Annotated in this window: 59 protein-coding genes (2 of these 59 running past the window's edge); 37 read left to right on the top strand and 22 right to left on the bottom strand. The window is 50.8% G+C overall.

All coding sequences use genetic code 11. The features are described 5' to 3' along the window. Together J7438_RS07335 and J7438_RS07330 are read right to left on the bottom strand one after the other, a co-directional pair. On the bottom strand, positions 1-2,255 hold the 5' portion of the coding sequence (locus J7438_RS07335; protein WP_209276040.1) for a beta-galactosidase. Its footprint begins 808 nt before the window's first position; only the first 2,255 of its 3,063 coding nucleotides appear in the window; it begins with the start codon at positions 2,253-2,255; the stop codon falls past the left edge of the window. Between the two features lie 175 nt (positions 2,256-2,430). Next, positions 2,431-3,432, bottom strand: coding sequence for a substrate-binding domain-containing protein (locus J7438_RS07330; protein ID WP_209276039.1), 1,002 nt, complete (start codon positions 3,430-3,432; stop codon positions 2,431-2,433). 202 nt (positions 3,433-3,634) lie between these two features. Here J7438_RS07330 and J7438_RS07325 point away from each other — a divergent pair, with 202 nt between their 5' ends. Continuing rightward, positions 3,635-5,077: an NAD(P)/FAD-dependent oxidoreductase gene (locus J7438_RS07325; RefSeq protein ID WP_209276038.1), complete on the top strand. Its 1,443-nt coding sequence runs from the start codon at positions 3,635-3,637 to the stop codon at positions 5,075-5,077. 286 nt (positions 5,078-5,363) lie between these two features. Here J7438_RS07325 and J7438_RS07320 read toward each other — a convergent pair whose 3' ends face one another. Next, positions 5,364-6,482: a polyamine ABC transporter substrate-binding protein gene (locus tag J7438_RS07320; RefSeq protein ID WP_209276037.1), complete on the bottom strand. Its 1,119-nt coding sequence runs from the start codon at positions 6,480-6,482 to the stop codon at positions 5,364-5,366. Here J7438_RS07320 and J7438_RS07315 point away from each other — a divergent pair. Together J7438_RS07315 and J7438_RS07310 are read left to right on the top strand one after the other, a co-directional pair. Further along, on the top strand, positions 6,471-6,617 hold the full coding sequence (locus J7438_RS07315; RefSeq protein ID WP_209201360.1) for a hypothetical protein: 147 nt from the start codon (positions 6,471-6,473) through the stop codon (positions 6,615-6,617). The two genes, J7438_RS07320 and J7438_RS07315, sit on opposite strands and share 12 nt — an antisense overlap. A gap of 193 nt (positions 6,618-6,810) precedes the next feature. Then, a complete protein-coding gene (locus J7438_RS07310; RefSeq protein ID WP_209276036.1) occupies positions 6,811-7,590 on the top strand; it encodes a class I SAM-dependent methyltransferase in 780 nt (259 codons plus the stop codon). Positions 7,591-7,652: 62 nt separating this feature from the next. Here J7438_RS07310 and plsB read toward each other — a convergent pair whose 3' ends face one another. From plsB to J7438_RS07280, 6 genes are all read right to left on the bottom strand, one after another. Further along, positions 7,653-10,151: a glycerol-3-phosphate 1-O-acyltransferase PlsB gene (plsB, locus tag J7438_RS07305; protein WP_209276035.1), complete on the bottom strand. Its 2,499-nt coding sequence runs from the start codon at positions 10,149-10,151 to the stop codon at positions 7,653-7,655. Positions 10,152-10,424: 273 nt separating this feature from the next. Further along, the gene (locus tag J7438_RS07300; protein ID WP_209276034.1) at positions 10,425-10,841 is read right to left on the bottom strand and encodes a hypothetical protein; all 417 of its coding nucleotides are present in this window, start codon (positions 10,839-10,841) and stop codon (positions 10,425-10,427) included. Between the two features lie 10 nt (positions 10,842-10,851). Next, positions 10,852-12,006 carry a succinyl-diaminopimelate desuccinylase gene (gene dapE, locus J7438_RS07295; RefSeq protein ID WP_286196450.1) on the bottom strand — a complete coding sequence of 385 codons (1,155 nt, stop codon included), beginning with the start codon at positions 12,004-12,006 and terminating at the stop codon, positions 10,852-10,854. A gap of 48 nt (positions 12,007-12,054) precedes the next feature. After that, positions 12,055-13,113 (bottom strand): beta-N-acetylglucosaminidase domain-containing protein, encoded by a 1,059-nt coding sequence (locus tag J7438_RS07290; protein WP_209276033.1) that lies wholly within the window; start codon positions 13,111-13,113, stop codon positions 12,055-12,057. A gap of 33 nt (positions 13,114-13,146) precedes the next feature. Continuing rightward, on the bottom strand, positions 13,147-13,779 hold the full coding sequence (nth, locus tag J7438_RS07285; RefSeq protein WP_209276032.1) for an endonuclease III: 633 nt from the start codon (positions 13,777-13,779) through the stop codon (positions 13,147-13,149). A gap of 104 nt (positions 13,780-13,883) precedes the next feature. After that, complete coding sequence (locus J7438_RS07280; RefSeq protein WP_209276031.1) at positions 13,884-14,702, bottom strand: DUF3943 domain-containing protein; 819 nt, start codon at positions 14,700-14,702, stop codon at positions 13,884-13,886. Positions 14,703-15,037: 335 nt separating this feature from the next. Here J7438_RS07280 and J7438_RS07275 point away from each other — a divergent pair, with 335 nt between their 5' ends. Continuing rightward, positions 15,038-15,766 (top strand): hypothetical protein, encoded by a 729-nt coding sequence (locus tag J7438_RS07275; RefSeq protein ID WP_209276030.1) that lies wholly within the window; start codon positions 15,038-15,040, stop codon positions 15,764-15,766. Positions 15,767-15,816: 50 nt separating this feature from the next. Here J7438_RS07275 and J7438_RS07270 read toward each other — a convergent pair whose 3' ends face one another. The 7 genes from J7438_RS07270 to rsxA form a co-directional block, all read right to left on the bottom strand. After that, the gene (locus J7438_RS07270) at positions 15,817-17,166 is read right to left on the bottom strand and encodes a hypothetical protein (RefSeq protein ID WP_209276029.1); all 1,350 of its coding nucleotides are present in this window, start codon (positions 17,164-17,166) and stop codon (positions 15,817-15,819) included. A gap of 118 nt (positions 17,167-17,284) precedes the next feature. Then, a complete protein-coding gene (locus J7438_RS07265; RefSeq protein ID WP_209276028.1) occupies positions 17,285-18,025 on the bottom strand; it encodes an electron transport complex subunit E in 741 nt (246 codons plus the stop codon). Next, positions 18,015-18,725, bottom strand: coding sequence for an electron transport complex subunit RsxG (rsxG, locus tag J7438_RS07260; protein ID WP_209201351.1), 711 nt, complete (start codon positions 18,723-18,725; stop codon positions 18,015-18,017). The genes J7438_RS07265 and rsxG overlap by 11 nt, the downstream gene beginning before the upstream one ends. Positions 18,726-18,728: 3 nt before the next feature. Further along, a complete protein-coding gene (gene rsxD / locus J7438_RS07255) occupies positions 18,729-19,805 on the bottom strand; it encodes an electron transport complex subunit RsxD (protein WP_209276027.1) in 1,077 nt (358 codons plus the stop codon). Positions 19,806-19,893: 88 nt separating this feature from the next. After that, positions 19,894-22,242 (bottom strand): electron transport complex subunit RsxC, encoded by a 2,349-nt coding sequence (gene rsxC, locus J7438_RS07250; RefSeq protein ID WP_209276026.1) that lies wholly within the window; start codon positions 22,240-22,242, stop codon positions 19,894-19,896. After that, complete coding sequence (rsxB, locus tag J7438_RS07245; protein ID WP_209276025.1) at positions 22,239-22,829, bottom strand: electron transport complex subunit RsxB; 591 nt, start codon at positions 22,827-22,829, stop codon at positions 22,239-22,241. Before rsxB ends, rsxC begins: the two co-directional genes overlap by 4 nt. Before the next feature lie 71 nt (positions 22,830-22,900). Then, entirely contained in the window at positions 22,901-23,485 is a 585-nt protein-coding gene (gene rsxA / locus J7438_RS07240) for an electron transport complex subunit RsxA (protein ID WP_020581588.1), read from the bottom strand. A gap of 591 nt (positions 23,486-24,076) precedes the next feature. Between rsxA and J7438_RS07235 the strand changes: the two genes are divergently transcribed. Continuing rightward, positions 24,077-24,799 carry an SDR family oxidoreductase gene (locus J7438_RS07235; RefSeq protein ID WP_209201348.1) on the top strand — a complete coding sequence of 241 codons (723 nt, stop codon included), beginning with the start codon at positions 24,077-24,079 and terminating at the stop codon, positions 24,797-24,799. Between the two features lie 172 nt (positions 24,800-24,971). Here the strand turns inward: J7438_RS07235 and J7438_RS07230 are convergent, their stop codons facing one another. Both J7438_RS07230 and J7438_RS07225 read right to left on the bottom strand, forming a co-directional pair. Beyond that, entirely contained in the window at positions 24,972-25,937 is a 966-nt protein-coding gene (locus J7438_RS07230; RefSeq protein WP_209276024.1) for a hypothetical protein, read from the bottom strand. Positions 25,938-26,127: 190 nt separating this feature from the next. Then, positions 26,128-26,493: a nitrous oxide-stimulated promoter family protein gene (locus J7438_RS07225; RefSeq protein ID WP_209276023.1), complete on the bottom strand. Its 366-nt coding sequence runs from the start codon at positions 26,491-26,493 to the stop codon at positions 26,128-26,130. A 241-nt stretch (positions 26,494-26,734) separates the two neighbouring features. On the opposite strand from J7438_RS07225, the gene J7438_RS07220 reads away from it, so the two are divergent. The 3 genes from J7438_RS07220 (at position 26,735) to J7438_RS07210 (ending at position 29,715) form a co-directional block, all read left to right on the top strand. Further along, positions 26,735-28,186 carry a hypothetical protein gene (locus tag J7438_RS07220; RefSeq protein WP_209276022.1) on the top strand — a complete coding sequence of 484 codons (1,452 nt, stop codon included), beginning with the start codon at positions 26,735-26,737 and terminating at the stop codon, positions 28,184-28,186. A 200-nt stretch (positions 28,187-28,386) separates the two neighbouring features. Continuing rightward, a complete protein-coding gene (locus J7438_RS07215) occupies positions 28,387-28,707 on the top strand; it encodes a DUF2288 domain-containing protein (protein ID WP_209276021.1) in 321 nt (106 codons plus the stop codon). A 159-nt stretch (positions 28,708-28,866) separates the two neighbouring features. Then, complete coding sequence (locus tag J7438_RS07210) at positions 28,867-29,715, top strand: hypothetical protein (protein WP_209276020.1); 849 nt, start codon at positions 28,867-28,869, stop codon at positions 29,713-29,715. Here the strand turns inward: J7438_RS07210 and J7438_RS07205 are convergent. Continuing rightward, a complete protein-coding gene (locus J7438_RS07205) occupies positions 29,682-30,263 on the bottom strand; it encodes a DNA-3-methyladenine glycosylase I (RefSeq protein WP_209276019.1) in 582 nt (193 codons plus the stop codon). The genes J7438_RS07210 and J7438_RS07205 overlap by 34 nt on opposite strands. A 142-nt stretch (positions 30,264-30,405) precedes the next feature. On the opposite strand from J7438_RS07205, the gene J7438_RS07200 reads away from it, so the two are divergent. Continuing rightward, entirely contained in the window at positions 30,406-30,891 is a 486-nt protein-coding gene (locus tag J7438_RS07200) for an FKBP-type peptidyl-prolyl cis-trans isomerase (protein ID WP_209201342.1), read from the top strand. A gap of 84 nt (positions 30,892-30,975) precedes the next feature. Here the strand turns inward: J7438_RS07200 and J7438_RS07195 are convergent, their stop codons facing one another. The 3 genes from J7438_RS07195 to J7438_RS07185 all read right to left on the bottom strand — a co-directional run bounded on the left by J7438_RS07195 (position 30,976) and on the right by J7438_RS07185 (position 34,425). Continuing rightward, positions 30,976-31,212 (bottom strand): hypothetical protein, encoded by a 237-nt coding sequence (locus tag J7438_RS07195; protein ID WP_209276018.1) that lies wholly within the window; start codon positions 31,210-31,212, stop codon positions 30,976-30,978. 256 nt (positions 31,213-31,468) lie between these two features. Further along, entirely contained in the window at positions 31,469-32,650 is a 1,182-nt protein-coding gene (locus tag J7438_RS07190) for a CD0519/CD1768 family membrane protein (RefSeq protein WP_209276017.1), read from the bottom strand. Between the two features lie 188 nt (positions 32,651-32,838). Then, positions 32,839-34,425 carry a peptide chain release factor 3 gene (locus tag J7438_RS07185; RefSeq protein ID WP_209276016.1) on the bottom strand — a complete coding sequence of 529 codons (1,587 nt, stop codon included), beginning with the start codon at positions 34,423-34,425 and terminating at the stop codon, positions 32,839-32,841. Between the two features lie 597 nt (positions 34,426-35,022). Between J7438_RS07185 and J7438_RS07180 the strand changes: the two genes are divergently transcribed. The 28 genes from J7438_RS07180 to J7438_RS07045 form a co-directional block, all read left to right on the top strand. Next, positions 35,023-36,048, top strand: coding sequence for a tyrosine-type recombinase/integrase (locus tag J7438_RS07180; protein ID WP_209276015.1), 1,026 nt, complete (start codon positions 35,023-35,025; stop codon positions 36,046-36,048). After that, a complete protein-coding gene (locus J7438_RS07175) occupies positions 36,045-36,305 on the top strand; it encodes a co-chaperone GroES (RefSeq protein ID WP_209276014.1) in 261 nt (86 codons plus the stop codon). Before J7438_RS07180 ends, J7438_RS07175 begins: the two co-directional genes overlap by 4 nt. Positions 36,306-36,525: 220 nt before the next feature. After that, on the top strand, positions 36,526-37,020 hold the full coding sequence (locus J7438_RS07170; protein ID WP_209276013.1) for a hypothetical protein: 495 nt from the start codon (positions 36,526-36,528) through the stop codon (positions 37,018-37,020). 1 nt (position 37,021) lies between these two features. Further along, a complete protein-coding gene (locus J7438_RS07165) occupies positions 37,022-37,312 on the top strand; it encodes a hypothetical protein (protein ID WP_209276012.1) in 291 nt (96 codons plus the stop codon). Positions 37,313-37,331: 19 nt separating this feature from the next. Next, on the top strand, positions 37,332-38,315 hold the full coding sequence (locus tag J7438_RS07160) for a hypothetical protein (RefSeq protein WP_209276011.1): 984 nt from the start codon (positions 37,332-37,334) through the stop codon (positions 38,313-38,315). Further along, positions 38,299-39,894 carry a hypothetical protein gene (locus J7438_RS07155; protein WP_209276010.1) on the top strand — a complete coding sequence of 532 codons (1,596 nt, stop codon included), beginning with the start codon at positions 38,299-38,301 and terminating at the stop codon, positions 39,892-39,894. Before J7438_RS07160 ends, J7438_RS07155 begins: the two co-directional genes overlap by 17 nt. Beyond that, a complete protein-coding gene (locus J7438_RS07150) occupies positions 39,891-41,300 on the top strand; it encodes a hypothetical protein (RefSeq protein WP_209276009.1) in 1,410 nt (469 codons plus the stop codon). Before J7438_RS07155 ends, J7438_RS07150 begins: the two co-directional genes overlap by 4 nt. Continuing rightward, entirely contained in the window at positions 41,297-42,355 is a 1,059-nt protein-coding gene (locus J7438_RS07145) for a hypothetical protein (RefSeq protein ID WP_209276008.1), read from the top strand. The genes J7438_RS07150 and J7438_RS07145 overlap by 4 nt, the downstream gene beginning before the upstream one ends. A 151-nt stretch (positions 42,356-42,506) precedes the next feature. Continuing rightward, positions 42,507-42,869, top strand: a complete 363-nt coding sequence (locus J7438_RS07140; RefSeq protein WP_209276007.1) for a hypothetical protein — start codon at positions 42,507-42,509, stop codon at positions 42,867-42,869. Positions 42,870-43,031: 162 nt separating this feature from the next. Further along, a complete protein-coding gene (locus J7438_RS07135; protein WP_209276006.1) occupies positions 43,032-45,569 on the top strand; it encodes a phage protease in 2,538 nt (845 codons plus the stop codon). Between the two features lie 88 nt (positions 45,570-45,657). Continuing rightward, complete coding sequence (locus J7438_RS07130) at positions 45,658-46,110, top strand: hypothetical protein (RefSeq protein ID WP_209276005.1); 453 nt, start codon at positions 45,658-45,660, stop codon at positions 46,108-46,110. A gap of 3 nt (positions 46,111-46,113) precedes the next feature. Continuing rightward, entirely contained in the window at positions 46,114-46,596 is a 483-nt protein-coding gene (locus J7438_RS07125; RefSeq protein ID WP_209276004.1) for a hypothetical protein, read from the top strand. An 8-nt stretch (positions 46,597-46,604) separates the two neighbouring features. After that, entirely contained in the window at positions 46,605-47,114 is a 510-nt protein-coding gene (locus J7438_RS07120) for a hypothetical protein (RefSeq protein WP_209276003.1), read from the top strand. Further along, on the top strand, positions 47,107-47,400 hold the full coding sequence (locus tag J7438_RS07115) for a hypothetical protein (RefSeq protein ID WP_209276002.1): 294 nt from the start codon (positions 47,107-47,109) through the stop codon (positions 47,398-47,400). The genes J7438_RS07120 and J7438_RS07115 overlap by 8 nt, the downstream gene beginning before the upstream one ends. Further along, positions 47,400-48,017, top strand: coding sequence for a hypothetical protein (locus tag J7438_RS07110; RefSeq protein WP_209276001.1), 618 nt, complete (start codon positions 47,400-47,402; stop codon positions 48,015-48,017). Before J7438_RS07115 ends, J7438_RS07110 begins: the two co-directional genes overlap by 1 nt. Further along, positions 48,011-48,505: an HK97 gp10 family phage protein gene (locus J7438_RS07105; RefSeq protein ID WP_209276000.1), complete on the top strand. Its 495-nt coding sequence runs from the start codon at positions 48,011-48,013 to the stop codon at positions 48,503-48,505. Before J7438_RS07110 ends, J7438_RS07105 begins: the two co-directional genes overlap by 7 nt. Then, positions 48,498-49,034 carry a hypothetical protein gene (locus J7438_RS07100; RefSeq protein ID WP_209275999.1) on the top strand — a complete coding sequence of 179 codons (537 nt, stop codon included), beginning with the start codon at positions 48,498-48,500 and terminating at the stop codon, positions 49,032-49,034. Before J7438_RS07105 ends, J7438_RS07100 begins: the two co-directional genes overlap by 8 nt. Further along, positions 49,027-49,572: a phage baseplate assembly protein V gene (locus J7438_RS07095; protein ID WP_209275998.1), complete on the top strand. Its 546-nt coding sequence runs from the start codon at positions 49,027-49,029 to the stop codon at positions 49,570-49,572. Before J7438_RS07100 ends, J7438_RS07095 begins: the two co-directional genes overlap by 8 nt. 11 nt (positions 49,573-49,583) lie before the next feature. Beyond that, a complete protein-coding gene (locus J7438_RS07090) occupies positions 49,584-50,228 on the top strand; it encodes a DUF7217 family protein (RefSeq protein WP_209275997.1) in 645 nt (214 codons plus the stop codon). Then, positions 50,228-50,581, top strand: coding sequence for a GPW/gp25 family protein (locus tag J7438_RS07085; RefSeq protein ID WP_209275996.1), 354 nt, complete (start codon positions 50,228-50,230; stop codon positions 50,579-50,581). The genes J7438_RS07090 and J7438_RS07085 overlap by 1 nt, the downstream gene beginning before the upstream one ends. Beyond that, entirely contained in the window at positions 50,578-51,468 is an 891-nt protein-coding gene (locus tag J7438_RS07080) for a baseplate assembly protein (RefSeq protein ID WP_209275995.1), read from the top strand. Before J7438_RS07085 ends, J7438_RS07080 begins: the two co-directional genes overlap by 4 nt. Further along, positions 51,465-52,505: a phage tail protein I gene (locus J7438_RS07075; protein WP_209275994.1), complete on the top strand. Its 1,041-nt coding sequence runs from the start codon at positions 51,465-51,467 to the stop codon at positions 52,503-52,505. Before J7438_RS07080 ends, J7438_RS07075 begins: the two co-directional genes overlap by 4 nt. Further along, positions 52,502-53,602, top strand: a complete 1,101-nt coding sequence (locus J7438_RS07070) for a hypothetical protein (RefSeq protein ID WP_209275993.1) — start codon at positions 52,502-52,504, stop codon at positions 53,600-53,602. Before J7438_RS07075 ends, J7438_RS07070 begins: the two co-directional genes overlap by 4 nt. 50 nt (positions 53,603-53,652) lie before the next feature. Further along, positions 53,653-54,120: a DUF4376 domain-containing protein gene (locus J7438_RS07065; protein WP_209275992.1), complete on the top strand. Its 468-nt coding sequence runs from the start codon at positions 53,653-53,655 to the stop codon at positions 54,118-54,120. A gap of 104 nt (positions 54,121-54,224) precedes the next feature. After that, positions 54,225-55,385, top strand: a complete 1,161-nt coding sequence (locus J7438_RS07060) for a phage tail sheath C-terminal domain-containing protein (RefSeq protein WP_209275991.1) — start codon at positions 54,225-54,227, stop codon at positions 55,383-55,385. Between the two features lie 44 nt (positions 55,386-55,429). Then, positions 55,430-55,942, top strand: a complete 513-nt coding sequence (locus J7438_RS07055; protein ID WP_209275990.1) for a phage major tail tube protein — start codon at positions 55,430-55,432, stop codon at positions 55,940-55,942. A gap of 61 nt (positions 55,943-56,003) precedes the next feature. Further along, the gene (locus tag J7438_RS07050) at positions 56,004-56,372 is read left to right on the top strand and encodes a phage tail assembly protein (protein WP_209275989.1); all 369 of its coding nucleotides are present in this window, start codon (positions 56,004-56,006) and stop codon (positions 56,370-56,372) included. A gap of 30 nt (positions 56,373-56,402) precedes the next feature. Further along, positions 56,403-57,671, top strand: partial view of a phage tail tape measure protein gene (locus J7438_RS07045; protein WP_209275988.1) — the 5' portion only. It continues 897 nt past the right edge of the window; the window shows 1,269 of its 2,166 coding nt (coding positions 1-1,269); the start codon lies at positions 56,403-56,405; the stop codon falls past the right edge of the window.

Here is a 57,671-nt window from a genome sequence, read left to right as displayed (position 1 = left end):
TTTCCTGCCGCATTGACGGTAAAGTTGCATTCGGCTTCATTGATGACCGCAGATGTCGGCAAGCGAGGAGTAACCGCTTGATTGGCCAGCGATCCCGTCAACATAAACTGTTGGCGTGCGACTTCGTGGCCGACTTCGGACCAGTCGGTTGCCTCAGGCTGGATAATAGAGAGATCCAGTCGTGGCAGTTTGCCGCTGATGGTCAGTGACTGCTCAGACAGTACCAGCAGTTCTGAGGAGCGGGGCGCAATATTCAGCGTGACTTCACCAGCAACCAGGGCCTCTTCGCCCGCCATCAGCTGCCACACCAGTTGATGGTTGTCGGTGGCGCAGAAGCAGGCTTCGCTGGTGACTTTCACGGTGAGTGGTTGGGTTGCCACTAATTCGAAAGTAAACGGCTGCTGTGCTCTTTTGGCTTCAAACAGTGCCGGGTGCGGTGTTTTATCCGGGAATACCAGCCCATTGATGCAAAACTGGCGATCGTTGATCTGGTCACCAAAATCACCGCCGTATGCCCAGAAGTGCTGGCCATTGTCGTCGAACTTGTCCAGTCCCTGATCCACCCAGTCCCAGATGAAACCGCCTTGCAGGCGGGGGTGCTTTCTGAACGCATCCCAATACTCGGCAAAACCGCCCAGACTATTGCCCATGGCATGGGCATATTCACACAGAATGATTGGTCGGGTTTCGTTGGGCATGCCGATCCATTTGGTCAGCGCCCATTTGTTTTTGCCCAGGAACTGCTGTGGCTGATCCTGATCAGTACGGCCATACATTGGGCAGATGATGTCTGTTGCGGGGGTATCGGAACAACCACCTTCATACTGTATCGGGCGAGACGGGTCGGTGCGTTTGGTCCATTGGTACATGGCATCATGGGCTGCACCGTAGCCTGATTCATTACCCAGTGACCAGATGATGATGGATGGGTGGTTAAAGTCCCGCGCCACCATGCGCATCATCCGCTCCAGGAACGCATTGGCCCACATCGGGTCGTCGGCCAGTTTGCGCATGGGAGTCATGCCGTGGGTTTCAATATTGGCTTCGTCAACCACATAGAGACCAAGGCGGTCACACAGTTGATAGAATGCCGGTTGGTGCGGGTAGTGAGAACAGCGAACAGCATTGAAATTATGCTGCTTCATCAGTATCAGGTGTTCACGAACATCGTCTACGGTTTCAAAATGACCGGTCGCCGGGTTGTGCTCGTGCTTGTTCACACCACGAATCATTAATGGCTGACCGTTTAATTGCAGCAGGCCGTCTTTGATTTCTACCTTACGGAATCCAACGTCGTAGGCTTCGCTTTCAATATCGCTGTTTGACTGCGGATCCGTCAGCGTGACCACAACGCGATAAAGGTTGGGTGCCTCTGCGCTCCACTTTTGCGGATTGTTGATATCCAGCTGCAGGCATGTGCGATCGTTATAACCCCCCTTTTCATCCATCGGTGCGGTACCAATGGCGGATGTGGTGGTGGCAATGGCGTCTTTATCCAAATACAACGTTGCCCGAATGGCCAGATCATCGGCATTCCTGGTGTCGGCAACAATGGTGAGTTTGCCGTGTTCGTAGCGGTCATCGAGATCAGGTGTGACGCGAATATCCACCAGACGCTGGTGTGGCTTATTGAGCAAGCGGACTGAACGATAAATGCCGCTTAGCCACCACATATCCTGATCTTCCAGGTAGCTGCCATCGGACCAGCGGATAACCATTGCGCATAACCGGTTCTCTCCGGCCCGAAGGTATGGGGTCAGGTCAAACTCGGCGGCCAGTCGGCTGTCCTGTGAATAGCCCACGGACTTGCCGTTGCACCAGAGATAGAAGGCACTGTTTACGCCATCAAAGATCACCCGGGTCTGGCTATCTTCCTGCCACTGCGCAGGCAGGGTGAACGTGGTGGAGTAGCAGCCAGTCGGGTTTGCCACAGGCACCCGGGGTGGGTTGCAGGGGAACGGGTACTTGACGTTGGTATAGATGGGCTTATCAAAGCCCTGTAGCTGCCAGTTACCGGGAACGGTAATGGTCTGTGTCGGGTCAGCACCCTCCCTTGAAAATGTTTCAGGCACCTGTTCCGGAGAGTCATACAGTGCAAAAGCCCACTGGCCATCCAGACTTAATACCGAATCACTCCCAGTGTCTGTCAGAGCTTGTGGCTCACTGCGCCAGCTGCTCATAGGGGTATGGCTTGCCAGTCGGCTGCGTGCGGTGATTTGTGGGCTTTCCCAGTCGCGCTGCATGAATTTACTCATAGGTTGGCTAAATCATTTTCCTGTCTCTGGAGTCACAGATCATTTCACCTGGTAGTGACATTTTTGACGACAGTTATCCAGAATTTTCATACTTCAACATGATGTATCTTATCTGTGAAGGCGGGAAAAAGTGTTGATCCAGCTCAAACTTATGTAACTGTTACATTTTCTGGTGTCAGCCTGTTTGTTGACACTGGTTTAGTGCTTGCACACTGTTGCGTTCAACAAAAGCCGGCATCATTATCTGGCCTGTTACCTTCCCCCTGTTCTTATCGCTCAGGCTGATAGCCAGTCGTGCCGCCTGTTCAGCCATAACGGCAATGGGGTAACGGACAGTGGACAGTTTCGGGTGCAGATAACGGGCAATGACCAGATCATCATAGCCAACGACAGAGATATCCTGCGGACAGTTCAGGCCGTTTTCCTGCAGGCCAAACAGCGCGCCAGCGGCCATGATATCGTTGTAGGTGATGATGGCTGTCAGTGGTAAGCCTTTTGCCAGTAAGTCATAAACCCCCAGTCGTCCGCCATCTTCGGTAGGTGGGCAGGCGGCAATATAACGTTCATCAACAGGAATGCCCGCTTCGGCCATGGCTTTGTGGTGACCTTTAAGGCGATCTTGCGCGTCATCGATAAATTGGTCTGAACATAAATAGCCAATCTGTTGATGACCTTTATTCAGCAGATGTCGGGTAGCAATGTAGCCTCCCTGAACATTGTCCAGGGCGATGCAGCGCTCAGCAATGGGTTCAAGGTAACGATTAATCAGCACTAAACCGGGGATTTGGCTGGCAAAGTCTATCAGTGTTTCATCGGACAACCATTTGCTGTGCACAATGGCCGACTCGCAGTGACCGATCAGTCGCTCAATGGCCTGATGCTCGGTTGGTTCGCTGTAGTGGCCATTGTGGATCAACAACTGTTTGTTATGGTTTCTGGCAACCTGATCAATGCCTTTCAACATCTGCCCAAAGAAGGGTTCTGAAACATCAGACACCACTGCGCCAATAGTAGTTGCCGATTGTCGGCCAATCACCGGGCGATAACCCAGCTTCCGAATGGTTTGCCAGACCCGTTGCACCACTTCATCACTGGTGTTTGGCGAGCGATTGACTACCCGTGAAACGGTTGCCGTAGAAACATTAGCTTCCCTGGCGACATCTTTTATTGAAACCATAAATAATTCATGTGTTTATGACCTTGGCTGGCGATATCGTAGCGGCAGAGGCCGGGGGGTGGGAAGTGGAAATTAAGGTCATGTATATCCGGATTCGGTTATGAGAGGGACAAGCTCAGTTTCCGGGAGTTATTGCCAGGCAGATCGAGTGTGTCTCGTTCCATGCGTAGGATAATTACCGTTTTATGCAGTCGGGTACTTATTGCCAGCATCGTATATCCGCCTGATAATCCACGCCGCTTATGGTGATCAAAGCCATACTGCCATATCAGAGACTGACGATGAGTGTGTAATGGTTGGTTTGCATCGCTCAGGTCTCTGCGTTATTGACGTTCAGTTTTTTGACAATGAGTGGGCAACTGGAATGAGCCAAGCTGGCGAATATATCGATTCCTATTATCAGGTCACCGGGCATTCACTGGAACTTCAGCCGGTGCTGAGTGGAGATATCACTGCGGATGTGTGCATCATCGGTGGTGGCATGACCGGATTTAATGCGGCCATTGAACTGCGCAAGCGTGGCTTTGATGTGGTGCTGCTGGAATCTGGCCGTATTTCCTGGGCCGCTTCCGGGCGCAATGGCGGGCAGTGTCTGGCGGGCTACTGTCTGGGGCTGCGTGAGGTGGATGAAACCTTTGGTCCGCAGTGGGGAAAGCAGCTGTGGGATCTTTCCTGTGAGTCGCTGGATATCGTTCGTGATCGTATCCGTGAGTTCAACATCGACTGTGATTTCCAGCAGAACTATATCGAATTGGCCATCAAGCCAAGTCAGGTAAAAGAGCTGAAGTCCTGGCTGGAGCTGAAGCAGACCCGTTATGATTACCCCAGTGTGACCTGGTGGGATCAGGACAAAATCCGGGAAGTGACCTCAACCGAGAAGTATCTGGGTGGACTGTTCGATACCAACAGTGGCCATATGCACCCCCTCAACTACACCCTGGGCCTGGCCCGCGCAGCGATTGAGCTGGGCACTCGCGTATTTGAGCAGAGCAAGGCGATCAAACTGGTGAAAGGCAGTCCAAACCGGATACTGACGGAGCAGGGCAGTGTGAAGGCGAAGCAGGTTCTGCTGGCCTGTAACGCTTACATCGACGGTCTTAACCGGAAAGCGGAAAGCAAAGTATTACCGGTGGCCTCGTATATTGCCGTTACCGAACCGTTGGGTAAACGACAGCCTATTAGCAACAAAATGGCCATGTCTGACTTAAACAACAGTCTTGACTATTTCCGTCCTACTGCCGATGGCCGAATTCTGTTTGGCGGTGTTAATCACCCGTTCAATGGCGAATACAGTGACTCCAAAGAGCGTCTGCGTCAGCGGATGCTGAAGGTCTTTCCACAGCTTGATGATGTGAAAATGGAGTACCACTGGGGTGGTTTGTTTGCGGTTACCCGGGAATATATGCCGCATATTGAGCATCTGGGAAATGATATTTACACGGCACATGGCTATACGGGGCATGGTGTCGCCCTGACCAATATTGCCGGGCGTGTGGTTGCGGAAGCAATGGCGGGGATGTCAGGGCGATTTGATGTGTTTTCCCGTATTCGCCACAAGTGGATACCAACGCCAAAAGTCCTTCGTGTACCGGCATTGGCCATGGCCATCTGGAAAGCAGAGCTTGAAGATTCCCTGAGTGCCTGATGGATTTTACGTCAGTCAGCGTTTTTTTGTTGGCTGATGTGAAATAATTCTTATGATGAAGTGAACAAAATGGATGTTTCTTTGTCTATTTGCGGGCGACACCATGTTTTCATGTTTTTGTTTTCATAAACAGGAGGTCTTCCGTGACTGCAATTATTAACTGGGGCTTTGGCTTCTTTCTAACGGACTATGCAGGCATCTCAGGATCGGTGTTCCGGTCCATCATGTCGATGCTCTGATATTTCAGGGGCAAGGAAGAGTACACCCTTTCTTGCCCTTGCAGCTTTTATTGACCGGATGTCAGTTTGGTAAACAGGCGGTTAACCAGACGGTTAATTCTGGGAGGCAGAACCTTAAAGACAAATAACCGTTTTTTTGCCTCAACGGTTGGATAGATGCCAGGGTTCTCACGAATGTCGTCGTCCACTAATGCTGTGGCGGATTTATTCGGGTTGGCATAAGCCACATAGTCAGTGATGTTGGCGATCACATCCGGACGCAGCAGGTAGTTCAGAAAGATATGGGCCTCTTCAGGGTTTCTGGCATCCTTGGGAATGGCTACGGTATCAAACCACAGGCCAGCACCTTCATCAGGGATCATATACTTTACAGTTACGCCATTGTCTGCTTCGGCAGCACGGTCTGCTGCCTGCAGAATATCCCCGGACCAGCCCATGGCGACACAGATATCACCATTGGCCAGGTCAGAAATGGAGCGGGAAGAGTGAAAGTAAGTGACGTAGGGACGAACTTTCATCAGCAGTGCTTCGGCTTTGGCGTAATCCGCTCTGTTGGTCGAGTTCGGGTCAAGACCCAGATAACTCAGGGCCGCTGGAATCACATCGGTTGGTGCATTCAGGAACGCTACACCACACTGACTGAGCTTGCTGATATGCTTTTCATCAAAGATCAGGCTCCAGCTGTTGACAGGGGCATCTTTCCCCAACTGCGCTTTCACCCGCTCCGGGTTATAGCCGATGCCCGTGGTGCCCCACAGATAGGGAAACGAGTACCGGTTATCCGGGTCGTAGGTTTCCATCAAGGCCATCAACTCAGCGTCCAGGTGCTTCCAGTTGGGAAGCTTCTCTTTATCCAGTGGCTGGTATACCCCGGCTTTGATCTGGTGAAGCAGAAAGTCTGCTGTTGGTGCGACAATGTCATAGCCTGTTTTTCCTGAAAGCAATTTGGCTTCCAGAACTTCATTGCTGTCAAAGACATCATAATGAACCTTAATGCCAGTCTCTTTCTCAAAGTTGGCTATGGTGTCTTCGGCGATATAATCCGACCAGTTATAGATATTAAGCGTTCTCTGCCCTTCATCGGCCGTTGTGGCAAATGCAGGCGCTATGGTGAGAGAAGCAGCGATTACAAGAGTGGATACAGATTTCCCCAGATGTCTGATCATGGTGAATCCTTACAGCAAGCCATGGGTGAGCAGCCTGGTACTCCGGTCAGTTGGAGCCAGTTACTCTTCGATGGCATTTTTTCAATAGTCAGTAGTGACTCAACGGAGTCGCTACACCCCCAGTCATCAGGTTGATGAAAATGAAGCTGCGGAAGATAGCAACAAGGTTATGGGAAATCCATCGTTGCTTTATGAAATAGCGGTAAAAACCTATGACTGAGTGAACCTGAACAGGCTCCCGGAACATATCGCTGATGTGCATAGATTGCAACGGCTGCTCTGGAGGTGTTAGATTCTGCCACCCCCATGGCTTATTTCTTTTGCACTGATGTCTACCCCGCTATTTCTTCTTGCTTCTGATCACCCTGCCATTCAGGCTTTGCTTGAAGGCCTTGCCGCACAACTGGATACCGGCTTTAGTCACAGTCTTCAATACGTTGATGAAGACGCTTTGGTGGCTTTTGACGCATCCGGAGAGCTGGCGGTTCAGCGTGCAGGATCGAAAGAGAAGCCGATTGTCGTTGATTTTGTCGGTGGCAAGGCCGGGCATCGACGCAAGTTTGGTGGTGGCAAAGGCCAGGATATCGCCAAGGCCGTGGGTCTGAATAAAGGCGTCAAACCATCGGTGCTCGATGCAACCGGTGGATTGGGTCGGGATGCGTTTGTGCTGGCCAGCCTGGGGTGCAATGTCACCCTGATTGAACGGTCACCGGTGGTGGCAGCCCTTCTGGCAGATGGTTTGCGCCGGGCACTTGAGGATAGTGATGTCGCACCCATTGCACAACAGATGTCCCTTTTGCCTGGTAATGCCATTGAGCTGATGGGGGCATCAGATAATCAATACGATGTTGTTTATCTGGATCCGATGTTTCCTCACCGGGAAAAGTCGGCTTTGGTCAAAAAAGAGATGCGGCTGTTTCAGGATCTGCTGGGGGATGATCCGGATGCGAATCAGTTGTTGCAACCGGCACTGAATCTTGCACGGTATCGGGTTGTTGTGAAAAGGCCAAGGTTGGCACCGGATCTTAATGGTCAGGCTCCCACCTACCGGCTGGAAGGGAAAGCCTGTCGCTATGATATTTATGCCCTGAAGGCATTTTCCGGGTAATCAGATCTAATGATCATCGTGGTCATGGTGTGACCACGATTATCGTGCGTTTTGCCCGCTATTCAGGGTGTGGATTTTTCTCCCGGACCGTTACTGACTCCGTATCGACTGGTCTGGTTAATACTGTGTCGTATTTCAGTGGTTAATAGGGTGTGCGCCTGATCAGCCACTTTCTGAATATCATCGCCAAACACCAGTTTATTGGTTTGCGTGATCTCCAATACACCGTGATAGCGCATCTGGGCAATAAAGCCACGGAACAGTGATTTATCAAAAAACTCCGGCGCATTAAGACCATGAATGATCGACAGGCGCTGTGCCAGCACCCCACTTTGATGTTCCAGGGCTTCTGCTTCAATATTGCCACTGCCATTGCGCAGGAGCAGGCTGATCACCATATAGAAACGTTCCAGTGTCTGGACAATGGAGCGTGAGAAAACATTCAACATGATGTATTCGGCGGTGGCAGGGTCCGGCTGGAAATAACACGCTTCGCCATCATCATCCTGGCCATGGGTAATCAGTCCTTCTGCAACCAGACAATCCAGCCATTTTTGCACCACGGCCAGCGCTTCGTGTTGCGTCCACTGCAGGAACAGCTCCGCCTGCAGGTAAGGGTAGAGAACCGCACTGATGCGCAGAATCTCTTTTCTGGTGATGCTGGCGCAGTTCACAAAGAAACAGCTGATCAGGGACGGGATGGCAAAAATATGCAGCACATTGTTGCGATAATAGGTCATGGCAATGGCTGTTTTCTCATCCATGCTGATGATATCGCCCAGCGCATCGGTCTTTCTCTGGATCAGCTGCAGGTTTTCCACATAGTGAATCATGCTGCGGGCATCCAGATCAGTCATTGCCGTCCGGTCACTGTAGGGAGCCATGGACAGTAGACGTGTATAGCCATCCAGCTGGCGAATCAGCTCCTCTTCACCCAGTGCATGCCTGGGTGAGGAGAGCAGGGCAATGGCGACCAGGTTAACCGGATTGATGACCGCTGCCGCATTGATTCTGCCAGCCAGCATATCGCCCAGATTCGACGTGGTTTTTTCCAGCCACGCTGGTTTGTCATTGGAACCTGAGCTTTCTTTCCAGTTGGGTGCCTGTGAATTCAGGAACGAGCCCAGGTCCAGTGGCTCACCAAACGTGATCCACGCCTTGCCAAACTCATTTCTCAGGGCCGCCAGTGTGCGGACTATATCCAGGGGGGACTCACTTTTCTTGGCTTCACCCCGGAGTTCGCCCAGATAGCTGGCCATTTCCAACAGCTTTTCATAACCGATATAGACCGGAACAAACGCCAGCGGTTTGCGATGATCACGAAGGAAACTGCGGACGGTGATGGAGAGCATGCCGGTTTTTGGTGTCAGCGTACGGCCGGTTCTTGAGCGGCCGCCTTCAATGAAATATTCGGTAGCAAAGCCTTTACTGGTCAGTGTGTACATGTATTCATGGAAGACCATGCTGTAAAGCGGGTTGCCACGGAACGTTCTGCGCATGAAGAAGGCACCGCCCTTGCGCAGAATGGTGCCAACCACCGGCATATTCAGGTTAATGCCCGCAGCAATATGGGGCGGCGGCAAACCTTCATAGTACAGAACGTACGACAGCAGCAGATAATCGATATGGCTTCGATGGCAGGGCACATAAACAATTGTATGGCTCTGTGCCAGCGCCTTCAGGGGCTCGATATGATTGACTTTTACGCCGCTGTAAAGCTTATTCCAGAACCAGGTCAGGATAATATCCAGGAAGCGGATAACGGGCATGGAGAAGTCAGAAGCGATTTCATTGGCATATTTTCTGGCTTTTGTCTCGGCTTCTACCAGGGTGATTTCCTGAGCCGCAGCTTCTGCCGCAATGGCTTTCTGAATCCCGGGCGTATGAATCAGGCTGTTGACCAGCATACGACGGTGGGAGAGATCCGGCCCCAGAACCGATGCTTTTTTCTGGCGGAAATGCACCCGGAGAATCCGGTTGACCTTGCGCACACTGCGGGCATGGTTGTTACTGTCACCCATGATTTCCTGCAGTGATAAGGCAGGGCTGAAAGACACCATGGTCTGTCGGCCGTGCAGCAGGGTTGCCAGAAACTTCCGGAAACGTCCGCCAAGGCTGAAGTTCCAGTCAAACAGCAGTTTAAAGGCGGACTGTTCCTTTTCCGGTGAGCGTCCCCAGATAATAGTAACGGGAACGAGCTGGACATCCTGATGCTTTGCTTCAACCTGCCTGACCAGCGCTTCCAGCAGTTCCGGTGGCTCTGGCCGTTCTCTCTGGAGAATCAGGCCTTCGTGCTGGCTAAGAAAAAAGTGCGCTTTGCTCTGTGGCTGGTCAGCGACAATGGGTTTGTAAGGGCGGGGCAGACCTGCTTTTATGCACTCACCTTCCAGCACCATCAGGTCCGTCAGGGAGCGCTGGTGCATAACATAGACCACCGGTTTTCCGGCCTGCAGGTGCAAAGCTTCAGGATTGTTGTTTTCAACCGTGGTACGCACCCACGTGGAGAGGAGTTTTCTCAGGCTATGAAAAACATAGCGATTCAGGGTAATGGGCTTCAGCATGGAACTGGCTCTTGGCCTGCATCCGTCAGTAAAGGAGATAATAAACGTCAGAAGACTGGTACCGATAAACCGGTACAGGCCTCATAGCTTGAGATTAAATGATAGCTCTCAAGTCGCTGATGAGTTAATCGGCCATTCTAGCCTGATTACGTGGTGTTGCGCAAAAGTTACGGAGCTTCAGCGTCAGGAAGAAACCACTCTCCGTTCGATAGTATGGCTCATTAGAAGGTTATCCTGTTTTCTCCCCTGAAAAGCAGCCAGGCTGCTTTTTGGTTATGAAGCGTTAGGCCACTTGATCAGCTTTTCCTGGCCGTGTTCATCCAGTTGCCACCATTCATCCATATCAGCTCCTTCCTGCCAGGGACCGGAGTTGCAGCGAACCCGGCATTGACCATAGGCCTGAAGGCTTCTTGCGCACTGGGTGTCATCCTGCCAGGGGGTGCCTTTGGTTTTAAACCAGATGCTGGCCCAGGCTTTGCCAACAGCGTTTTCAACAATCATCACAGGAATGGTGTTGCCCAGGCGGGTGACTTCCATGTCATGCACTACTTTGCCGCTGTTCACTGTCACAACGGTATCAAAGGTATCGTTCAGCCAGTCGGTAATAGCCTCCAGGGAGAGACCGCTGGCGTAAACTTCAATATCGTCGACTTCGGTTGCGTCAGCTTTTGATGGATCAAGACTGCTCATTGGAGAAACGTCACTTTTCAGCTAGCAAATGCTTAAGTATACCCGTATAGATTTCCTGCAGGGTATCAAGATCTTCCGCGTTAACGCACTCATTCACTTTATGGATGGTGGCATTAACCGGGCCAAGCTCTACCACCTGGGCACCAGTAGGCGCGATAAAACGACCATCGGAGGTGCCGCCGGAGGTTGATAACTCCACCTCCATGCCGGTAACGTCCCGTATGGCTTGCTGAGCGGCATTGACCAGGGCCCCGGGGCGGGTTAAAAACGGCTGACCGCTCAGATGCCAGTCAATATCGTACTCCAGCTGATGATGGTCCAGAATCGCGGTGACTCTTTCCTGAAGCTGCTCAGCCGTCAGTTCTGAAGAAAACCGGAAGTTGAAATTCACCTGGCACTCTCCGGGGATGACATTGCTGGCACCGGTGCCGGCATGGATCTGCCAGATCTGGAAGCTGGTGGGGGGAAAGAATTCATTGCCTTCATCCCAGACTTCTCCGGTCAGATCGGCAATGGCCAGGGCTACTTCATGTACCGGGTTTCTGGCCAGGTGAGGGTAGGCTACATGCCCTTGAATACCTTTGATCGTAAGGTGGCCATGGAGTGAGCCACGGCGGCCATTTTTCACCACATCACCCACCCGGTTGCTGCTGGATGGCTCGCCAATCAGGCACCAGTCAATTTTCTCGTTTCGGGCTTCAAGGTACTCAATCACTTTTACAGTGCCGTTTTTGGCGGGGCCTTCTTCATCGCTGGTAATCAGAAAGGCAATGGACCCTTTATGGTCAGCGTGTTCTGCCAGAAAGTCTTCGCAGGCGGTGACCATGGCTGCAAGGCTGCCTTTCATATCGGCGGCTCCACGGCCGTGCAGCATGCCGTCGATGATTGCCGGCTGAAACGGTGGGTTGTCCCACATCCCTTCCGGGCCGGTGGGCACTACATCGGTATGTCCGGCAAAGGCGAGCACCGGGCTCTGGTCGCCTCTGCGCAGCCAGATATTATCGACCTCACCGAAGCGGAGTCGCTCAACCTTGAAGCCCAATGGCTCAAGTCGGCTGATCATCAGTTCCTGACAGCCCGCATCTTCAGGAGTGACGGAAGTGCGGCTGATCAGGTCCATGGCCAGTTGCAGGGTTTTGGAGGTCATAGTCAGGGAATCGGTCATTTATTGTTCTGGAAAGAAATGGATAGTTGGCAGTAATTGCAGTGCAGTCTAGCATTTTTCACCGGACTGCAACCATTTGAGAATTTCCTGGACGTAAGGCTGCACTGTGTCGGACTGAAACGCCGAAAAGGTGTTTTCCAGGCGTTTGCGGGTGAAACCGGAAAAGTTCAACGTGCCTTCTTCGGTAAAATAGAGCAGGTTGTCTTCGATGGCCGATGCCAGCGATTGACCGCAAAGATCAACCACTGCCTTCCTGAAGCTGGCATGGCCATCAAACCGGTCTTGTTGCTGGTAAAGGTCTGCCAGAGTGGCCAGCGGTATCATGGATAGCCAGGGCTGGATCATCGGGTTGACGGCATGACCACGGCACCAGTCACTGATTTGCCACGGGCGGCCGGTGAAGGTATAGAGTCTGAGCCGGTGTTTCAGCCATTCGGTATCATTGACCGGGTAGTTGTCCCAAAGAAAGGGTTTGCGTTGGAAGTGGTCAGTCATTTCCTGTAAGCCTGACTGATCATAGCCAAGGGAAATAACGTGGTCGCCTGTCCAGAAAATATCAAGCTGTGGGTCCAGGTATTGCCCCAGGTCAGACCAGTAGCCTTCGGGCATTGTGCCGTAGACTCTCTGCAATAACGGGTCTTTTGAGTAGTAGGTGCCTGCGACAATAAATTGGGCCGCGGTGCTTGCTGCGGCAATAAATTCGGCAATGTCAGCCTGGGTTTTTGCCAGGTCATCAATGTCGTTACTGAAATCATCAAAGAGAATGCAGAGAATCTGTGGATTCAGTTGATTGATGCTGGCGATTTTCTGTTTCAGCTGTTGGCGACTTTTCTGGTTCAGTTCCCGTACATTAAACGGCGTGAGTCCGATACCAAAACGCACATTGTTTTGTTTAAGCGACAAACCCAGTGTGTTCAGGTGGTTGAAATCCTGTTCTGGCCAGGGCTGATCCCATTGTTCGCGTAGATAAGGATCATTCTTTGGTGCGTAGATATAGAAATTGAAACCTTTCTTTGCACAGAAGCTGGCATAGGCATTCCTGGACTCCCAGGACCACTGGTTTTCCTGATCATACAGCCCTTCTATTACGCCATAGTGGAATGCCATGAGCGGATATTTCCCTGTTTAAAGTGAGTCAGACTAAGACGTTTTCTGCTTGAACTCACAAAGGTCTTCAATAATGCAGCTACCACATTGTGGCTTTCTTGCTTTACACACATAACGGCCATGGAGGATCAGCCAGTGGTGGGCATCCATCAGAAACTCTTTGGGAACCAGCCTGACCAGCCGTTTTTCCACTTCCAGCACATCCTTGCCGGGAGCAATGCCTGTTCGGTTGGATACCCGGAAAATATGGGTGTCCACGGCCATGGCGGGCTGATGAAAGGCGGTATTTAAAACGACGTTAGCCGTTTTTCGTCCAACGCCGGGAAGTGCTTCAAGATCTTTCCGGTTATCGGGTACCACGCTATTGTGCTTATCAATCAGCATCTGACAGGTTTTGATAACGTTGTCTGCCTTGGCATTAAATAACCCGATGGTTTTGATGTACTCCTTCAGGCCATCCACTCCCAGGGCAAGCATTGCCTCAGGGGTATTGGCAACAGGATAAAGCTTATCGGTGGCTTTGTTGACCCCTACATCGGTGGCCTGGGCAGACAGTATCACCGCGACAAGCAGCTCAAAAGGTGTACTGTAGTTTAGCTCGGTCGTTGGGTTGGGGTTAGCGTCCCGAAGCCGGGTAAAAATCTGTGTGCGCTTTTCCTTGTTCATCCTTTGACCAGTAAAAAGTATAAAAATCAGTTTGTGCTTATTTTACTGCAAAACAGGGCTGGAGTGCCCTGTTTATGAAAGGAAATAGCAGGTATTTGAGCGGGTTACATCCGGAATGTCATGACCAGGCCGAAATAGTTCCGGTCTTCATCCTGATTCTCTACCTGATAAAAGGTTGGAGCAAATGCCAGACGGATATCAAAGTCTTCCACAACGGGCTGTTCACGGTCACCATTGATCCACTGGTCAATACTGTCGACCGGATCCAGGAAAAACAACGCCGTGGAGCCCAGACCGGCAGAGCCCCATACCAGGCCATCATTGTCGACAATCGAGCGCTTCTGCTGGTAAGCCCACTCACCGTATAGCCAGCCACCAATGGGCGTTACGATAATATCCTGAATGGAAGGCACTTCAGCGATGGCTTCGATACCGTACTCCCAGTAGAAGGTGGACATCAGGAAGGAGTAGACAAAGGAGTTCCACTGGTTGTAACCAGACTCTCGTGCAACGATGTAGTACACACCACCGAAGTAAGGGTGTGCTACGTAGTTCAGGAAAAAGTCATCTTCATCCATAACCGGGCCTGAACTGACATTATCCCACCATTTTTTGTGGAACTGTTTCAAGTCAGACTTATCCCAGTTGGTAAAGGACTCAGGCATAACGGCCAGGGCACCAATCACACCAACGCCCAGACCGAACATGAGTTTTGTCTGGGACCAGAGGCGTGCCTGATTCTCCTGAGGATTGTCATCGAACAGGGTTATCGCCCATGGGGAGCGCTCTTCCTGAAGAGGGAGGGTGAACTCAGCGTCTGGCTCCGCCACTGATGGGGCAGCAGGAGCTGTGGCGTTGGCCTGGACAAAGCCGGAAAGCATGATCAGGCCAGATAAAAAAACTGGCAATATCTGGTTAAGCATCGTCTTTTATTCATGAGATGGCTGGGGGGAGGCGCAGACACCACCCAAAAACGGGTTATCCATTCAGGTCATTACCCCTGTTCTGGACAAAAGAGGGCGATTCTATAGTGAATTCTGTCAATAATCGATTGAGGTTTATCATTATTTCCAGTTTTATCGGGCTGATAAATCAGGCTCTTATTTTGTTATGCCGGATTTCTGACTTTGTCAGAGTAGTGGTTCAGGTGGCCTGAACACGAATAAGGTTGCACATGCTACATTGAAATAAAAAAGCAGTATAGGGATGTATCGTGTTTAATAAGCAGTTATACCTGTCAGTCGTTACAGGTTTATTAATGATCGGTGGACTATTTCCTTCAACCAGGTTGCTGGCAGTATCCTCACCGGAATATGAGCCTGTTCCATTTACTCAATATTGGAATGTTATAGCCAACCAACTTGCCGAGAGCCTCATCGCCAGAGGACGCCTTGGATCAGATTCCGTTTATGTTGATAAAAAACATACCGCTTCAGATGTTGCCCGATATCTGGAAAAACAGCTGTCAGTTTCATTGAAAAAATCCGGTGCAAACGTGACGGCTCCAACCAATGCCTTCAACATGATTGAGCTTGATATCGATGTTCGAACCCGGTCGAATGGCAGGGGAACCATGTACGCTGAGGGAGGGGATATCGACCAGTTGTGGGAGATAAAGGAATTTGGTTCTGTCTATTCAGATCAGCTTGCTCATTTAAAAATGAAACCCCTGACAATGAATCGACCAATAACCATAAATCCGATTCCAGATACCGATACAGAAGTTGTTATCACCGCTCGGGTTATGGATAGAGGCTCGATTCTGGTATCGCAAACCTATGCGTTCTATTTTTCTGCTGAACGGGCAAGTCGTGAATATAATCCTCTGTATAACGGATTAACCAGGGCAGAAGCCTTTTATGCTGATAGTGATGGCCTGTTAACAGAGCATCAGAATAGGCAGGGTGCCTTTATAAATCATCAGAAAAAACTGGATAATCAAATTCAGCAATTGATTGACAGCTATCATCTTGATGCGGATTTTTAGGGGCGTTCGCAGGTTGGCATAACATCAGCAAGCCACCCTGCGAAGAAAGCCTAAACCAACAGTTCCAGTGGCGGTTGCTCAGGCTTATAGAGCTGCCATTCACCGGCTTTCCTGGATTCAAATAGCTTCCATTCCGGGGGGGTGACCCAATTGGTTGTCACATGATAATCCGGATTTAACAACTGGATTGCCTTTCTGGCTGAGTCGATGGCAAGGAACAAATCTTTAGAGCTTTTCAGCGAACACCCTTCACCACTGGCACGGATGGTTATTGGAGAATACTCATTGTTGAGCCCTCTATTGGCAACCACGCGTTCTGTGGCAATTTGCTGGGCACGTATATGGGGCTGATTGCTGACCAGAACGATGTCTCCGGGAGTGGCTCCAGGCAGTTGTTCCAGGGCATTTAAGGCAGACACCATCGTTGCTTCGGTGTTTGGTCTGCCAGTGCTGATATTTTCCTTATTGAGGTTGAGCGTGTATTTGCCATCTTCCTGGAGAGATTGCTGATAGTATTGAACTTCTCCGGTATAAGTTACATAGATGGTTTGTTTGTTCAGAAAGCATTTCGGCTCACTTTCCTGGTCACTTTTCTGATCGCTTTCCTGATCGCTTTCCTGATCGCTTTCCTGATCGCTTTTCTGGTCAGCCTTACGGAGCATGTCCATAAGAGCCATTTGGGCGTGAGCTTCTGTGGCAATGGGGCCCAGGGTAGTTTTAAACTCTTCAACCAGTTCCTTTATGCGACCATACAGACATTCAGTGCTGGTAAGATCCTGAAGCGTGTCGACGTCGCCCAAAGGCCTTGCAGAACCGTTACAGAGCAGCAGTCCGGGCGATTTATTATCACTGTTTTGTGCAATAGCGAACTTAGGACGAAGGTGCATTCGAGGGATAGCCGCTCCCGGAATAAGAAGAACTGATTGATCAGTAAACTCAAGGGGCTCTAAATCAGCAGTCCTTAAGGGCTCAAGTACTGACCGTAGCTCTTTTTTGGCAACGTCACTCAGGTTTTCAATGACTTTAGTTTGCTCTTTGGCATTCCAGCGCTCCACTATTTTTCCCTGTTCTTCCCTGAGAATGGGGCTTTGGTGGAAATAGACGTCAAGTTGCCTGACAAGCTTAGTCAGACTTTCGTACTTTTCTGACTCCGGCAGTGCATCGAAATTGTCTGGCATTTGTAGCGAGGCGTCTGGTTCCTTTTTACCAAAGACTTTGTTCATAACTTCAACCAGATGTACTGTATCGAGGATAAAGCGCTGGCTGCCCAGAATGCATTTCTGGAGTTGTGTCAGTTCAACAGGCTGAGTGGATCTGCTCACCTCCACGTCTTCAACCGGTTTTTCATTGCCTGTTGGTGTTGATCGCAAGAGTGGGTGAGTAGATTGAACAGATAACATTACAGAATTTTCCTCTGGTTTAACGGGGGCCTGTCTGACAAATCAAAATAGATTTACCGATTCTGATTCAATAGACAGGAAATCAGAGAATAAGTTCCAATATAAGCGTTAAGAATAATCAAACATTACCCGTAACCCTGACCCGCTTACTTCCTTTTGCTGTTACCGGCTGCAGGTTTTTCCTTCTTTCTTCCAGGCGACGATCAACAATATTTTTAATGGCAATCAAAAAGCCCATAAAGACAAAGGCACCCGGGGGAAGAATGGCAAACAGGAACTGTTTGTAGTTGGCAATCACCGTAATGGTCCAGTCAGCGGCAATGGGGCCCAGCAGCAGGTCCATGCCGGAGAACAGCGTGCCCTGGCCAATCAGCTCCCGCAGTGCCCCCAGCAATACCAGAATCACGGCAAAGCCCGTACCCATCATCAAACCATCAAAAGCGGCAGGCAGTACCGGGTTTCGGGAGGCAAAGGCATCGGCCCGGCCCAGGATGATGCAGTTGGTGACAATCAACGGAATAAAAATACCCAGTATCCGATAGAGTTCGTAGGTATAAGCCTGCATCAGCAGTTCGATACAGGTGGTGAAGGAAGCAATAATCATCACAAATACGGGCAGGCGAATGGCATCGGTTACCTGGTGCCGTATCAGAGAGACGGCAACGTTGGAGCCCATCACCACCAGCATGGTCGCTATGCCCAGACCAAGCGCATTGACGACACTGCTGGAAACCCCCAGCAGAGGGCACAGGCCCAGCAGCTGGACCAGTGCCGGATTGTTTTTCCAGAGACCGTCCAGGGCAATCTTTGCGGCCTGGCTGCCAGCGGTACTCTTGTTCGCCACAGTGTCATTTGTCATCTTGAATCTCCTCGCGGACACCGGCGAGTGGGTCCAGCAATAGCTTGCGGTTTGCCTCAAAGTATTGCAGTGCGCGGTAAACCGCAGCGACAACCGCTCTTGGCGTTATCGTGGCACCGGTAAACTGGTCAAATTCACCACCGTCTTTTTTCACCCCCCAGCCTTCGCTTGCGGGGTTGCCCAGGGATTTGCCGGCAAAACCGAGAATCCAGTCGGTGACATTGCTGTTAATTTTGTCGCCAAGCCCGGGTGTCTCTTTGTGGGTGATGGCCCTGACGCCTGCCAGCGTGCCATTGTGGTTGATGCCCACCAAAAGCTCAATTCGCCCGCTATACCCGTCAGGTGCGGTGACCGGCAGTATAACGGCAGAGACCGCCCCATCATTCAGGGCAATATAGGCCTCACGTTGATCCTGGCTGGAAAGCAGGGGGGATGGTTCCAGAACAATTTTGGAATCTACCAGCACATTGTCGTGAGTATCTGCCGGTAAAATCTCCATCAATGCTTTGGCTTCATAGGCTCGAACCTGTGTCTCTATTTGTTCCTGAGTCATGATCCAGGTCACGGAAATCAGGCCTACGGTAAATACGGCAAACAGGCCAAGGCCCAGGCTATTGCGAAAAATGCTTTGCAGCAGATCATTCCTGTCGGGAGCCTTGCTGTCGGTGGTGTCTTTTAAAGGAATCTGGCCGTCACTCATGATTCAGTCCTTCTTTGGCAGGCCTTTATTGGCCTTGTGGTGGCCATAAGTGCGTGGCTGAGTGTAATAGTCGATGGTGGGGGCAGCCATATTCATCAGCAGCGTGGCAAAGGCGACACCATCCGGGTATCCACCCCAGGCACGGATGACGTAGACCATAACGCCAACACCCGCACCAAAAATCAGACGTCCTCGGTTGCTGGTTGCACCGCTGACCGGATCCGTAATGATAAAAAAAGCACCCAGCATGGTGGCACCACTGAGCAGGTGGAACAGCGGGGAACCATGACTGTCTGACCCGTTACCACTCCAGAAGAGGGTCGCCATAATGGCAATGGCGGCGAGCATCCCCACAGGGCCATGCCAGGTAAATACTTTGCGCCAGATCAGAAAGACGCCGCTGATCAGATAGGCCAGGTTGACCCACATCCAGCCACGACCAGCCATGCCATCAAATACCGGGTTGGCTTCCCACAGTTCATTGATGGTCAGGCTTTTGTTTTCGCGCAACACATCCAGTGGGGTGGCCATACTGATGGCATCAACACTCTGACCCAGGGGGAAAATAGTGAACAGGGCATCGGTCAGGCTGTTGTTATGACCTTCCAGCCCCAGTGGTGGCAGCCAGGTGGTCATTTCCTGTGGGAATGAAATCAGTACCACAACATAGCCCAGCATGGCCGGGTTAAAGGGGTTCTGACCCAGGCCGCCATAGAGATGTTTGCCAATAACCATGCCGAAGGAGACGGCGACCAGTGATAGCCACCAGGGGGCAAAGGGCGGCAATGCCAACCCCAGCAGTACGCCGGTCAACAGGGCGCTGCAATCACTCAGGTAGAAGCTCACGGACCGCTGGCGCAGTGATACCAAGGCCGCTTCGCAGCCCATCGCAACCAGGGAGCACCAGACAACATTGATCAGTGTACCCCAGCCAAAAAAGACCGTTTGTGCCATCAGACCGGGGATGGTGGCCATGATCACCAGACTCATGACCCGCTGAGTGCTGTTTTGTCCCAGCGCATGGGGTGAGGTCTCTCTTCCCCTGTGGCTGATGGACGATCTGCTATTAATCAAAGCCATTCAACGATTCCGCTCTGTTGTGTCTTTATCATGCTTCCCGGGTTTCCTCCCACGCAGAGCATGGGAACAAGGTGGCTGTAGCTGCAAGTCACGAGAGACTCTCCAGAGCCTGTTTCAGCTCAGCCGCCTTTTGTTCCGCTGCCACTAGCTGGTGTTTCAGCGTATCCTGCTCATCTTCACCGGCACTGGCGATCGCTCGCTGAAGTTTTTTCACCGCAGCGTTGGCCATGGCAGACTCGATTTTCAGCTTTTTCGCTTCATCACTTAATGGTGCTTTGGCCTTTTTTGCTGATGGCCTGGCATCCGCAGAAGGGGTTATCGCCGTTTCTACTGGAGGCTCTGAAGCTTCAGCTTCGAGGCGCTTGATGTTGGCCTGGCACGCTTCGACGGCCTGCTTGAACGACTCGGTGTTCTCATTGTTGCTCTCAACCGCTGCTGCCAGTGCGCGCTCTGCTTTTTTCAAGGCCGCTTTGGCCATGGCCAGTTCAACCTTGCGTTTCTTCTCATTGTCTGAGAGTGCCGGTTTGGCAGCTTTAACGGGCTTCTCTGCACTGTCTTTGCTGGCAGAATACTGACTGTTTTCATCAAACGCCTGCTGAAGTTTACTTACCTGCTCATTCAGCATTGCCAGATTAGACTTCAGTTGTTCAATATCTCCCCTGTCGCCTTTAAGCTCAGCAGAAGCTTCTGCGGCAGCCAGCACTCTTTCTGTCTTTTTGGCCTGAGCTTTGGCCATTGACAGCTGAATTTTCAGCTCTTTCTGTTTGGCAGAAAGCGGTCTATCAGACGCTTGCCTGGCTGACGCAGGCTCGGAGTTCCCTGCAGCAGCCGCTGCTTTTCTTGCCTTGGCCCGGGCGATAGCGGCCTGGATCGGGTCCTCTTCGGCGTTGGCGTTGCTTTCGGTTTGTTCCGTTGTTTTGGCGGCCTTCAGTTTTGCTGCCCGTTCGGCATTGGCTTTTCGTTTGGCCTCTTTCTCGGTTTTTTCCTGCTCCAGTCTGGCCAGGCGATCTTCGTAGCGCTGTTTGGAGCGCTCGGACTTGGCGTGTTTGGCTTCCTGGGTGCGAATAGCGCCTTTGGATGCCCGGTAATACTGAACCAGCGGAATAGACGACGGGCAGACAAAGGAGCAGGCACCGCACTCGATACAGTCAAATAGATTGTGGTGCATAAGTTGCTCATGGTTCTCAGCCCTGGCGTGCCAGTAAAGCTGCTGGGGCAGCAATGACGATGGACACGCTTCGGCACAGTGCCCGCAACGGATACAGGCCTGGGCATCCGGTGCTGCCGGAAACTCATCCTCCGTCGCGGCAATCAGACAGTTGGAGGTTTTGATCACCGGGATATCCATGCGATCAACACTGAAGCCCATCATGGGGCCGCCAAACACCAGCGTTGATAATTCGGACGTTTTGAGCGCCGCGTATTGCAGCAGGTCCTGAGCCAGTGTACCGATCAATACGTCTACATTTTGTGGCGCTGCCAAGGCATCACCGGTGAGGGTGGTGATGCGAGAGATCAGTGGCTTGCCGTCCACAATGGCGTCTTTGACGGCAACGGCTGTTCCCACGTTCTGAACCACCATGCCCAGATCCGCAGGCAGTTTTCCGGAAGGCACTTCCTGACCGGTAAGAATCTGGATCAGCTGTTTTTCACCACCGGAAGGGTAGATGGTGGGGAAAACGACAATGTCTATATTTTTGCCAGCCGCCGCCCTGCGCATCGCGGTGATGGCTTCCGGTTTATTATTTTCAATACCCACCAGGCACTCTTGGGCCCCCAGCATATATTGGAGGATTTCTGCGCCCTGAATCACCGCATCAGCCTTTTCCCGCATCAACATATCGTCGGCGGTAATATAGGGCTCACACTCCGTACCATTGATAATCAGGGTATTAATTGCTGTGCCGGGTGCCAGTTTGATGGCGGTAGGGAAGCCAGCGCCACCCATACCGCTGATGCCGGCATCACGCACTTTTTCTACCAGTTCAGCAGGCGACAGTTGACGATAATCCGCTACGGGGGCCAGTGGACACCATTGCTCCTGACCATCGGTTTCGAGAATGATGCACAGGTCATAAAAGCCGGAGGCATGGGGAATCGGACGGTTCTCAATGGCGGTAACAGTGCCCGAGGTGGGGGCATGCAACGCGGCGCTGACAAAGCCGGACGCTTTGGCAATCATCTGGCCTTTGAGTACTTTGTCCCCCACGCGGATCAGCGGATCAGCAGGCAAACCGGCGTGTTGCGACAATGGCAGCACCAGTGTTTCAGGCAGAGGCGGAACACTAACAGGGCGGCTGGTTGACTGATGCTTGTTTTCTTCCGGGTGAACCCCGCCGGTCAGTGGCCAGATTTTGCGTTCAGAACTTGCTATCAGCTGGCTCCCGGCCACAGGGCTCTGTAGGTCCTGGTGTGGGCTTTTTGCGATTGCGTTCATACGGTCTGCCCCCTGAGGTCAGTGGCAATCAAACCAGCCTTGCCATGATTCGGCTGGGGCAGCGCCCAGCGCCATGTCCTGACCGTGATATCCACAGGACGCATTTCGATACAGTCAACAGGGCAGGGCTCAACACAGAGATCGCAACCGGTACACTCATCGGAAATTACCGTATGCATCTGTTTGGCGGCACCCAGGATGGCGTCCACCGGGCAGGCCTGAATGCACTTGGTACAACCGATACACTCCGCTTCCCGGATAAAGGCAACTTTGGTGACCGACTCCTGCCCATGTTCCGCATCCAGCGGCTCAGGCTCTACATCCAGCAGGTCCGCCAGTGTGTTGATGGTTGCCTGACCACCGGGCGGGCACTTATTGATGGCATCACCATTGGCAATGGCTTCCGCATAAGGGCGACACCCCGGATAACCGCACTGGCCGCACTGGGTCTGGGGCAGAATTTCATTAATCTGGTCAACAATCGGGTTGCCTTCCACCCTAAAACGGATAGCAGCAAAACCGAGAATCGCCCCGAAAATCAAGGCAAGAGCCAGCAGGGCTCCAATGGCGTAAAGAACAATGTCCATGGACTAACGCAACCGCTCCTTCAGCTTTTTATCACGTCTGGCATTTCTCATCATGGTTTGAAATCCTGCACTCACAGTTTGATCAGCCCGGTAAAACCCATAAATGCCAACGACATCAGACCGGCGCTGATCATACCGATAGCCGCCCCTCTGAATGGTGTTGGTACATCCGCTGCGGCGATACGCTCACGCATGGCGGAAAACAGCACCAGTACCAGGGAAAAACCGGCCGCCGCACCAAAACCGTAGGTGGCGGAATCCACCAGGGAGCTGTCCATGCGGTTGGTGTTCAGCAGGGCAACCCCGAGTACCGCACAGTTTGTGGTAATCAGTGGCAGGAACACGCCCAGCACCTTATGCAGCAGCGGGCTGGTTTTGCGCACCACCATCTCGGTGAATTGCACCACCACGGCAATCACCAGAATGAATGAGATGGTTTTCAGGAACTCCAGGTTCAGTGGCAATAGGATGTACTTATACGTTAGATAGCTGCAGATAGAGGCCAGTGTCAGCACAAAGGTGGTGGCCATTGACATACCCATGGCTGATTCCAGCTTGTTGGACACGCCCATAAAAGGACACAACCCAAGGAATTGGACCAGTACAAAGTTGTTGACCAGTATGGCGCTGACCAGAATCAGTATCAGTTCGCTCATTGGTTTTCCTGCTGCAATGCCTGGCTCTTAAGAGGCTGTCTGAGAATAGCGCCCGTAGCGAGGATGGCAGAAAATTGAGGATAAAAATTCCGTTTTTTGAGGTGAATAGTGGTTCTATTTGCCGAACAAAACGGAATTTTTAGACCAATTTGCTGCCACCGCAGTAGGGCAGTCTATTCTCAGACAGCCTCTTAGAGCCAGCCGATCAAAAATGCGGTTGGATACCTGATGGAAGGCGTCAAGTATATATTTCCGGAAAAAGCAGATAAATCATGTTTAAAGATGCAAATCGAATAACGATAGGCCGGTAACCGGTTTGGATGCTTTTTTCGGAGGACTCATTGAGTCTTAAATGAACAGCCTCCTGGCTCAGGAGTCGGGGATTATAACGCCACAACAGGCCGGATGCATGTAGTGATGCCTCTAATGGGGCTGACGAATACCGAATAACAGTCAACGAATGCTGTTTTCTCATCAATAAGCCTTTTCAGATCAGCTATCATAATTATCTGCACGTCAATACATCCGCACCCGGTTCACCACAAGTCGGTGGACTGAAATCCCAACATATACTCCATCAGGAGTCCTGCCATGAATAAACCATTGGTCGTTATTACCGGAGCCAGCTCTGGTATTGGTGAAGCCGTTGCCAGGGCCATGAGTCAGCTTGGACATCCATTGTTATTACTGGCCAGAAGGGCCGAGCGCCTGGAGGCCCTTGATCTGACTGACGCACTTTGCCGACGAGTGGATGTGACGGATCGTGATGCCCTGAAACTGGTTATCGAAGAAGCCGAGTCTCGCTATGGACCGACAGACTGTCTTATCAACAATGCCGGGCTAATGCAGCTGGGTCGTGCCGATGAACAGGATCCTGCCGAGTGGGATAACATGGTTGATGTGAATATCAAAGGTGTTTTGAATGGCATCCATGCCGTTGCCGGTCAGATGAAAGCCAGAAAAGGGGGTACCATCTTCAATATCAGTTCAGTGGCCGGTATCAAAAGTTTTCCAAACCATATGGCCTATTGTGGCACCAAGTTTGCCGTGCACGGTTTATCTGAAACCCTGAGAGAAGAGCTGGCTGACGACAGTGTACGGGTGGTAACCATCGCACCGGGAGCGGTAGAAACTGAGCTGCTGAGCCATACAACATCCAGTGAAATCAAGGAGGGCTATGAGCAGTGGAAGCACGGCATGGGCGGCGTTATTACGGCAGAGGATATTGCCCGTTGTATTACCTTTGTGTATCAGCAGCCGCAAAATGTCTGTATCCGTGAACTGGTAGTGACGGCTACCCGACAAACGGCGTAGAGGATTTAAGCTCTGACAGGCACCTGATTCCGACGACCCCGGGGTTGTCGCGAACATGTTGCAAATGGTCTTGATAAAAGTCGGCTTGCATGTGCATTCATAATGCATGCAAGCCAACTCGAGTCCTCAAATGAGGTTACGTAGTTAACCAAATGGAATCCTATTTTGTGACTTAGTGGACAGGTAATTGAAACTGTCCAGTGTTGTACTGTTCTTGAAGTCTACGGGCGATCTCTGCATCCTCACCCTCTTGTTCAGCCTTGATTCTTATTTGCCTTTGCAGATTTACTTGCTCAAAGAGTGCAATGCGCTCATTTTTCAACTGGACAATTAGCCGTTGCTCTTCTTTTAATGCTTTTAATTGATCCTGGTATTCATTGTATTCCTGCTCGTACCTTCTACAGGATTCAGCTATGGCAGCCTTGTCATGGTTCCGGGGATTAAGCAGGTTTAGAATACAGGAAGCGTACAAAGTGCTATTTCCAGAGAGATTTTCAGTATAATGCCAATGAATAAAGGCTTGTTCGACCTTTTTCATTTCTTTCGGAAGATCTTTAAGGTTTTTATTGTAAATCTGTTCAAGTTGTTGGTAAGGCCAGCTCAGTCTGAATTTTAAAAGCGTATTATAAGGATCATCTTTTACAGGAGTGTGTTGATCGCAGTACTGTTTTAATTGTTTTTCCACATCAAATGACTCTTTAATAGCTTTGATAAATGATTGACCCATTTCCCACTTCACGATCGCGCAGTCTGGCGACAGGCGAGTATGTTCAACCCATGGGATATCATCAGGTTTCCAGTTGCCAATATGCTTATCACACCGATCACAATAAACTGAGTCACTATGTTTACTGTAGGAAAATCCCGCATCAGCCAATTCCCTCGGAGTATGATGGGGGAAGTTCTTCTCAAAGCCCTTGAATGTGGCTGCTTTGGCCATCAGCATATCAGCTCGTTGAGAAGGGCTTGGCGTGTTCCCGTGGGGAAGCTGGGTATAAACATGCCCGGAAGGTGCATGATGTGATTGACGGGTATGCAGATCTCTTGGCTCAAACGGCGTGCCGGGAGGCGCATGAATTACCAGTAATCCCTCAACCGGTGCATAACAACGAAGACCAGTAAATGAGTTGCCCGCCAAAGGGTTACGGGAGTGGGCCGGTGTATGGCTCTCTTCCCCGGGTTCTCTTGGTAGAAGAGGGTATTCACGCTGTGGGGCTCGAAGAACATTCGGGTTAAGCCAACGACATTCCATATTTAAATCCGTCCAGAGTTATATTTGTTACTAACTATCAGACCAGTTTTTTACAGGGAAGTTCCCTCTGGCTAATTCAATTACTTCCGGCGTTGGGATGCACCGGTGCAGCCCTGCGTTCATCAAAAAGGTGTTGAATGGTCAGAACGGGATGTTTAAGTAGCATGCGAGGGCCAGCCCATTTCATCACTTCGCGAATTTGTCGGCGTTGCTCCGGTTTGTAGCAGTGGATTTGGCAGTTAGCGCAGGTGGGTTTTTCGACCCCATAAATACAGCGTTCAAGCCGTCGCTTGCTGAATGCCAGCAGAGAGAGGCATTCATTGCACAAGGTGGGGTGCTGGTGATGGTGGTGGCAGTAAAGCTCAATCATGCGAGTGACGGTAAAATATTCACGGGTCAGCCTGGGGTGATCTTTCAGGCGGCCTTTGAGAGCGAGGGGCATAAACAACGTAACCTTCTCTGTTTATAGGAGGCCATCCTCCCATAATCCGCCTTGATTGCCAAATCAGGCCTTCGAAAATAGCACTGACGAGGTCTGATGGCCATTGAGAACCAGCCCATACGTGTCATTTATACCAGTCGACCTGTGACAAAACTGAACTTTTCCCAAGAAATTATTTCTATTACTCAAGTACTGAACAAATTTGCTCAGCCCATTAAAATATTCACTTGAGTCAGTAATTATGCAAACCACTATCAGTAGCTGCCACAATACCCCTTCTACACCAGAGCCTCAGGCTGCAGGCCAGTCATTACCAGAGAACATTACTGTTAACCCCAGCGCTGTAAAGGAGACTGTTTCACGATATATCATCGAACATCAAAAAATCCCCTTGTCCTTAAGAACTGTATTAAAACTGACAAACGAAGCCTGCCTCTCGCTGCTCAAAAAAATTCCTTCAGGTGGAACAGAGTCAGAAAAAAAAGAAGCAATTCATCGTATGGTTGAAGAAATGATCTATCCCGGCCTGCCCAGTGTTAAGCTTCAGGCAATTGATGATTTATTTAAGCGCCTCTCCCTGGTAGCAAAGAAGCTTGAATATAAAGATATCCATACCAGTGAGTTTATCCATCGACGGGAAGTATCGGAGGCAAGCAATGAATCACTAACCTGTGTTAAATTGGGGTACCTGAGTTTTAATGTTTATGACGAAATTGACAGCATAAAATCCCGTATAAAGGTGATCAACAAGGTTACTCAATGGGTGTGCGACTATCTGCAAAAACTGCCGGACAGTCGGGTAACTTTTATATCCATGGGGGCTGGAGCATTGTTGATGGAGCAGCTGATTCACCAGCAAATCACCAAGAGCGGGGTATCAGATAAAAAAATTGCCTGGCGCTGTATAGATATTGATTACGACGAGGGTTCTTCTCGTTCCCCGGTGACTTCACCGACCCTTAAAAATGTCAGAAAACAGTTTATAGAGGGAAAAAATGTCCGGTTTTTTACTACAGCAACCACCTACCTGAACAAAACGTTAAATGGTCAGCAACTCCGGACCACAGATAAAGAAAATAGTGCGATTGTCATTTTAGAATTTAACCCGCCCACACCCACTCATGGCAACAGTCAAGAAACATCTTGTAATACTGGCGGATATATAGTGTCAGGCGCACGCTGTGAGATTGCCAAGGCAAATTCTGTTTTCTTATTAATTGGAGCAGAAGATCAACATTCAGATCTTGAAGAGTTTGTTCGTAAACTTGATTCTTCAAAGGTATGGATGAGTTCATCAATGCAATTCATTAAAGTTTCAATAAATGTCTCAGGTGAGCCGGAAGTTTACCTTTCAGAATTCTATAAAGAGCGTTGTGAAGAACTCGGCTTGAAGTTCAAAAGCATTGTGTTATTTCATTTGAATCAACAAAAGACTACCGATTCCCCAATCATCAGGGCTGAAAAGGCACTCAATGAACTAAAAGAATTCATTCTCCATACTGGCTGGTCTGCACAGATGTTTCCATATTCAGAATACAGTGACAGCGTTGATCAACTCACCAGACACTTTTACAGCGGGCAACAAGACAGTATTGATCGGTCTCCCGGGGCGTTGTTCAAACTGCAAAACAAACAGATAACCATCACCGATAGTGCAGGTTTCGCAGCTTTGAGCAGTCAAGGTTCCGTATAGAAGAGAACCGGGGCTTCTCTCCATTAAAGACAAAGTCAGCTCAACCGGGCCTGTTGACGCTTTGCGAGTAAGCACCGAAACGTCAACAGGTCCTTTTGAGCGTTTTCACTTTAGTGTTATGTGCTGTTATGCTCCCGCCCACCGTTATAAAAAAATTGTCGGTTTGTACAATATCTGTGCAATTAAATGGGAAGCAAAAGATGTCTGAGACGGTTAGCCGTGAATTGCTTGAAAAGGCCAAATTAAATCAGGAAACCTCATTAATAGCCTGGTCTGAACTGCTGCGTTACTTTGCCCGGGGGGTTGTGCTGCAAGTGGATGATTCGCTGGACCTGATTGATGTTGGCTATCAGATCTCGGAAGACAATAAATCAGCAGTAGAAGCCTGGGTTGAACAGGGTGTCCTGGGGGCGGTCAGCGATAAGCAGGCCCAGTCCTGGGTTACCGATAATCGTGATCTGTGGGCGGTTGTGGTTCGCCCCTGGGTACTGGTGCAGGAAAGAGAGCAGGAAAGACGGTAGGTGCTGTGTCGAAAAAAAGGGATCAGCAACCTTTCACTGAAAGCTATCTTGTTGATACCTTTTTCATTTTTTTTGCTGACAGCTTTTGCTGGCCTCTGTTGAACTTAATTGCTGATTGATGGTCTTAACAAGGAGATTGCCTCGAAAGGAACTTCCAAAATGAACCCTACCCTTGGATCGTCATTCAGTCTTCCCTTTGCGCAAATGGTTGCCAAAAAAGACGCAGCTTGCCAAACCAAATGTTGTGGCCAGGTGCCAACGGCCAACGGCAGGGCTGTCGATTTCGCACAACCCAGCGAATCGGTTTGTCCGGACATTGGCGCGGAAAATAATATCACGACAGAGAAATCCCTGTCTGATTACGGCGTACAGTTTGTCAGTAAGACCCTGCGGGACAGCAATATGCTGTTTCGCAGTGTGGCCGGGTTCGCCTCTCACCATGCTCCGGTCATAGGGCAGGGGCTGATGTTTCTGGCGACAATGCCTGCCCAGGCCGGTGCATACCCAGTGAGTACCAGCCCGGCATTCAATAATGGGGCAAACGCCGCAGGTACCCCGTACACGCCATCCTTAGCGTACCCAACGACAAACCTGACCACGACCTCTAATCCTACCTCCGATTCCGATGACGTTCATTTACTCTTGGGTCTTATGTTCGGTGCAATACCCCTTACTTGTGTCCTTATGGGTGTTTATGGCTACTGTAGCGGGGCCTATAGCAGCTATAAGCAACTCAAGCGTGACAACCCGCATGCATTAAACCGCCATGCCCTTCAAGCTGCACTCAAAGACCCATGGTATGCCCACGGAGCTGAGTATCGCCAAGCGTGTGACAGGCTTGTCCTTCCTGACCCGACCCAAAGTCCCCCTGAGCCAGCTACCCGTGAGAAAGCAACACAAACAATCTGTGAGAAGGCAACACAGACGGAACCCGTAATTGATGAATCAGCACCACAAGGTTATCAACCACCAACCTATGCAGAAGCAATAACTTTCTCGGTTAGATAAGATGGGCAACTGACCAGGTGATCGTTCACCAGCCCCATTGCCTGCATATAGGCATAACAGATCGTGCTGCCAACAAAACTAAAACCGCGTTTTTTCAGACCGTCACTCATGCGGTCTGAAATATCGCTGGTGGCTGGTACGTCACTCATGGATTGTCGCTGGTTGATGATGGGCTGATGGTTTACAAACGACCACAGATAATGGCTGAAGCTGCCAAATTCCTCCTGCACCCGGATAAACGCCCTGGCATTGTTAATGGCGCTCCGAATTTTCAGCCGGTTGCGGATAATGCCTTTGTCCTGCATCAGCTTTTCAATATCCAGGTCTGTCATTCTGGCCACTTGTTGAACGTCAAATTGATGAAATGCTTTCCGGTAGCCTTCTCGGCGCTTCAGGATGGTGATCCAGCTCAGACCTGCCTGGGCACCTTCAAGAATCAGGAATTCAAAGAGTTTCTGGTCGTTATGACAGGGAACGCCCCACTCTTCGTCATGGTATCGGGTGTAGAGTTCATTGCCATGACACCAGCTGCATCGAGAATCACTCAAGATAAAAAACTCCTTTTGTCAGACACTTGCCAACAGGGCTAGTTTGCCAATTACATCAGATAGTGCATTTATTTGCAGTTTTCTGGCTACCAGCAACAATGGCAGTTAAGATAGTTGTTTACTTTATTAAAGGCATAAACAGATGAAGATAGCCAAAGAGAAAGTGGCTCTGTTCCATTACACTCTGAAAAATGATGCGGGAGAAGTTCTCGACAGTTCGGAAGGCGAGTCACCTATGGCTTATCTTCACGGTGAGAACAATATTGTCGAAGGGCTGGAAAATGCCCTGGAAGGCAAGCAGGCTGGGGACAAGTTTGATGTGGTGGTTGAGCCTGCTGAAGGCTACGGCGAGTACGACGAAAGTCTGGTGCAGCCGGTACCGAAAGAGCAGTTTGGTGACCATCCTGTAGAGGTGGGTAACCAGTTCCATGCCGATACCGCCATTGGCCCACGTATTGTCACCGTGGTAGCTATTGATGATGAAGAGGACCAGGTGGTGATCGACGCTAACCATTCCTTGGCGGGTGAGAATCTGCACTTTAGCGTTGAAGTGGTTGAGGTTCGTGAAGCCACCAAGGAAGAGCTGGACCATGGTCATGTGCATGGGCCTGGCGGACATGTTCACTGAGTCCATCAAAACCCACAGTATGAAGTGTTGAGCAGAACGTTGATCTCATAAAGAAGCCGGATACCTCCGGCTTCTTTGTGGCAACTATATCGTGATATAAACCGCATGCCGGGTTTTATGGTGAGTGAGAAGCTGAATATTGCTAAGCACGCCACTTTCCACCATGGAGCGAAAAGCCAGGGCTATTCTCATTTTCTGCAGATCATCCTGATGTTCCCACAGGCCAAGCTCCTCCATCAGCACCCGGATCTTGAAGGTTTTACCCTTGTGCATGGTATTAATTACCTGTTGTAAAGGTGCTAACAGAAGGTTCAGGCGCATACATCTCTCCTTACCAATTCAGAATCCCAGGCTACTTAGCCCAGTTTTTTAAAAGCTATGGGTGTTATAAGCTTTCTGCTTATATCTGTAGAATCTTAAATATGGCTCCGGAAATGATTTTTGACCGTTAGACCTTGGTTTGAGTCACTTGATCGAGATCTGGAGGGAGATGTTATTGCGGATACTGTTTTTGCCAGTCCCAAGCGAAAAAACAAACAATCAACTCATCAGATGAGTTGATTGTTTGTTCTGGTTGTTAACCAATAAAAGGACTGAGCAGCAGGTAAAGATAACGGGCAGCGATACCGGCACAGATACCACCAATCGTGTGAGCCAGAATGGCTTTTGAGGTGAGCTGGCGAAAGCCAAGAGAGTCCAGCATGGCGGTATGGGTGCTCAGGTAACCACTCCAGCACATACCCATAGCCGTAAACACGGCAATATCACTGCCACCAATAATGCCCTGACTGATAAAGTTTGGTACCAGTGACATGGCGGCACCAACCGCGCCCAGCGAGGTAATGGGGAAGGCAACCAGTTCGGCATGATCAAAACCAAACAGCAGCTCAAACAGCCAGGTAACATGGCTGGCCAGTTTTGGCAGCAGGGCCACTCCCTCAAACGCTCCACCGGTGTAGCCGGTTACTGGTGCGCCAAAGGTCAGCACCATAACAAACGTACTGATGATTAATACTCCGGGAATAATCGCTACCCCCATTTTGACACCGCCTTTACCGCCATCCAGCAGAGCGTTGAGGAATCTCAACCAGACCGGATCTGTAGAGCTGTGGTCATCCAGAAGTTCACTGTGAGTATCTTTAATACTTAGCTCATGCAGTCGGGGATCATTCCGGATAAGGCGCTGCATCAGCCGTGTGGATATGATGGCTCCAACAAGGGCACCGCCCAAGCCAATCATGGCAGGCAGGAAATAGGTTGCGCCAGTCTCATTGTTCTGCAGGGTAGCCATAAAGGTGATGACAATAAGTCCCATGCCAAAAGAGGTACCGAAATTGGTCAGTGAGATAATTTCGGGCACTTTAAAGGAGTGGTTGAAACGCCTGTCTTTTGCCAGGCCAATGATGGCCGGGTTATCTGAGAAAAAAGTCATCATGGCCGCCATGGCAGCACGGCCGGGAAGATTGAACACAGGTCTCATTAATGGCACCAGCAGCCGTTCAATCAGGGAAATAACATGGAACTCCATCAGCAGACGGCCTGCGGCACCGGTCAATACGGTGATTCCCATCAGGAACAATACAGTGTTTAACAACAGCTGGTGTGCGGTGTTGAAGAGGGTGTTGAACATGTGGGTAACACCCATGGTCTGGCCAAGGTAGCCAAACAACAGCCCTGCCAGAAGAAGCAGGACTAACGGCTCTACGATTTGACGTACACCCGTTGAGGTTTCCGATTTGGTCGAGACTGCATCACTCATAGAAATACCAGAAAGAAAGGAACCTTCAGATTAGACAATATTTTTTGGTCCCGCAGTATCGGTATTAGTCAGAAAAGGAATAAGTGCAGGCGAGATAGATTATTGATTTGAACGGCGGAACTAATCAAAGTGACAGGCAGTCAAAGCTCATTTGCCTGTCACTTTATATCCGGGATTATCGGTTGCGATCAATGCTCCCGGGTCGTTCGGAAAGTCACATCCGGGTAGCGCTCTTCTGCCAGGGAAAGGTTGACCCGGGTGGGTGCCAGATAAGTCAGGTGGCCACCGCCATCCATGGCCAGGTTATCAGCGCACTTGCGCTCGAACTCTTCCAGCTTTTTCTGGTCACTGCAGTCAATCCAGCGCGCGGTGTTGACGTTAACCGGCTCATAGATCGCTTCAACCTTGTATTCATCTTTCAGTCGGCGCATGACCACATCGAACTGCAGTACACCCACTGCCCCCAGGATCAGGTCATTATTGTTCACTGGCATGAATAGCTGGGTAGCACCCTCTTCTGAGAGCTGTTGCAGGCCCTTTTGCAGTTGCTTGAGCTTTAATGGGTCTTTCAGGCGGACGCGGCGGAACAGCTCGGGCGCAAAGTGAGGGATGCCCATAAACTTGAGCATTTCACCCTGGGTAAAGGTGTCACCAATCTGGATAGTCCCGTGGTTGTGCAGACCGATGATATCACCGGAGGTCGCTTCATCCACATGGGAACGGTCGCCCGCCAGGAACGTCACGGCATCGGCAATTTTTACATCCTTGCCGATACGAACATGTTTCATTTTCATATTCCGGGTGTATTTGCCGGAACAGATTCTCAGAAAGGCAATGCGGTCACGGTGTTTGGGGTCCATATTGGCCTGGATTTTAAAGACGAACCCAGAGAAATGTTCTTCATTGGCGACCACCGTGCGTTCATTGGTTTCCCGGGGCATGGGGGAGGGAGCCCACTTGACAAAATCATCCAGCATTTCCCGAACACCGAAGTTGGCCAGTGCGGTACCAAAGAAGACCGGAGTCATCCGACCGGCAAGGTACTCTTCCAGGTCAAACTCATGGCTGGCACCTTTCACCAGCTCAATTTCCTCCATCAACTCTTCATGGAGATCACCCAGCAGGGTTCTGGCTTCTGCTGATTCCAGACCTTTGATCCGGATATCTTCCGGAACCACACTGGCCTGACCGGGTTTGAACACATGAATGGTATCGGTATAGAGGTTATAAACCCCTTTGAACTGTTTACCCATGCCGATAGGCCAGGTGATAGGTGCACACTGGATTTTCAGAATATCTTCAATTTCATCCAGTACTTCAATCTGGTCACGGACTTCACGGTCCATTTTATTGACGAAGGTGAATATTGGCGTGTCCCTCAGGCGGCAGACTTCCATCAGTTTGATGGTGCGATCTTCAACACCTTTGGCTCCATCGATGACCATAAGGCAGCTGTCAACAGCGGTCAGTGTCCGGTAGGTGTCCTCGGAGAAGTCTTCGTGTCCGGGCGTATCCAGAAGGTTTACCGTACGACCGTCATAGGGAAACTGCATCACCGAGGTGGTGATGGAGATACCACGCTCCTGTTCCATCTTCATCCAGTCAGAGGTGGCCATACGCCCGCTCTTGCGGCCTTTTACCGTACCGGCAAGCTGAATGGCACCGCCGAGCAGCAGGAGCTTTTCGGTAATTGTGGTTTTACCGGCATCGGGGTGGGAAATGATAGCAAAAGTGCGTCTAGAGCTTACTTCTTGGGATAGTTTTGAATCTGACATTTGTCTTGATTTCTGAATTTGTACACACCTTTGTACACATTTAAAAACGATGGTTTGGTGTGTTGGGTAATAAATTGGTCGCCATCCTATCCAACCTGACTATTGTCACGCAAGCTTTCTACTTATCTGCTCTCTGGCTATTTATGCATATATAAGCCCCCAGAAATGCGCATAACGTGCGCAGGCGTGCGTAGCTCCGCTGATCATTGGGGTACAGGCATAACTCATATTAACCGTGGTTTTGTGGTTAGTGTTACTGTAGTCCTTGATATATATGGAACTTTGGTTTTTGTAGTACCACTGTTTTCCGGTTTTTTGCCACGGTTTGCGCCTTTTTCGCCACTTCGCATTTTTTAACCATTTATATATTTATATTTTTATTTCTTTGAAAAGAAAGAGAAAAAGAGAGAAGAGAAGAAAAAGAGAGCGCCACAAAAAAAGAGAAGAAGAAAAAACAAGCACCACAAGTTCAGGCATAAACCACAGGTGTTTTCGTGGTTTTTTGTGGTCGCTGGAAGCCGCTATTTATAAGGCTTTATGATAAAATCGGGATATCAACCACAAAACCACGGTTTGTTCTGCCCCTGGTGCCGGAATATGAGTGAGTCAGATGGAAAACTGATTGAAGATTGGTTGACATGGAAAGTCAGAAACGAGAATTGTGCGGACAGTACAATTTATAAATATCGTGGCTATCTTGAGCGGCTAAAACATTATCTGCAGGATAGTCATCAGTGTTTAATGCTGAACTGTAAAGAGAAGCACCTGACCGATTTTACTGGCCGGTTTCTCCATAGTCAGAAGGTTTCCCCCAGTTCCCGCCATGTAGTTATTGCATCATTGAAAGGCTTTTATTCCTGGTGTCATGGCCAGCGATTGATTGAGTCGGATCCTTCCACTTGTCTGGTGTATCCAAAGTTGGGGCGCAAGATCCCGACGCAGCTGGGGCTCAGTAATGCTGAAAAGCTGTTGATGGAACCTGATATCGATACTTTCACCGGTTTGAGAGATGCTGCCATGCTCAGTTTGTTGATGGGGTGTGGTGTTCGTGTTTCTGGTTTGTGTGGGTTGAATCAGGGTGACCTCTTTTGGTTTGAATATGATGGCCGTCAGCGTTTGGCTATTAAGGTGACTGAGAAGGGTGGGCATGAGCGAGAGTTGCCAGTTCCCCATGAAGCTATGTTGCTGCTTCAGGCTTATTTAGGTCATGAAGAGTTGGACGGTATTGATCGAACTCTGCCTGATGGTGATCAGGTGTTGTTTGTCAGTGTCAGGAATCGCCATGTTCCAGAGTTTGATTACCGGGGGGAGCATCGCCGGATTAATCAGAAGAGTATCTGGAAGATGATTCAGAGATATGGTGAGGCGGCTGGTTTGCCTGCAGAGCTTTGTCATCCTCATGCCATGCGTCATATGTTGGGTGCTGAGATGATGGAAGATGATGCCAATACATTGCAGATTCAGGCAGTACTTGGACATGCAGATCCGAAGACTTCAGAGATCTATGCCAAGATGGCAAGACGCAAACTGACTCAGTTACTCGATAAGACCAATCCACTGGGTAAGATCAATACCAAGGTGTCACCACTGGTGAATGAGATGAAAAGTAGAGGTGTTCTTTGATTAGAGCAGTGGGTGATTTTGTTCTGGTTAAGCGTGATGAGAATCCTGAACAGTCTGAAGGCGGGATTCATTTGATTAAGACAGATGAACCAGCAACAGGGATTGGTAGAGTGCTTTCTGTTGGCCATCTGGTTGATGATGTTGCTATTGATGATCAGGTGGTATTCCCCAGGTATGCAGGCACTGAAATTCGTATTAGTCAGGAGTGCTTTCTGGTATTGCGTGCCACAGAGATTCTTGCCACGCTTGGGGCCTGAGGTTCGTTTTTATTAGAGTCAGAGAGATAGAACTTATATAGGAGGAACTTACCAATATCTTAAAACCCAGTAACCACCGATGTTTGGGGACGGGTGTGAGTGCTCTGGAAACTCGGCTTTAAAACAGCCAAAAGCATCTCTGGCAGGGGATGAAACGAATTGCGCCTAATAGGATAAAGCGCAGTTCATAAGCTCGAACACAACACAGGATCAATACCTTATGGCTGATCTCTTGGCAGGAAAGCGCAGTTCAAATCAAAAATATCTGGATGATCACCTGCAACTGGACCTTATCTCTGAGGGGGTGGGGGCTCGGCAGGAATATAGGCATCCCTCTGGAGAGGGGGGTGGGTACCTGAATATCTGCACAGATTCTGAAGTTTCCCTTTCGGTTCAACTTCGGGAGTTGGCAATGATGGGTGTCTCCAAGACCTGGCTGAATGTCGCTGAAGAAGTGGGAGTCTCCACTTTCCTGAAAGTATGGCAGGTGTTAGATCAGCAAGCGGAACAGGGGGCGGAGATCAACAGTTCAATCCGGGTAACGGTTCCCCAGTTCGACAGGTACTTCCGTTATCAACGAAATCAGGTGATCAGGACGATGGCCAGAGAAGGAAAGAGTTCATCTGATATTCAAAAGCATCTGCGGCGCAAGTTGAATATTGATATCACCCTCCGAACCATTCAACGAATAATGAAACAGTCTCTGGAGAGTTAGCATGAAAGTGGAAAGCATGGCTGTCTACAAAGATGCAAAAGGAAAGCTGACTACCAGAGGCTTGCGCCGATTCAGAAGGGAACTGCGCAGAAAACACAAAGCACTCTATTTATCTAATAAAAATGCATTGATTTCTATACGCCCAGTTGGGGTTCCTATTACTGGGGTTACTCATAAACAGGTAGTAGAAGCGATGGAAACAGGAACGTTTGTTGTTCCAGCAGCGCCCCGGAAAATTTACTTTACAGGAACCCTCACAAACGACGCCAAACCCCCTCCCAATGTCGCCTGACTCCTGAAATCATGGCGACATGAATAGTGCGCCTGTTGATCCAGCGGCTACGGTCACCTTCCGTTGTAACGCTTGCAAAAATACCTTTGATGCCTCGCCGGTTCGGACTGAAGACGAACCAGCGAGAGCGCATCCGTACCGATATTTTGCCATTTGTTCGAGCTGTGGCGATGAGGTTCAGCAGGTACCCTGGCAAGTGGGCATCTACAATGCCAATCTGGCTGCCACCGGACCGAAAACAATAGAAGGAAAGGCCAAATCCTCTGCAAACCTGAGTGGGCATCCAACCCCTCAGGAAGCGCAGGTCACCCGGTTCAACGCACTCAAACATGGCGCCTCTGCCAGAACAGCCCTGTTCTTTCCTGCCAAGCCCGGCAAATACCCGCACTGTAAAAACTGCGATGTTGACCACGACTACTGTCGTGAACAGCCTGCCTGTATCAAACGGACAGAGTTAACCATGCGCCACCTGATAGCGGTGCAAAGTGGTAACCCTGAACACCTGAAAGAGATGCACGCACTGCAGCAGGCCAACGTAGCAGCGTTGTTTGATGACATGCTGCAGGCCGTGATCGGTGATGGTGTTGCCCTGCGTAACCCGGCTTACAACTTTGATAAGGATGGTGGTTTCCATCTGGCTCAGTACCGTGATTCAGAAGGCAAGCTTCACACCATCGAAGAAATCAAGGCGCACCCGCTACTCAAGCCGCTGTTTGAACTGCTCAGTAAAAACAATATGACACTGGCTGACCTCAACATGACCCAGAAAATTCAAATCGATCAGGGCATTCAGCAGGGGCAGCTGCAACAGGAAGAAGACGACAAAGAACAAGCACTGGATTATCAGCGCAGACTCAATGATCAGATGTCCAACCTGAAAGACATGATCAAACGCAGCCAGAAGCGCCTGCAATCCGATCCGATCCTGATAGAACATCTCAGTGAAGATGCTGGAGAACCTAAGGATATCGAAGCCGAGGTAGTGGATGGCTGCCAGAGTTAGCGCCCAGCAGCGCATCGAGCTGCAGAATGTCGCCGAGCGGGAAATCCTCCGCTACAAAGGCAACCACGGCATGTGGCACAAACATATCCACAATGTTGATCTGGATCCGGTTCAGCTTCTGAAAATGGAAGAGATGGATGAGCACGACAACTCCGTAGACTTCAGCTGTCGTCGTACCGGTAAAACTGCCGTAAAGGAAATGTGGATTCTGGAATACATGGCCACCCATGCCGATCAGGAATTGGGTGTTGTGGCTCCCAGGGAAGCACAGAGCATCGTCAACCTTGGTTATCACACCGATGCTATCCGCCGATCTCCGGTGCTGGAGAATTACCTGATGTACAAATCCGGCAGAAAACAGATGTCGGATACCTATTACCAGTTTGCCAACCGATCCAAAGCCGGTGCCTATGGCATCATGGCCCAGGTGGACGGATCGGACTTGACCATTGCCAGTCTGGAAGAGGTGGATGATATGCCACCGGAAAGACTCTACTCCCGTTTCCTGCTGACCATGGGTGCAACCCGTCGTCTGGGAGCCAGTAAAAACTCCATTAACAAACCCATCATTCGCATCACTGGTGTATTCAAAGGCGCAGATACCCTTTCAGATATGGTGGATTCCGGAAAGTATTGCTGTCTGCCAACGGTCGATTGCTACCTTGGCATTGAGCTGGGGATCCTCAACGAAAAATTCATAATGGATATGCGGGATCAGCTCAGTCATGAAGAGTTTATCCGGCAGTTGCTCTGCCAGAATGTGGCAGCCCGAAACCTGATCTGGGAAAAGTGGTTAAAACAGGCTCAGCATAAAGGGCTATCAGCGGGTATCGAGATAGAAGAACCGGTCCCTTATCAGCAGTATAAAAAATCCGGAATGATCAGCTTCGGCTATGACGCTTCTGGCCATGGTGAAAATCCGGAATCTTCCCGCCATGCTCTGGTAGTCGGTGAACAGGTCGGCAACTTTATTATTCCTATCTTCTGCAAAACATGGTCACCGGGTACCGATGAAGCAACGGTAAAACGTGATCTGGTGGGTTTCTGGCGATACTTTCAGCCGGATTATGCGATTGGTGACGCCTATGGCGTGGGTATGCTCACCGAACTGTGTGACAACCTGTTCTATGAAGGGCTGACATCTATTGACCGCCGTGCCATCGGTGATGGTGATTCCACTGCCAGTACATGGCCTGAGTGGCCATTCTCCCCCATGCGTTTTGAAGGCATGACCAAACACCAGATGGCTCAGGCTGTGCGCTCTGCCTTCAATAATGGCCGTGTAGCCATTCCCTATGTTGAAGATAACGAAACCATTGATCCTGCCATCAACGATATGCAGTTACTTTGTCGTCAACTGACAAACATCAAACCGGTCAGCACTAACACCAGTTACAGCAGTTACAAAATGGTGAAACGGGATATCGGGGACGATTTGTTTGACTCCTTTATGGCCATGCTCTGGGGCTTTGTCACCCGTGGAGAATGCCGTGTTGAAACTATCATAGCCAACCGCACCCAGACCCGGGCTCAACTATTGGGAGCCAGCCCGCTACACCTTGGAGGAATTCACCGATGAACCTTATGGACAGGCTGTTTGGTCGGGGCAAATTGCTGGCTGAAATGAACCAGCTGCGGCAAACGTCCACCGATCTGCAGAGTGAAGTGGAGCGACTGAAGAAAACCAAAGGCCGGGTAGCCACACCGGAAAACAGTATCCGTTATCTGTATAACCGGATGCATGTGGATCCGGATCAACGTCAGTCAGTACTGGATATCCGGTTAATGGACAAACTGGATGGACGGGTTAAGAAAATCCATCGGCGTATGGCCCGTGATGTGGTGAAAGGCGGCTTGCGTCTGGTATGGAAGGATAAGGAAAACGCACGCATCATCAGAGCGTGGAAAGCTTTTGAGAAAAGGTTGCAGCTGCACAATCCGGACAAACTGAAATCCGATGCCCGTGGCTGCGTCATGGAAGGCAATCTGATTTTGCAATGGGTCTTCAACCAGAACCGGATTATCGGTGCGGTGCGTATGCCCTCAGAAACCATTGTTCCCCAAGTGGATATCAATGGCCGTTTTGAAAATATGCAGCAGGCCTATATCCAGTACGACCCGTTAACCTGGGAAAAGTTAGCCAGTTTCCCTTTCTGGCAACTGGCGATTGTGCGTCTGGATCCGGACAATTTTGATGATATGGGTGCCATGGGCAGGCCTTATCTGGATGCTAACCGCACTGTCTGGCAGAAACTCACCATGACGGAAGAGGACTTGGTGATTCGTCGTCGGCATCGGGCGCCACAAAAGTTTTTCCATAATCTGGAAGGGGCAACGAAAGAAGAACTGGATACTTATAAAAAGCAGGTTGAGCTGCAAGCGGGTGAGATTCAGACTGACTTTTACTCAAACAAGAAAGGAGCAATCACCGCTATAGAAGGCGATGCCAACCTTGATCAGATAGCCGATGTTTCTTACCTGTTGGATACCTTCTTCTCCGGTGGCCCGGCACCAAAAGGATTATTTGGTTATGTGGGCGATCTGAACCGTGATGTTCTGGAAGACCTGAAAAAAGATTACTACGAAGAGATTGATGGTGTTCAGGATGTGCAGGCCTTTGCCTATGAACAGGGCTTCCGGCTGGAACTGCTGCTGAACGGTATCAATCCGGATGCCTATGATTTCCAGATAGCCTTTGCCGAACGTAAGACCGAAACCCGCAACCAGAGAGCAGACTACGCACTGAAACTGCAGGCAATGGGTGTACCTAATGCTCTGGTTTATGAGTCCGCCGGATTGGATGTCACAAGAGTTAAAAACCTGCAGGCAGAAGAAAACGACAAAAACAACCCATACCCCACAACAAAACAGCCCTCTACCAAAGAGCCAGGCATCAAAGAAAAACCGGATGTTTCTGTGACTCCCGGCAACGCTCCCAAAGGTGAAAGCGCAACCACCATCAGCACCCGGAGCGGTAATTCATGAGTACACCGCAAGCCATACGGGAGGCAATCCGCAAGGCCAATCAGCAGGCCATAAAAGCAGGCAAGCAGCTGGATAAAGCCGCACTGTCTGATCTGCTGCGTATTTATGAACAGGCTGCCAATGATATTGCCCTGCGCATTCAGGCCAGCGCCCCCGATGGTGTGGTGCGGCTCAATAACCTGCGCACCCTGCAACGTCAGGTGGAACAGGTGCTGGAAGAGTTAAGCCTGATACAAAATGATCTGCTGGAGAACAATCTGGCTCAGGGTGCCGCACTGGGCGCCGGTGTCTGGAAAGAAGCCATTCCAGAACGAGTCAACACCCTCACCGATGAAGCAGTAAGAGCCGTTAGAAACTTTCAGGCTGCGGATGGTCTGCAACTGTCAGACAGACTCTGGCGGGTAGATCGTCATGCAAAAGAAGTGGTTGGTCGTGCAATAGAGTCAGCGGTGATTCAGGGGCATTCCGCCAGTCAGGCCGCTCAGGATTTCACCCTGAGAGGTGAAGCCATCCCCGCAGAGCTTCAACGAAAAATGGAGCAGGCCAACGCCAGCAAGATCAGCCGTTTAACCACTGCCGAATTACTGAAAGCCGATGGCTCACCCTACGACTATGCCAAGCGGGTATTCAGAACCGAAATCAACCGAGCCCACGGCATTGCTTATCAGACCAGTGCCTTTGAATTGGATGATGTGGCGGGTACCCGTTTCCTGTTATCGCCCAGCCACCCGGAACCGGATATCTGCGATATGCACGCCCGGGCGAATCGTTACGGTCTGGGTAAAGGTGTCTACCCGAAAGGCAAAAGCCCATGGCCAGCACACCCGAACACGCTCAGTTATGAGGAGGTGGTGTTTGAAGATGAAGTCAGTGATGAAGATCGGGCAGGCAAGCAGAGCAAAATCGACTGGTTACACGATCAACCTTACTCAACCCAGTATCAGGTACTGGCCAGCCGGAAAAAGGTAGAAGCCCTGCAAGCCGGATTATTGAAAGAAAACGACATTGACCGTCCATGGAAGGAGATCAAACACAAATTCGAGGATGACCTATGACCACAGAACAGAAACAGCCAGTGAGCAATATCAAGCCGACCACTGAAGTGATCTGCAAATGTGGTCATAAGATTTACGACGGTGAAGTGGTGCGCTCCCGCTGTGTAAAACTGCATGAAGGGGTGGCGCTTTGTCGGTGTAAGGAATGGGTTTGGGTGCCTGTTGGGTACATCCCTTTTTAGCTGTCTATACTCCTTTACCGCTCAACAATTCGATTGGGCGTTTTTATAAAGGAAAATTGGAAATGGCTAAAAAAACTAAGCAACCAAAAATTCAAAAGGCAGCAATTAAGAGACTTGCGTCTGAAAATGCAGAAATTATTAAACAGCTTGAAGTGATGGATGACCGCATGACCAGTGCGGAAAATAGACTAGGAAAATTAGAGAGAGAAAACCGTGACAGCAAGATTTTAAAAAATCATGAAAAAGGTCTTACAAATAAAGAGTCTGCAAATGAGCTTGATATATCTCCGTCCAGAGTTGGGCAGATCATTCGACAGCACAAACAAAATTAAAACGACACATCTCACCATTCTAATGTCGCCAAAACCCTGAGATTCTGGCATCTACCGAATAAGGCGTTTGAAGCCCGGCTATCCACTCTCCCACAAATGAGAGCAGGATAACCGGGCTTTTTTAATGCGCTCAAGGACTGTTACTGCAGACAGGTAGAGCCCGTGAACCAGAACCGTATTTTCCAGCTTTCCGAGTCCGGCCAGCATGAACGAATCCGTATGCTGGCGGATGCCGTGTCGGTGGACGCCGACCGTCGTCAGAGCTGGGTAACGGTCACCCGTGCCGGAAACTTCACCGATCCCCGTTATGGTGCCTTTGCCATTACCCGTCAGATGTTGTCTGAGATGATCAGCAACTTTACGTCGAATGTGTATGGGCAGGATATCGCCATTGATGTAGACCACAAGCCGGGCAATGGTGCCGCCGGTTACGTTCGTCAGTTGCAGCTGGATGGCAGCAAACTGAGAGCCCTGGTGGAATGGACCGAATACGGCATAGAGGCCATCACCAAAAAAGGCTTCAAATACCTGTCCGCCGAGTTCTGCGAGAACTTCACCGATAACGAATTCCAGAAACAACATGGCCCTGTGCTGCTGGCTGCCGGTTTAACGGTGCGCCCGGTGATCAAAGGCCTGGACGTTGTGCAATGTTCCGAATCGGATTCAGGCCAATACCCCACCCTGATCAGCGAACAACTGATAAAACAACTCCATGAGGAAGACACCATGAAATGGCAGCAGCTTATTGCAGCTCTAATGGCTTTTTGTGAGCCACTGAAACTCTCCGAAGGCGTTTTGAATTCGTTCAAAAAGCTGGCTGAAGACTCCCTGGCCGGCATCGAAGAAGAAGCCAAGGCCAAGCTCATTATTGAGAACATCAAATCCAGTGCAAAAACACTGGCCGAAGCACACCCCAACGCAACAAACGTCACCATGCAGCTATCCAGCCCTGCGGGTGTGACCGCTGAAGATGTGGTGCGTATTCTTTCGGAGCAGAGAACGGCAGAGGATAACCAGCGTAAACAGCTATCTGAAAAACTGGAATCCAAACAGAAGGTATTATCCGATACGGTCAACGCTGCCCAGGGCATTGAAGACGACGCAAAAGCCAGCCTCATCACGGAACTTTCCGAGCTGGTGACGGTGGACATGAGCGACGACCAGATTAAAAAACTGGCCGAACGTGAAATTGACCACAAGAACAAAGAGATTGCCCACCGCAAACTCTCTGAAATGGGCATCACCCTCAACTCGCCTTCTGGTCGTGTCCATCTTCAGGATGTACCAACCAACGAAGCAGCCAGACTGCAGAACATCCAGCATCAGCAACTGCGTAACACCAGTGCCTTCTATAACGGTCAGATCCGGTTGTCAGAAGATAAAGCATTGCCGGGCTTTGTCCGTGATGTGCTGAACCTGTTCGATGCCCAGCACAGCCAGCAGATCGGTATGGCGGTTCGCACTCTGTCTGAAGGCACCACCAATGTTTCCGACAGTAACCTGCCCATCGGCTTCCAGCGTGAAGTAATCCGTGAAGCACTGTCAGACCTGAATGTTCTGTCACTGGTCAGCACCTACACCGACGCCAGCGCCACGGCCACCACTCAGATTCCATACGAGCAGCGTCACACCGGTGGCATTGCCAATGATGGCATCGTCTACGAACGCTCCCCTATCCCTAAGGTGAAGGTGAGCCAGAAGATGGACCTGGCTTACATCAATGCCATGAAACTGGCGATCGATGTTTCCAACGAAGTGCTGCACTTCACCCGCACCGCTGGTATCAACTGGGATGCCTGGGGCCGTAACGTAGCCAGTGCCGCACGACTGGTGAAAGAACTGCTGTGCCGTCGTATTGCCAATGAACTTCAGCGTTGTGCTGATGCGTTTATGGCCATGTCTGTGACGGATGAAGGCATCACCAAAGAGGGCAACGTCTACAAGACAGATCACTTCCCGATTGTCCGTCAGCGTCAGGTGTTCGATCTGCAGGGCAATGCAGTGGGTCAGCCAGAAAACCCAATCGTGGTGAAAGACGGTTCTACAGAACTGAAACCATGGGACGGTTCCGGTAAGCAGCCATCTGGTCTGTATTACCACGTTGTGAATTACAACCTGGGCTATGTCTCCCTGGTTGATCAGGACGGTTCCATTGAAGACCCTACCGGTGCAGTGAAGATCAGCTACAGCTACTCCACCAACATCGTGAAGGTGGATGCGGATATTCCTGCCAATGTAGCGAAAGAGAAGCACCTGAACGGATTGATTCAGGCCATCTCTGCCCAGAAGGCCATGATGGCTTCCGGTCGCTACGTCACTCCCGACTTTGCGTTGATGAGCCCAACCCTCAACGACACAGCTACCAACGCTGAACAGTTCGCCATGAGCGCCAAGCGTGACGGCGTGAGCACCAGCGCCCAGGGAAACCTTGAAAAGATCAAGGGAATTGAAGCCTGGGGTACCAATGCACCGGGTATTGATCTGGGTGATGAACGTATCCTGCTGGGTCAGCGTGGTATTGCCAGCTACACCGTTGCCAAGCCGTGGAGTATGTCCGAGCCGGTAGAAGCCCGGGATGAGAACGGCAACCTCACCGGCGCCAAAGAGAGCTACGGCGAAGAGTACAACGCTATCCATGTACCGAAGCCACTGTACGACCGCTTTACCAGCGTCTTGTACTTCAGCTTCACCAACCGTTAAACGTCAACCCGATGGAACGGCCGCCGGTGACTTTTCCCCAGAGTCACCGGCCACTCCCTGACTGAATTCACAGCGATAGGAACAAACCATGCAGAAGGTGCCTTACCACAACAAGACCGAAAAACCGGTGCATATCGGTGCGGTCACCGTTCCACCCAATCAGACCCGAATGGTGGAATCTCAATACCTGCTGATCAAAGCCCGTGAAGATTTGCTGGAGACCACCGCAGCAGTCTGGAATCTGGAAGCGTTTGTTAAACAGAATCAGGAAACGGAAATCGCCCAGCTGCCAGAGCTGACCGATCAGCAACTGGAGCAGGTGGTTGCCCATTACAGCCAGAACACCCCACCAAAAAAACTGAAGCCTGCTCTGGAAGCGGAAGTTGTGACCCGTGAAGAAGCCCGAAAGGCGGATGAGTACGTTACCTCACTGGAAACCATGAGTGATGAAGAGCTAAAAGCAGAGCTTCTGTCTGTGGGGGACGACGAAGGCAAACTGGCACTGGTGCAGGATCAGCTGTCAAAGCGGAAGGAAGTATAAGTAATGGGAATTCTGGCCTCTGACCTGCGCATCAATGTTATTCAGCCGGTGTTGAAATCGATTGGTTTGTATTCATTGGCAGCGGAGAACCTGTTATTGGGCACCGCTGTACAGGAGTCTCTGTGCGGAAAACATCTGGTTCAGGTTCAGGGCCCTGCATTGGGTATCTATCAGATAGAACCGGATACCCATGATGATGCCTGGCAAAACTATCTGAATTTTCGCCATGAACTGGCAGGCAAGGTGCGTGGTTTTGCCTCCAGTGACTTTGATCAAAGCTCTGAAAACCGGCATCAGGAACTGGTGTTGAATCTTGGCTACGCCACCGCCATTGCCAGAATCGTTTATTACCGCAAGCCAGAAGCCCTGCCCGATGACCCGAATGATATAGAAGCCTTGGCACGGTATTGGAAAAAACACTACAACACCCCGCTGGGCAAAGGCACTACGGAAGAATTCGTCCGGAACTATAAGGATTTTGTCTGATGGAACCCATGGCCACTATTGCACTCGCCAAAAAACTTGCTGATGTCACCGGTGTTTCTGACTGGCTCGGTGATTTGCTCGGTGGCTCCAAAGCGGCGCAGGTTGCCGGAGACGTGTTAGACCTTGCATCAGGAATGACCGGAGAGAAGAAACCGGAAGATGCCCTGTCGGTTATTCAACAAGACCCAGCGAAAGCGTTTGAACTGAAAGAGCGATTACTCAGCCACAAAGAACGATTGCTTGAACTGGCAAACTCAGATCGTGCCAATGCCAGAGCCATGCAGGTTCAGGCGTTGAAACAGTCCGATCCTGAAGCACGTCTCTTTATTTACCGATTTGCATGGTTCTGGGCGGTGACCGTCTGCGTTTACCTTGGCGCCATTACCTTTATTGAAATTCCGAAAGAGAACATTCGATTCGCAGACAACATTCTGGGTTTTATCCTGGGAACCATTGTGGCGACCATTCTGCAGTTTTTCTTCGGGGCCAGTTTTCAGAGGAGTACCGAAGATGGCTGAGCATGGGAAACCACTCGTGAAGTACGACCCGACAGTAAACCTTGGAACATTGATACAACTCATCACGTTTATGCTGTTTCTGGTCGCTGGATACACAGTGATGCAAATACAAATTTCCCTCAATGCCAGTGCGATTACCGCCCTGAAAAACAAAGACGAAACCATTGAGGCGGAGTTTAAAACCTTTGAGTCCATTTACCGGGAAGACAGCAAGCATCTGCAGGAAAAACTGGGTGAGTTAAACGTCAATGTCACCCGGGCATTGCAGAAGCTGGAGAATCGTTAATGACCGCAACCATGTCACTGGAACAACTTACCGAGAGCCTGAAAACATCCCTGATGGATTCCGCTGGCCTGTTCCTTGACGAATTGCCCCAGCTGCTGACCATCGCTGCGGAAGATCTGGCAAGGGTGCGCCGTCGTACTCTGGTGGGTTCTATTCAGTTGCGCCTCGGTGAAGATATCTATCTGGCACCGGAAGACCTGATGGACTTCAAACTCAGCACCTGGGGACAACAGCAGCGCAAAACCATGAAGCCATGGCAGCCCGGTTATCCACGTCAGTTGCCTGATGTTTCCGTGATTGATGGTTCACCGAAATACCTTGTTCTGTCGTTTATTCCCACCGGTGGCCAGATTGGTTTGATGGGTACCGAATTCCGTTTCTTTTATTTTGCCAACCATCACATCGATGAAGATGGCAGCAAAACCACCGTATCTGAAAGTGAGCGTGGTCTGCTGCTGTTACGTGCCCAGGCAGAAGCCATGAAGTGGCTCTCCATGCGCAATGTTGATAAAACCGTCAGTGCCAAACATGCGGTGTCCGGTGCCAGTAAAGGCGGGGTGCCTGCGGCGCTCTATCGCATTCTGCTGGAAGACTGGGAACGGAGGGCATCATGCTGAAGCTTGATATCACTCTGGACGATGACCAACTGCAAAAAGCAGTACAGAAAGCACCGGGTGCTTTACGCCATCGGCTGAAAGCAGCGGTGAGCCGTGGTGCTGCAGAGTTGAGTCGGGATGCCCGAGGCTTTGCCCCCAAAGCATTTACCACACTGACCAACAGCATTCGCTCAAGGGTGGATGGTGAGCTGTCCCGTATCGTCGGCCCCAATGTGGATTACGGCGTTTATGTGGAAAACGGTGCAGGCCCCGGTGGTGCGCCCAGCCTGCAGAGCGTGTTGGATTGGGTGAGAGTCAAACGCATCACCCCAAATAATCCACAGCACGATGAACAGGATCTGGCGTTTATGATTCGCCGATCCATTGCACGTAAAGGCACAGAACCTCAGAAGTATATGGAACCTGCGGTGGATGCCAAACGGGATCGAATCACAGGCCTGATGCACAGTGCCGTGAGCAATGCACTGAAGGAGTCCGGTTTTGTCTGATTCCATGACCATCATTGACGAGATTCGCCAGTTCCTCACTGACCGATTGCCACACCGAAAAGTGACCGGCACCTGGAAAGATCGGGAGCAGTATCACCAAAAACTGAGAGAACAGGGCATCCACTGTGTGCTCTACCGTGGCGAAAACCCCGGAGACAACGCCTATCAGGGCAGTCTGAAATTACTGATTTATGGATTGATCGAACTCCATGCACGGGCAGAAGGCCACGAAGTGGAGCAACAGGAACTGGAACTGGTAAAGGAGCTGAAAGCCTTCAGCGAATCCGACGACGGTGCACTGCTATCCATTCGCAATATCGTCACCAGTATGCAGGTGGAAGCCCCTTGTGGGTGGTATGTGGCTGAGTGTGATTATGGACCGGTGGATTTGTCCGTTACGGACAATCGCTGGGACGATGGCAGTGATTCACCGTCTGATGTTTATGTGGGGCTGGAGCCAGAGATCGGTTTTGGCCATGAGGATGACTATATCCCTATGGATGAATTGATGGAGAGCAAAGATGATTGATCTCTCCACCATCCACCGTGCCCTGATGTCCATGATCCAGATCGGCACCATTGACGAGGTTCAGGCTGACCCACTGCGCTATCGGGTGACCTTTGATGAACAGCGCAAATCATGGTGGCTACGCCACGGTGAAAGACGAGCCCTGAAAGCCAGCAGCTGGGACCCTTACGAAAAAGGCGAGCAGGTATTGTGTCTGCTGCCCGGTGGGAATTGGGATGGTGTGATTATCTGCGCCATACACAGCGACCAGAACCCACAGCCGGAGAGTGACCTGGATAAGTTTGTACGGGATATGAAAGACGGTGCCCGTATTGAATACGACAGCAACAGTCATTCACTGAAAGCCACATTACCCAATGAAGGCACGGTAGAACTGGTGGCCAAAGGCGGCTTTCTGCTGGATGGGCCACTGGAAGTCACAGAAGACATCACCAGCCATAAAGAAGTGCGGGATAAAAAAGGCACCATGCAGTTAATGCGTGACCAGTACAACGGACACGTAAACGGCAATTCACCACCACCCGACCCGCAAATGTAAGGAGACAACCGGTGCAATTTAATATCGATGTTTTCAAGGCAGTCAAAGCGGGCGCCAGTGCGGTCAGCCCGGTGCCGGGTATTGCCAGCACATTGGCCGGTGACAGTGGCGATGTGGTAACCAAACTGAAAGCCCTGCCCATTGAAGGGCTGAGTGAACACATCACCACCATTGAACAGTGCCAGGGCACATTTACCAATTTCTCCAACCATGCACAGGATCAGGTGGATAACGCCATCCAGAGATCATCCATCGCCCAGACTGCGAAGCAGGTGGAATCTTATGTCGATCAGATTCCCCCAAGCTGTCTCAATACCGAAGCGATGATGGGTTCCATCACCGGTGCCGTGGATTCGGTGATGTCTGCCATTGGGGGCGTTATCGGGCAGATGTCTTCTGCCATCACAGATTTTATCAGTGGTTCCATGTCGGAATCGGAACTGGTGGCGATGATCGGCACCCTTGCCTCCGAACTGCAAGCCAGTGCCAGCGTACTGGCAGACAAGATCAAGGCAGAGTTGGAATTCATTGAAGAGGCCTTTGCCGCTCTGAAAAATATGAGCATGGTGATCAGTATCGAATCCATGTGGAACGACCCTTGCGGCCAAGCCGTGATGGACAAGGTGTTGCCCGACAACATCAAGGAGTTTCTCTGATGGCAGTGGGCATGGATCAGCACACCGGCAGAAAGCTCACCGGGCTGGAAGAACTGAAACAGCGCATCAACCGGTTATTCAAAACCCGCAAAGGCTCACTGCTGTTGCGCCGTAGCTGGGGTTCCAATATGCCGGAACTGATCGATGCCAAGGTGACCGATGATTTCAGGCTGGATATCTATGCAGAAACCGCTGCCACTCTGGCAGACCCGGCCAATGAGATTTTCGATGAATTCAAACTGCATCGCACGGTGCTCTCCGGTGATCTGGAAAATGGCGAGGTTGTGGTGGATCTGGAAGGTGAATACCTGGTGAATGGTGAGCTGGTAACACTGGAGGGCATACGGTTATGAGCTTTTCAGTGATTGATCTCAGCAAACTGCCGCCACCGAAAGCGATTGAAGAGCTGGACAGTGAGGCGATCTTTGCCGAGCAGATGGAAGACCTGCGCAACTTCGACCCTGAGCTGGCGGACAATATGCGGGTGGGCGATCCGTCCTATAACCAGCAACTGGTGATGACCGCCAGAGAACAGAAACTCAGGCAGCGGATTAATGAAGGTTTGCTGGCTGTGCTGCTGCCTTATGCCAAAGATGAAGATCTGGATAATCTGGCTGCTTTCTGGGATGAAGAGCGGTTGACGCTGGATGAAGGCGATCCGGATGCCATTCCGCCCAGACCGAAAGTGATGGAGAGTGATGATGCTTTCCGTTATCGCATTCAGCTCTCCATGGAAGGGCAAAGTAACGCCGGTACCGAAGGCGCTTACCTTTACCATGCACTCAATTCCGATGAACGGGTGAAATCCGCAAAACCGAAAAGCCCGGCAAAAGGTCAGGTACTGATACCGCTGCTTTCCCATGAAGGGGATGGCACCGCTTCAGCGGATTTATTGAGTGCCTCAACGACTTATATGATGCAGTCCCATGTACGGCAGATGACTGATGAACTCACTATCCAATCTGCTGAGATTATTGTCTACCGGGTTCGGGCAACCATTTATGTGGCACCGGGGCCGGGTGCGGATTCAGTGATTGAAGCTTGCCGTGAGGCGGTGAAAACCTATGTGGAATCACTCCATCGTATTGGTGTACTGGTTCCCCTTTCGGGTATTTATGGCGCACTGCAACAACCCGGTGTGGTGCGTGTGGTACTCCATGAACCGGATGCGGAAATCAGTGTGTCTGATCTTCAGGCGGCCTACTGCGCAGCCATTGAACTGACTCAGGAGGCGATATGACCGAACAGATATTGCCACCGTCAGCAACGCCACAGGAAAGAGCACTGGCCGCAGTCTCCGAACGGTTTGACCGCTTGCCGGTGCCCTATCGCCAGTTATGGAATGCGGATGAATGCCCCGTAGAGTTTTTGCCATTTCTGGCTTACAGCTTCAGCGTTGACCAGTGGGACGACAGCTGGCCGGAACACATTAAGCGCCAGACGGTAAAAGATGCACTTTACCAGCACCGCATCAAAGGCAGCCGAAAAGCGGTGGAAGATGCCATTGCCCATTTTGGTACAACGGCCTATATCACTGAATGGTGGCAAACAACGCCAAAGGGTGAACCGCACTCCTTCAGCGTGGATATTTCTGCCCAGGATAATGAGCGACAGTTGCCGGTTTATGAAATCAGTGGGCAGTACTTTATTTATGGCTCTGACCCAATTCCGATCAGAACGAGCAGGGTTTACAGGTTAAAAATAAAAACTCGAAAAATTGAAGGTTCCGGCCAGTTTTATGCTGGCGTTACCGTTTTGGATTCCGCCTATCAAGGAATCAATATTGGTGGTTATCCCCGAGTTCATTGTGCTGCTAAAGCCGTATCTGTTAGCCCTGTTGATGGTTGGGTGACGTTTGAAGGAGAAGTCTCCGGAATTGATATCACCGACAATTCATTCAGGGAAGGTACGGTTTATGTTCGACCACACTTTATTGTTAATTACTCTGGTAGTGGCTTGGCGCAAGTCGCAGAGGTTGAGCTGTGGGACTTATTTGATAACCAACAGTTGATAAGCAATCCATATTTTACTGAAGGGAAGTCTGGCTGGAGCCTCCAATTGGAAGGCGAGAGCGTTCCAGACAACGCACCGGGCACCATCACCACTGCTAATTTCCGTCCGGATTCCGATCTGCAAAACGACATTATCAGCGCCATCAATCAGGCCAAACCGTTACGCAGTGATTTTGAAGTCACCGTGGGCACCGTGCAGGCCGCACCGCTGGAACTGCAAACCCATCTACAGATTACCGTTATGCACAGGGGGTATTGGGAGTGAGTCTCGTTATTCACCAGAGCGGCATCGATGCCGCCATAAATGCACAGGCCAATGGCTTCAGTGGTGCCACGTTAAGTGATGTTGATCTGTTCAACGGCGCCACCAAAATCAAACGACTGCCCATGAAAGGGGTGCAGGTGATTGAACCTGGTCGAATCTATGTGGTCGCCATCGACAACACACCGGGCGAATCCTACGACATCACTAAAATGGAGTTTATCTGCGACACCGGCGAACTCTACGCCACCATGCAGCTGGACGACGGTGGTGTGATTCAGAGTAAAGGGCCAGATACCACCATGATGCTCTCGGAGCAGGTGAATATCAGTGCCGCACCCGGATCGGTAGCACCGTCTGGTGATGTGACGATGTATATGCCCCATGCCACTGAAACACTGATGGGGGCTTCGACCATTGCCAGTCAGGCGAAGGTGGATGCGGGTGAGGATGATCTGAGTTTCATTACTTCATTGAAGTTATGGAACTGGCTGAAGAAGAAGTTATCCAGTGCGACTAATTCCAGCAGTACTACAACGCCTGCTAATAGTGCGGCGGTTAAAGCTGCGATGGATGCGGGGACTCGTTCAGCCTCTGAGACGCAGGCTGGACAGATTGAAGTTGCTAATGATGCAGAAACAAAGGCTGGCATTGATAAGAAACGGGCGGTTGTACCGTATTATCTGAATAAATGGAAAGAGTCGTCTATCTTTCCCTCAGCCCCTCATGAACACGAAGTTGGAAGTATCAAGGGGCTTGGTGATTATATTGTGTCACGAGGTCAGAATGCTAATGGGCACTATGAAATTTGGGATACTGGAGTTATCCGCCAGTTTGGCTATGTGACATTCAATAGCACTATCGGGCATGGTCAGGTTGGTGGTTTTTTTCAACATGGATTGCCAGCAAGGCCATACCCTGTACCAATAACTGAAGTTATTGGTGGTATGGCTGTGCCGTCGATTGGTGGCGGTGGTGTTCAGTGGAATGTCTTGATCATGTTCCAACCAACAGCTGGAGGATTGGCGGGTTTATATCAAGCGTCAGCGCAGGTTTTGGTTGGAGCAAGCTTTTATTGGGAAGTGGTGGGGAGAGCCTAATGTGTTTTTATGACCCGAAAAACAACAGTTTGCCTCGATGGGATAAGGAGTTGAAAGAATTCATTACGGAGGGGTGTACCCATAAAGATGGTATGCCTGAAATGGCAAAAGAATGGTTTCTTCGTCCAGCCAGAGAAGGTTATGAATGGAAACCATCTGCAAAAGGTCCATGGCCAGAAGAAGTCCCAATCCCACCCCCAACCCCAGAAGAGCAGGAAAAACAAAAACACGCCCAATGGAAAGCCGACCGTCAGGCAAAAGTAGACGCCATTGTCGTAGAAATCGACGATATGCTTTTCGACGGTGACGAAACCAGCCAGTCACGTATGGCCAGAGCCGGAGCACTGGCAGAATCCCCCGATGAAACCATTCGCTGGATTCTGGCCGATAACACTGTAGCCATGGTCACCGCCGAGCAACTGAAACGGGCAGCCAGGGCAGCAGGGCTGGAACAGGAAAAGCTCTGGATTCCGGAAGAAATCGACCCATCCGGGCAAGAAATCAAACCGGCCCCCTAAAGCCGTTTGAACAGCAGTAACAACAAGCAGTAACATACACAAAAAGCCCCGCAGAAGCCGTTGAAGGTATTGCGATCTCAACGCTCACAGAGCAGGAGACAGCAATGTCACAATTCAGACACGGCATCTACCCCGCTACCGGTTCCGGTGGTGTGCGCCCCACAACCATTGCCCCGACCGCACCCATTGTCATGGTGGGTACCGCTCCCGATGCGGATTCGGAAGTGTTCCCAGAAAACAAGGTGATCATCAACCACGGCAGCATGACCATGATGGCCAAGCTGGATACCGCCGGAAATCGTCGTGGCACCTTGCTGCCCGCCATGGAAGTGATCTTTGCCCAGGCTCGGGCCATCATCGCTGTGATTGTGGTACCGGAAGGACAAACCGACGCCGAAACCCTCACCAATGTGGTTGGCACCATCAACGCCGATGGCACCAAAACCGGCATGGAGCTGATTCCCGATGTGCAGAACGTACTGGGCTTCAAACCCCGCATCCTGATTGCGCCGGGTTTCACCCATGAACAGTCTGCGGCGACCAAACTGCAAACCATGGCTGACCGCTTGCGTGGTTTTGTCTATTACGACTGCCCCGGCAACAAGGCAGAAGAAGCCCAGGCCTACCGGCAGAACTTTGCCAGCCAGCGTTTTGAAGGCTGCTGGCCACGGGTGATCAACGTCAAAGGTGAAGTGGTGCCCATGTCTGCCATGCAGGCCGGTATTCGGGTACTGAAAGACAACACCGTGGGCGAAGAGTTCTCCAGCTCCACCTCCAACCAGCGCATTAACGGCATTCTCGGCACCGATATTCCAGTGGATTACGTGGATGGCGACACCACCTGCACCGCCTACGTGCTGAACGCCAACCAGATCAGCACCGTAATCAACGACACCGGCTATCGCACCTGGGGCAACCTGAGCTGTTCCGATGATCCGAAGTGGCAGTTCTCCAGCCATGTACGCATCAACGACATCATTCTGGATGCCATTGCCGAAGCCCTGAAGTGGGCACGGGATAACAAGCTCAATAAAACCTTCGTTGAAGATGTGGTGGAACAGGTAAACGTCTTTCTGGCCGGACAGGTTCGTGCCGGTAATCTGCTGGGCGGCACAGCGTGGGCAGACCCTGATCTGAACACCCCAGACACCATCATTGCCGGAGAGTTCTATCTCGATTACGACTTCACCCCACCGGGCATTGCCCAGGCCATTGTGGTGACCAGTCACTTCATTAACGACTACGCCGAAAGCATCTTCTCCTAAGGGGACGGTGCTTTCCGGATTCATCACCAAGGAGAGCAACAACAATGGCACAGAGTATCCCAAAACTACTGGTGGATTACGCCTGGTATGCGGATGGACAGGGCAAGATCGGGCAGGCCACAAGTGTCAAACTGCCCCCGTTCCAGCAAGTGATGGAAGAGTTCACCGCTGGCGGCATGGCCGGGCATATCAACATCAATATGGGACTGTTTGAGCTGATGCAGTCCACCGTCACCATGGCGGAGTACGACCCGCAAATCATCAAACTGATGCGTTTTCGCAATGGCGAAGAGCGCAGCTTTACCTTCCGGGGTGCGCTGGCTGGTCGTGGCGCAGTAGAAAGCCTGGTGGTGAAGATGACGGCCCAACTCTCAGGCTTCGACCCTGACACCATCGAACGGAAAAAACAGAACACCCTGGAACTGACGCTGGATATCAGCACCATCAAGATGGAGCGCAATGGCGAAGTGCTTGTGGATATTGATATCGAAGGGGGCAAGTCCATTGTCGGCGGCGTGGATATGCGTGCCGGTATTAACGATGCACTGGGTATCTGATCCGATGGTACCGGCATGGGTGTCGGTACCAGAATTATTTTGTCATCAATGAAGGTAAACCATGAGCCAATTACGCTATCTGCCGATTCCGATCACGTTGCAAACCCCTGCCGATCTGGGTGGCAAACCGGTCACTGAGCTGACCATGCGACCACCCACCACAACCGATGTGATTGTGGCAGAACAATCCACCTCAACACCCTATGACAAGGACGTGTTGCTCTATGCCAACCTGACGGACACCACAGAAGAGTTTATTAAGTCACTGCCGTATTTCGATTACCTCCAGCTGGATAAGGCTTTCGAGCTTTTTCTTCTGCCCCTGTCGGAATTCTTAGGGCAGCATGCCTTGCTGTTGCCAAAGCGGCAGGGGGAAGCAGCCTCAGAGAACTTGCTGACCTCCCCATCCACGAACTGTTCAGCTGGCTGAAGGCGGACAACGACCTGAAGGAGCTGCAGGATGAATCAAAATAACGATGTCAGTGTTCGAGTCAGTGCGGAGGTAGACCCAAGGGCAACCCGTGATATGAACCGTCTGGGGCGTGATACCCGGGCGGCTCGTCGCACCATGACCGAAGGCATGGAACGGGACACCCGCCAGACTGCCCGTTTTGAACAGGTTCATCATCGACTGGGCTCCACCCTGGGTAAACAGACCCGCCGGGTGATGGACTACAGCAAGAATATTGCCAAGGCTGCCCATCAGAACCGGGCTTTTCGGATGTCGTTGCAGGGCATGAACAAAGGTCTGGATGCTGTAGACAATAAATGGGCAGCCGTGGGCGGCACACTGGGAGGTGCGGCAGTAGCCCGTGGAGTAGTGACCCTTTCAGAGCGTTATGAGCGACTGGGCATTCAGGCCGGTTTAAGTTCCGACAAGGTAAAGGCACTGAAGGATGAAGTCTTTGCCATCTCCCAGAGACAGGGAATCCGGGTGAACGATCTGGAGGTACTGGGCGCCATTGAACAGATTGTGGAACGCACCGGTGATCTTGATCTAGCACGACGGAACATTGCCAATATCGCCATGACGCTGCAGGCCACCGGAGCAGCCGGGCAGGATGTGGGCGCAATGGTGGCGGATATGTCGGAGAAATTCGGCATCACCAACGCCGGTGAGATGCTGGCCCAGCTGGATACTTTGGTGGTTCAGGGTAAAGAAGGTGCATTTACCCTTCAGGCTCTGGCCAGTAAAGGTTCCAGAGTATCGGCGGCTTATGCCTCCATGGGCAGAACTGGTAAATCAGCAGTGCAGGAGATGGGTGCACTGTTGCAGGTTTCCATGATGGGTACTGGTGAAGCCGATGTTGCAGCAACGGCTTTTGAAGCCACATTGCGGGATCTGGTGAGTAATCGGGATAAATTGGAAGGGTTGGGGGTTGAACTGTTTGACCCTGAAAAACTGGCACAGGGTAAAGAAGAAGCCCGATCCATTCCCCAGGTATTGAAAGAAATCGTCAAAGCCACCAACGGTAATGTGTCTGAGTTCTCGGAAGTGTTTGGTGATGAATCCCGTCGATTGGTGAATGTGCTGGCATCGGAATATCAGAAAACTGGTGGCTTTGCTTCCCTGGATAAGTTCATGAGTATTCAGGGCGATGGCACACAGATCATGGCGGACTCTTCCCGAGCTTCCCAAACCGCAGCCGCAGCCATGAATAACTTTGCCAATGCCTGGCGTCGAATGGCCGATGGTTCACTGGCCGAACCCATTCAGGCACTGGCTGAT

The organism is Thalassotalea sp. G20_0, assembly GCF_017744175.1.
In the GTDB taxonomy this organism is placed as follows: Bacteria; Pseudomonadota; Gammaproteobacteria; order Pseudomonadales; family Endozoicomonadaceae; genus Endozoicomonas.
Note: the sequence above shows the minus strand (reverse complement) of the source record. Positions and strands in the feature narration are given on the sequence as shown.

Coding starts and splice junctions, on each gene's coding strand:
- J7438_RS07085 (WP_209275996.1), top strand. CDS start 50,228: ATGGCAGTGGGCATGGATCAGCACACCGGCAGAAAGCTCACCGGGCTG.
- nth (WP_209276032.1), bottom strand. CDS start 13,779: ATGAACAAGGAAAAGCGCACACAGATTTTTACCCGGCTTCGGGACGCT.
- J7438_RS07330 (WP_209276039.1), bottom strand. CDS start 3,432: ATGGTTTCAATAAAAGATGTCGCCAGGGAAGCTAATGTTTCTACGGCA.
- J7438_RS07130 (WP_209276005.1), top strand. CDS start 45,658: ATGCAGAAGGTGCCTTACCACAACAAGACCGAAAAACCGGTGCATATC.
- rsxC (WP_209276026.1), bottom strand. CDS start 22,242: ATGAACGCAATCGCAAAAAGCCCACACCAGGACCTACAGAGCCCTGTG.
- J7438_RS07155 (WP_209276010.1), top strand. CDS start 38,299: ATGGCTGCCAGAGTTAGCGCCCAGCAGCGCATCGAGCTGCAGAATGTC.
- J7438_RS07300 (WP_209276034.1), bottom strand. CDS start 10,841: ATGAGCAGTCTTGATCCATCAAAAGCTGACGCAACCGAAGTCGACGAT.
- J7438_RS07265 (WP_209276028.1), bottom strand. CDS start 18,025: ATGACAAATGACACTGTGGCGAACAAGAGTACCGCTGGCAGCCAGGCC.
- J7438_RS07075 (WP_209275994.1), top strand. CDS start 51,465: ATGACCGAACAGATATTGCCACCGTCAGCAACGCCACAGGAAAGAGCA.
- J7438_RS07080 (WP_209275995.1), top strand. CDS start 50,578: ATGAGCTTTTCAGTGATTGATCTCAGCAAACTGCCGCCACCGAAAGCG.
- J7438_RS07115 (WP_209276002.1), top strand. CDS start 47,107: ATGGCTGAGCATGGGAAACCACTCGTGAAGTACGACCCGACAGTAAAC.
- J7438_RS07145 (WP_209276008.1), top strand. CDS start 41,297: ATGAGTACACCGCAAGCCATACGGGAGGCAATCCGCAAGGCCAATCAG.
- plsB (WP_209276035.1), bottom strand. CDS start 10,151: ATGCTGAAGCCCATTACCCTGAATCGCTATGTTTTTCATAGCCTGAGA.
- J7438_RS07235 (WP_209201348.1), top strand. CDS start 24,077: ATGAATAAACCATTGGTCGTTATTACCGGAGCCAGCTCTGGTATTGGT.
- J7438_RS07125 (WP_209276004.1), top strand. CDS start 46,114: ATGGGAATTCTGGCCTCTGACCTGCGCATCAATGTTATTCAGCCGGTG.
- J7438_RS07095 (WP_209275998.1), top strand. CDS start 49,027: ATGATTGATCTCTCCACCATCCACCGTGCCCTGATGTCCATGATCCAG.
- J7438_RS07185 (WP_209276016.1), bottom strand. CDS start 34,425: ATGTCAGATTCAAAACTATCCCAAGAAGTAAGCTCTAGACGCACTTTT.
- J7438_RS07225 (WP_209276023.1), bottom strand. CDS start 26,493: ATGCCCCTCGCTCTCAAAGGCCGCCTGAAAGATCACCCCAGGCTGACC.
- J7438_RS07170 (WP_209276013.1), top strand. CDS start 36,526: ATGGCTGATCTCTTGGCAGGAAAGCGCAGTTCAAATCAAAAATATCTG.
- rsxB (WP_209276025.1), bottom strand. CDS start 22,829: ATGGACATTGTTCTTTACGCCATTGGAGCCCTGCTGGCTCTTGCCTTG.
- J7438_RS07055 (WP_209275990.1), top strand. CDS start 55,430: ATGGCACAGAGTATCCCAAAACTACTGGTGGATTACGCCTGGTATGCG.
- J7438_RS07050 (WP_209275989.1), top strand. CDS start 56,004: ATGAGCCAATTACGCTATCTGCCGATTCCGATCACGTTGCAAACCCCT.
- dapE (WP_286196450.1), bottom strand. CDS start 12,006: ATGACCGATTCCCTGACTATGACCTCCAAAACCCTGCAACTGGCCATG.
- J7438_RS07215 (WP_209276021.1), top strand. CDS start 28,387: ATGTCTGAGACGGTTAGCCGTGAATTGCTTGAAAAGGCCAAATTAAAT.
- J7438_RS07210 (WP_209276020.1), top strand. CDS start 28,867: ATGAACCCTACCCTTGGATCGTCATTCAGTCTTCCCTTTGCGCAAATG.
- rsxD (WP_209276027.1), bottom strand. CDS start 19,805: ATGGCTTTGATTAATAGCAGATCGTCCATCAGCCACAGGGGAAGAGAG.
- J7438_RS07165 (WP_209276012.1), top strand. CDS start 37,022: ATGAAAGTGGAAAGCATGGCTGTCTACAAAGATGCAAAAGGAAAGCTG.
- J7438_RS07315 (WP_209201360.1), top strand. CDS start 6,471: ATGTCTGATCATGGTGAATCCTTACAGCAAGCCATGGGTGAGCAGCCT.
- J7438_RS07105 (WP_209276000.1), top strand. CDS start 48,011: ATGCTGAAGCTTGATATCACTCTGGACGATGACCAACTGCAAAAAGCA.
- J7438_RS07190 (WP_209276017.1), bottom strand. CDS start 32,650: ATGAGTGATGCAGTCTCGACCAAATCGGAAACCTCAACGGGTGTACGT.
- J7438_RS07275 (WP_209276030.1), top strand. CDS start 15,038: ATGATCGGTGGACTATTTCCTTCAACCAGGTTGCTGGCAGTATCCTCA.
- J7438_RS07220 (WP_209276022.1), top strand. CDS start 26,735: ATGCAAACCACTATCAGTAGCTGCCACAATACCCCTTCTACACCAGAG.
- J7438_RS07200 (WP_209201342.1), top strand. CDS start 30,406: ATGAAGATAGCCAAAGAGAAAGTGGCTCTGTTCCATTACACTCTGAAA.
- J7438_RS07290 (WP_209276033.1), bottom strand. CDS start 13,113: ATGGCATTCCACTATGGCGTAATAGAAGGGCTGTATGATCAGGAAAAC.
- J7438_RS07280 (WP_209276031.1), bottom strand. CDS start 14,702: ATGCTTAACCAGATATTGCCAGTTTTTTTATCTGGCCTGATCATGCTT.
- J7438_RS07195 (WP_209276018.1), bottom strand. CDS start 31,212: ATGCGCCTGAACCTTCTGTTAGCACCTTTACAACAGGTAATTAATACC.
- rsxA (WP_020581588.1), bottom strand. CDS start 23,485: ATGAGCGAACTGATACTGATTCTGGTCAGCGCCATACTGGTCAACAAC.
- J7438_RS07180 (WP_209276015.1), top strand. CDS start 35,023: ATGAGTGAGTCAGATGGAAAACTGATTGAAGATTGGTTGACATGGAAA.
- J7438_RS07270 (WP_209276029.1), bottom strand. CDS start 17,166: ATGTTATCTGTTCAATCTACTCACCCACTCTTGCGATCAACACCAACA.
- J7438_RS07320 (WP_209276037.1), bottom strand. CDS start 6,482: ATGATCAGACATCTGGGGAAATCTGTATCCACTCTTGTAATCGCTGCT.
- J7438_RS07110 (WP_209276001.1), top strand. CDS start 47,400: ATGACCGCAACCATGTCACTGGAACAACTTACCGAGAGCCTGAAAACA.
- J7438_RS07150 (WP_209276009.1), top strand. CDS start 39,891: ATGAACCTTATGGACAGGCTGTTTGGTCGGGGCAAATTGCTGGCTGAA.
- J7438_RS07160 (WP_209276011.1), top strand. CDS start 37,332: ATGAATAGTGCGCCTGTTGATCCAGCGGCTACGGTCACCTTCCGTTGT.
- rsxG (WP_209201351.1), bottom strand. CDS start 18,725: ATGAGTGACGGCCAGATTCCTTTAAAAGACACCACCGACAGCAAGGCT.
- J7438_RS07060 (WP_209275991.1), top strand. CDS start 54,225: ATGTCACAATTCAGACACGGCATCTACCCCGCTACCGGTTCCGGTGGT.
- J7438_RS07310 (WP_209276036.1), top strand. CDS start 6,811: ATGTCTACCCCGCTATTTCTTCTTGCTTCTGATCACCCTGCCATTCAG.
- J7438_RS07120 (WP_209276003.1), top strand. CDS start 46,605: ATGGCCACTATTGCACTCGCCAAAAAACTTGCTGATGTCACCGGTGTT.